Here is a 57021-nt window from a genome sequence, read left to right as displayed (position 1 = left end):
CGCAGGCCGATAAAGCCGACAATCAGGGCGATAATCGACGGGAAGATAAACATGCCAATCACGTGGCCGTCGAACAGGTAGTTCGCACCGAACAGCGCCACGCCGGCCGCGCCCGCTCCGCCGAGGTTGTGGGAGATGTTCCACATGCCGAGGTACGAACCCCGCTTGCGGCGCGGCGTCCATTTGGTGATGGTGGAGTAGCTGCACGACCCGCCGGTGCTCTGGAAGAAACCGCTCAGGGCGTAGAAGGCGATCATCAGGAACAGGCTGACGGAGCCCGCGCCCATGCTGGCGCTAAAGCCGAGCATACAGATGGCGGAGAGGATCAGCATAAACGGCAGGAACTGCTTGGTATTTTTGCCGTCCGCGTAGTAGGACACAACCGTTTTCCCCACGCCGTAGGTGATGGAGAAGCCCAGGCCAATCATCCCCAGCTGCGTCATGCTCAGCCCGTAGGTTGAGATCATGTCGTTCTGCGCGATGTTAAAGTTTTTGCGGATCAGGTACATGGTCAGGTAGCCGATGAAGACCACCAGATAGGACTGCATGAACGGTTTGAACCACATCTTGCGCCGCACGTCGAGCGGCAGATCCAGGGTCGGCTTGCGCACCTGATTTAAGAAGGCCAGCATGACTGAGTTACTCCTGAGCTGATTTTTGCAGCATTGTAAAAACCAGCCAGGAGAGATGCCTGAGACAGCGTCCAGGTGAAACCGGGAAAATTTCTTAGTTTTGCGCGTCTCGGCAGCAAAAGGTGAGGCGCGTCACGCTTCGCGCGGTGCCTGCGCGTGCAAAAACGGCAGCAACAGCAGGGCGGAGATGCCCGCCGCGATGGCGATCACCGCGAAGAACCCGCTCCAGTGCCAGACGTCGATCACCCGCGCCAGCGGCCAGCCGGAGAGCGATGCGCCAAGGTAGGCAAACAGCCCGACAAAGCCCGTCGCCGCGCCTGCCGCCTCTTTGTGGGAACACTCCGCCGCCGCCATGCCGATCAGCATCTGCGGGCCAAAGACGAAAAAACCGATGGTGAAGAAGCACGCCGCCTGCATCACGTAGCTGGCGAACGGCATCAGCCACAGCGAGCCGACGGAGAGTAAGATCCCGGCAGCAAAAATCAGGTTCATCGGCCCGCGGTTACCGTTGAACAGCTTGTCCGAGCCCCAGCCCGCCACCAGCGCGCCGATAAACCCGCCCAGCTCGAACATCGTCACCGCCGAGTTGGCGGTCACCAGGTCCACGCCGAGAGTTTCGGACATGTACAGATTGCCCCAGTCGTTGATCGCCGCGCGCACCACGTAGACCAGCACGTAGCAGAGCGACAGCAGCCAGATGTACGGGTTTTTCAGCACGTATTTGGTGAGGATCTCCTGGCGGGACAGCCCGGCCCCTTCCTGCTGCTGGGCGATCTCCATCTCGTCGTGCCGCCAGTCGCCCACCGGTGGAAGGCCGACGGTTTGCGGCCTGTCGCGCAGGCGCCAGCAGAGGAACAGTCCGGCGACAATCGCGAGGCCACCGGCAATCATCATCCCCGCGCGCCAGCCGTAGTGCAGCGCCGCCGCGCCGACCACCATCGGGATCAGCGCCCCGCCGACGTTATGCGCGGTATTCCATATCGCCCACCAGCCGCCGCGCTCGTTGCGTGAGTACCAGGCGGTGAGCAGGCGGGCGCAGACCGGCGCGCCCCAGCCCTGGAAAAAGGCGTTCAGCGCCCACAGCAGGGCAAAGGCCCACAGCGAGGTGGAGAAGCCAAACAGGATGTTCACCACCCCGGTGGCGATCAGCCCGACGCCCATAAAATAACGCGCGTTGGAGCGGTCGCTGACGATGCCGGAGAAGAACTTCGACAGGCCGTAGGTGATGTAAAACAGCGTCGCCAGCAGGCCAATATCGGTGCGCGTCATCACGCCGCTGGCGAGAATTTCCGGCGCGGCGGCGTTGAAGCTTTTGCGGGTGAAGTAGAACAGCGCGTAGCCGAGCCAGATGGTAATCAGGATATGGCGACGCCAGTAGCGATAGCGGGCATCGATTTCCGCTTTGTTGCTTAGCGGGGCGGCGCTGGCGGGGGTTTTAAACATGGTGTGTCCTTAACGGCAAACTGACGCTGACGCGCGTTCCGTGGGTGCAGGAGATCGTCAGCGTGCCGCCCAGCGCCTTCACGCGCTCGCGCATGCCCGCCAGGCCAAACCCCTGCTGGCCGGAGCCCGGCGGCAGGCCGCAGCCGTCGTCTTCAATCACCAGCATCAGGCGCTCGTCCTGCTGCCAGCCCTGGATCGTTACCGCGCTGGCGCTGGCGTGCTTGACGATGTTGTTCAGCCCTTCCTGGCAGACGCGGAACAGCGTCACACGCTGGCCTTCACTCAGCGCAGGTTCGTTAATGCGCCAGTCGAGATGGCTGACAATCCCGCGGCTCTCCAGCTCCATCTCGCGCATCAGAGAGCGTATTGCCTGCTCGAGCGAGAGATCGTCAAGCTGGCGCGGGCGCAGCCGCCCTAACAGGCGACGAACGGAATCATAGACGCCCAGCGAAAGCTGTTCGATATGCGCCCCGCCCTGCTTCACGCCCGCGTTTTCTGCCGCCAGGCGCTGAACAATGCCCGCCTGGGTGCGGATGGCGGTGATGGTCTGGCCGATATCATCGTGCAATTCGCGAGCAACCTCCTGGCGCACGCTCTCTTCCGTCTCCAGCAGACGCTCCGCCAGACGGCGGTTGCGCGCCAGCTCGGCTTGGAGGGACTGGTTCAGCTCGCGCAGGCGCTGTATGCCCGCGCCGAGCAGCAGCCCGGTGAGGCTCTGAGCCAGCAGCGAGAGCAGCAGATCTACCGGGTGATCGTGCCAGGTCTGGCTGGCAATCAGCGCGATGGCGTTCATCAGCGTGGCGATCAATGCGCCCTGCCAGCCGTAATGCCAGGCAAGGGCGATGATCGGCAGCGCCAGACAAAACGGCGTGAAGCGTGATAATTCAGCGGGCAGACCAAGCTGCAACCACAGGCTCACCACAAACAGCAGCAGATACCAGATCAGGTGCCGGGCGCGCCAGTTCACCGGCTGGGAGACCAGCGCCGGGCCGAGCGGCTGCCAGACGGTGCTGGTAAGGTAATGCCAGATCACAAGGCAGGTCGGGGCCAGCGTCAGGCCGCCGGTGAGGGTCAGCAGCAGGGCGTTGAGCCCCTCCTTTTCACCCACCCACGGCAGGGACTGCAACAGCGCGGCGGCAATCAGCGCCGCACCCTGACGCAGCAGCGTGCGCCAGTCGCGCTGGTGACGGTAGCGGGAAATCAGGGCGACCGGGATAAGCGTGAGCAGGCTTCCGGTCATCAATAAAGGCAGGTGCGCGAGGGCCACTTCCTGCGCCAGCCAGATCAGCATCAGCCACTCTGCGCCCAGCAGCACCGGCCAGTAGCCGCGCGGGCATTGCAGCATTAGCCCCAGCCGCAGGCCAAAGGGGAACAGCAGCACCGCCAGCTCCGGGCGCTCGACAAGATGCAGGCTGATACTCCACAGGCAGAACCACGCGGCGGAGAAGATGAAAAAGCTGGCAACAACGGCGATCAGCCGCGAAAACAGGGAGTTCATTGCCAGCTGTCAAACATACGGCGCGCCAGCTCGACATCGTTACTGACGTTGAGTTTTTCCATCAGGTTGGCGCGATGAACGTGAACGGTCTTTGGCGACAGCCCCAGCTCTACGGCAATCTCTTTCACCGACATGCCCTGGGCAAGTTTCTCTGCCACCTGGCGCTCGCGTCTGGTGAGCGGATCCTGCCGTCCCGCCGCCAGCTTGATGGCAATATCCGGCGTCAGGTAGCAGCCGCCGGTGGAGACGGTGCGCACGGCGGCAATCAGCTCGTCCGGGCTACAGCGTTTAGAGAGAAACCCGCGCGCCCCCGCGTTGAGCGCCTGCTCGACCAGTGCCGGGCTGTCGTGGACCGAGAGCATAATCGTCGCCATCCCTTTCGGCAGCTGGCTTAACAGCTCCAGCCCGGAGAGGTCCGGCATTGAGATATCGCAGATACAGACCTGCACCCCGCGTCCCGGCAGACCCGCCAGCGCCTCGCGTCCTGAGCCAAACTCGGCCACGACCTGAAAATCCGGCTCGAGGTTTAAAAGCTGGGCAAAGCCGGAGCGGACGATAAGGTGGTCGTCGATAAGGGCGATGGTGGTCATGCGTGTTCCTGCGGTCTGAAAATGCCGGATGGCGCTGCGCTTATCCGGCCTACAAGAGCGAAAGACGCTTACCTTAAGCGATTTACTCGAAAAACACCGCAATTTTGTTAAACATGGTGGGATCGGACTGGTTGCGTGCCACTTTGGTGACGTCCTCCAGCTTGTCGATCTGCGCCATCATCTGCTCCAGACGCTGGTCGTCGTTCACCAGTAGCCAGATGCGGCTGTGCTCGCTGCCCTGAATCGGCAGGCACAGAATGCCTTCCACGTTAAACGCCCGACGGGCAAAGAGCCCACAGACGTGGGTCATGACGCCTGGGTGGTTGCGGACGGTGAGTTCCAGAATGACGTTATCACATTGTTTCTGCATGGCTTATTCCCCCACCATCTCAGTATTTGCCGCACCCGGCGGCACCATCGGATACACTTTTTGTTCAGGGTCGATACGCACGTGGATCAGCGCCGGGCCAGGGCGAGAAATCGCATCCTGCAACGCCGCGTGGGCATCTTCTTCGGCGTTCAGATCGCAGGTGTGCAGGCCAAAACCAGCGGCAATCTGCATAAAGTTGATCATCCCCGGATAGATCGCCGCAAACACGCCCTGCTTATAGAACAAGCTCTGCTGCTGGTGCACCAGACCCAGCGCCTCGTTGTTCATCAGAATGATTTTAACGTCTAACTGGTTTTCGGCCGCCGTCGCCATCTCCTGAATATTCATCATCAGGCTGCCGTCACCGGAGAAGCAGATCACCTTGCGGTCCGGGTTGGCGAGCGCCGCGCCAACCGCTGCTGGCAGGCCGAAGCCCATGGTGCCAAGGCCGCCGGAGGTCAGCCACTGGCGCGGACGGTTCAGCGGATACGCCTGAGCGGTCCACATCTGATGCTGGCCGACGTCGGTGGTGATAATCGCGCTGTCATCCACGCAGGCGGCGACGGCGTTGATAAGACCATAGTGGCTCAGCGGGTCGCCCTCGATTGGGATAGCGCCCGGGAACTCCCGTTGCAGATCGGCCACCAGCTGGCGCCAGTCGGCGCGGTCGGTTGCCTCCGTCTGCGGGATCAGCTGCGCCAGCACCTCGGCCACGTCGCCCTGGATCGCCACGTGCGGCTGCTTGATTTTACCCAGCTCGGCGCGGTCGATATCCACGTGAATGATTTTGGCGTTCGGGCAGAACTGCTCGGTTTTGCCAATCGCCCGGTCATCAAAACGCGCCCCCATAACTATCAGCAAATCCGCCTCTTGCAGGATGTAGTTGGTGCTGCGCGCGCCGTGCATGCCCAGCATGCCGAGAGAGAGCGGGTGCGCTTTTGGCAGCATACCCAGCGCCATCAGGGTCATGGTGGTGGGCAAATTAGCTTTTTCAGCGAACTGGCGGATTTCATCCGCGGCGTTGATCGTCCCGCCGCCCAGATAGAGCACCGGGCGTTTGGCGGCGTTGATCATCGCCGCCGCATCGCGCACGCTCTCAGCGCTGAATTCTGGCGCGGGGGCACGGTCACCCGGCTCCGGCAGAACGTCGATTTCAATTTCTGCGGTCTGGACATCCTTAGGAATGTCTATCCACACCGGGCCCGGGCGGCCAGACTGCGCAATGCGGAACGCATCGCTGATAACCTGAGGCAGCTCGCTGATATCGCGAACTAAATAGTTATGTTTGGTGATGGGAATAGAGATGCCGTAGGTATCCACTTCCTGGAACGCATCGGTGCCGATCATCGAGGACGGCACCTGGCCGGTAATGCAGATCAGCGGAATGGAGTCGAGGCGCGCATCAGCGATGGCGGTCACCAGGTTAGTGGCGCCCGGCCCGCTACAGGCCATACAGACCGCCGGTTTACCCTGGGTACGCGCCATGCCCTGGGCGATAAAGCCTGCGCCCTGCTCGTGGCGCGCCAGCACGTGGCGGATCTGTGTGCTTTGGCTTAACGCATCATACAGCGGCAGTACGGTCCCACCCGGGATGCCCGCAACGGTGGTGATGCCCTGTCGTTCCAGTAAATGAACAATCAGCTGCGCGCCTGTAAAACGCGTCTTGGTGGATGTTGTGCCCGAACTTGCCATGCTCCAGTCCTTTTCTTCTGAGCCAGCCTTCCGGGGAGGGTCCTAAACGAAAAACCCCGCCCGGTTTGCGCCGGCGGGGTTTTGGATTCGTGTGTTGATCCAGTCCCTACGGCGCATTGCCGACGACCACCACCACACGCACGACGACCACTGCGGCAGGTTGCGCAGTTTTTAGTAGGGTCGAAGTGAAGATGGATGAAGTCATTGGGGACCTGTGTTTGGAATCATTGATTGAATTTATACAAACACAGGTTTTCGGATGTGACAATGGAAATATTTTCATCTGCGCAAAAATGCGTCAGGGATCACGTTTCAGTACGTTGCTCGCTCATTCCAGGTGTCACTATAGATGACATTGCCGTCGCAATGCTTCCAGATGATTTTCTCGTAGCGTATGAGAACCGTTTCAAGGTGGGTTCCGGTGTTTGCGCCGGGATACAGGTCTGGTGTGATTGAGGTTATTTTCACATTCTCCAGGAAGATATTAAAATACTCCTGTTCAAAACCCGCCTCATTAATCTGATACATCTTAATAGTGGCTGACTTGAGCGTTCTTCCCGTACTCAATGTGCGAAAGAGAAGCGGGGTTACACGATCAAATTCTTTTTGAAACATGATGGGCATGTGTATACGCGTACCCGTCAATTTCCCGGTATTCCCGTCGACCGGGACGTTGACATTATGAGTGAACGTTTTAAGTTCAATTGCACCTTCACGCCCTGACACAAGGCAAGGGCCAACCATGGGAGAACCATTTTCATCTGTTAAAAACAAATAAGCTGGGTTTGACATAAAAATCCTTTTAATAACATTTAATCGTATTTATCAAAGTGGCCAAAAATCATCGGGTGAACAATAATAAACACAACGATAGCAATGAATGTTAGTAAGACCCAGTGGTCAGGTACCAACCACAGGAACAAAGAGGCGCACGCAAAAATATAAACAGGGAATAAAATATCCGTAAATAGAATTGATAACAGACTTTTAAACATGCTCCTTGCCCCTTAAGTCTTTATAAATTGCATCGAAATCCTTATAGAATCCCAACTGCACCTTCTTAATGAGTTCAGACAGGAAAGGCTCAAAAAAGTAGTAAAGCATCTCCAGTTGTGCGGCATAGAGGGTGGCGTAATATTTAGGGTTCAGTGTTTTCAGGCGACGAGCAGCAAGAGCGCACTTCTGTTCCGTTCCAATCAATTGAAGCGCCATGACAACGTTAGGTACGCGGCGTGCAAGCCGTTCGACGACGATTTCAGACAGCAGGCCAGATTCGGAAAGGGATTTGGCCAGACCCCATGCTATCGCTAAACGCGCGGCCTTGCTGGTCGGTATGTTATTAACAAGCCCGGTTACTTTTGAATCCATCTTACGAACGCGATTGTGTTCATTTCCATTTTCAGAATCGGAAATAACACTTTCAAAATAAAGATATAGCATGTGTGCTATTACATCGCGATAACGGTAAAGCGAGAGAATTGAGAGGTACATTCTCTTTTCTTCTGAGAGAAGCTCGTCACACACATCGTGATAGCTGGGGATTAAGCATGATGAGTACCAACTTACACGCTCAATTCCTGAGTAAATATCAGAGCCGATCCCCTGTAATGCTTTCCATGTCCCTGCTACGCCCTGCTGTCCATAAATAGCCAACTGCCTGTCGCTTTGGAACTTCATCTTTAAATAATCAGATGCCTGCATAATGTATCCATACTATGCGCGTGGTTATAGATAGTACAATGAAAAATCGAATAATTCAAATTAGGGAGGGTTAACCCCGCAAATATTTAAGAAAAATATAAATTAGTTCATTATTATTTACTGCAATTATAGTCGATACCATTTTTTCACTTTCAGAAGAGTATTGATGTCTGGAATGAGTTTATGTATTGAGAGACGTAAACTTGTATAAGTGGCCTAGAACCAGAACCACTGCTTATTAGAACTTATTAAATTAATCATTGAATCATACTGCATGCCAGCCGCACCCATTGCCAATAAGTCAACAAGCACCTTTTCTGGGCTGCCCTGAAAACAAAAAACCCCGCCTAAGCGAGGTTTTTATCAGGGTTTTGCGGTTGGTTGCCGCAGAACACACTGTGTTACGTCAACGCGAAAAGTATACGCGATCGAAGACGAACGCGCAATTCCGGCACGGATTTTGACGTTTTTGAGTATGGATCGCCTTCCAAATTTTGTCCATAAAATACTGTTCATACATACAGTATTTATCTATACTGAGGGTGTTCGCAGTGAGCGAGGGGGCCGCAGTTTACCGGCGCAACGAAGTCCTGGCTGAAACGGGTGGTGCCGTCAGTGCCTTAACCCCTGAAGTGAGCACACTGTGTTACGTCAATCCAGGTGCTGGCCACAGGCGGCGGAAAGGTACGCCAGCATCGTGCTCCTTTTAACCAAAAGGAGACGCGTATGAGCGTCGTGGATATGGTCATACTTGTCCTCAAACTCATTGTTGCTGTATTGCAACTGCTTGATGCTGTCCTGAAATACGTTCGGTGATTCAGGTTCAAGTCGCACCTGAGAGGGGCGGGCAACCGCCCCTCTTTAATAACGAGGGAATGCTATGTCGCGTCTGTTAATTGAGCCCGTCACGCCCGATGAACCCGGGTATATCGCCCTGAAGGCGGAGAGTATCGCGTTGAATTTCAATATGCTGCGCAGGCTGGAAGAGAACTGGCAGCGGGGTGAAAACCGCTTTAACGCGCCGGGTGAAAAACTGCTGGGGGCGTTTCTTAACGGCAGGCTGGTGGGCGTGTGCGGCCTTAATCGCGATCCGTTCAGCCAGCAGCCGCGCGCCGGACGTATTCGTCATCTCTACGTCAGCGAAAAGTGCCGTGGGCAGGGCATAGGCAAACAGCTTTTGACCGTGGTGATGGCGGATGCCAGCATCTGGTTTGATTTTCTTAATACCCATGCGCCGGAAACCGCGTACGGATTTTACCATCGGGCGGGCTTCAGGCTGGTGTCAGACGAACCCCGGGTGACGCACCGCCTTTTTTGCGCAGTGTAAGCGGCTGGCAGCATCGACGGGTGAATGTTACAGTTGGATGACATTTCACCAACCGATACGCCATGACCATCACCGTTTTCTGCATTTTACTGTTCGCCGCACTGCTGCATGCCAGCTGGAACGCCATCGTTAAAGCCGGAACGGATAAACTCTACTCGGCGATCGGAGTCAGCGGTTCAGCCGCGCTTATTGCCCTGATTTTACTGCCCTTCTCTCCTCAGCCAACTGCCGCAAGCTGGCCATATTTGTTCGTCTCCTGTGCGTTACAGGTGGTGTACACCGTGCTGGTAGCGAAGACCTATCAGGTCTCTGACATGAGCCAGACCTACCCCCTTATGCGCGGGACGGCCCCTCTGCTGGTGGCGCTGATCAGCGTATTGGTGCTCGGGGATCATCTCTCCTGGCTTGCCTGGTCCGGCATTGGGGTCATTTGTCTGTCGATTCTGGCCATGGCGATGAACGGCCGCATGCAGTCACGCAAGGGGATCTGGCTGGCGCTGCTGAACGCCTGTTTTATCGCCGGGTATACCCTGGTGGACGGCACCGGTGTGCGACTCTCGGACACTGCGCTGGGCTATACGCTCTGGACCTTCTTCATGAACGGTTTCTGCCTGCTGAGCTGGGCAATGGTGGCACGGCGTCGCGAAGCGTCCAGCTACCTGCGCCTGCACTGGAAAAAAGGGCTGCTCGGCGGCGTCGGGACGATGGGATCTTACGGTCTGGCACTCTGGGCGATGACCCAGGCACCGCTGGCTGTGGTCGCGGCACTGCGTGAAACCTCTATTCTCTTCGGCGCATTAATCGCATTTGTGCTTTTAAAAGAGAAGGTTGCCGGCCTGCGCATCGCGGCGGCACTGGGTATTGCTGCCGGTGCGGTCCTGCTGCGCCTGGCGTAATTCGCTGGCAACATTAGTTGCCAATCTTGTTTACAAATCCTGCCTTCACGCCTTCTGTCATTCATCACAGTAATGCTTAAATTGTCATCTCTCTGTGGTAGATTCCTCGCGCATTTATGGGAATGCGTAGTCACTTATTCTTTATTTATCTCTTTTGGCAAAAGTATTCAGCGACATGAAAAAGCAACGGAACGTGAATTTATTGTTGATGCTGGTGTTACTGGTGGCCGTCGGGCAGATGGCACAAACCATCTACATTCCGGCGATTGCCGATATGGCAAAAGATCTGAGCGTCCGCGAAGGTGCAGTCCAGAGCGTGATGGCAGCCTATCTGCTGACCTATGGCGTTTCACAGCTGGTTTATGGTCCCCTGTCCGATCGCGTCGGGCGTCGTCCGGTTATTCTGGTGGGCATGAGCATTTTCATGGTAGCGACGGTGATTGCCATTACCACTCACAGCCTGACCGTCCTGATTGCCGCCAGCGCCCTTCAGGGCGTGGGCACCGGCGTTGGCGGGGTTATGGCGCGTACCCTGCCGCGTGATATGTACCAGGGCACACAGCTTCGTCACGCCAACAGTCTGTTAAATATGGGTATTCTGGTCAGCCCGCTGCTGGCCCCGCTGATTGGGGGTCTGCTGGACACCGTCTGGTCCTGGCGCGCCTGTTACGCCTTCCTGCTGGTGCTGTGCATTATTGTCACCTTCAGCATGGCGCGCTGGATGCCGGAAACCCGCCCAAAAGACGCGCCGCGCACGAAGCTCATCGCCAGCTACAAAACGCTGTTCGGTAATGGGTCCTTTACCTGTTATCTGTTGATGCTAATCGGCGGCCTGGCGGGAATTGCGGTGTTTGAAGCCTGTTCCGGCGTGCTGCTGGGCGCAGGCCTTGGCCTGAGCAGCATGGTGGTGAGTATTCTGTTTATTCTGCCGATCCCGGCGGCGTTCTTCGGCGCATGGTTCGCCGGACGTCCGAACAAGCGTTTCTCCACGCTGATGTGGCAGTCGGTGATCAGCTGTCTGCTGGCCGGGCTGATGATGTGGATCCCGGGGCTGTTTGACGTGATGTCGGTCTGGACGTTGCTCATCCCGGCGGCGCTGTTCTTCTTCGGCGCGGGCATGCTGTTTCCCCTCGCCACCAGCGGCGCGATGGAGCCGTTCCCGTTCCTCGCAGGCACGGCAGGCGCGCTGGTGGGCGGTTTGCAGAACATCGGTTCCGGCGCGCTGGCCTGGCTTTCGGCTATGATGCCGCAGACCGGGCAGGCGAGTTTAGGCTTGCTGATGACCCTGATGGGGCTGCTGATTTTGCTGTGCTGGCTGCCGCTGGCGTCGCGTGTCTCGCATCACGAACAGCCGGTTTAACCGCATGATGGCCCGGCTTCTCGCCGGGCTTTTCACAGACGGGCGCAATCATCGCCTGCAATAGCCGCTCTGGGGCAGGCCGCCACGCCCCCTCTTCCCCGTCATAAAACTGAACATCGGCGTTTATCGCATACGGGATGTTGGCCTGTTGCAGCTCGCACGCCATAAACGTGGCAAACGCCATCTGCGAGGCGGTTGGCGTCAGGCTTTTCGATTCGCCCACCCCCCAGCCGCCAACCCAGCTCACATGCCCGGTTTTTTGTTGCCAGTGCAGCGCGGCGTTGATTCGGTTACGGATAGCCGCTTTCTCAGCCGCAGTTCCGGACGTCCACGGGTATTTACCGTTCGTTTTCAGCGGGCCCCAGGGGAAAATATGCCACTCCGCCAGCAGGTAATTCTGGCTGTGCGCGGGCAGCTTCAGGCTGGATAAATCCTCCGGCGCGGCGCGCAGACGAGGGGCGATAAAAATCATGCGGCTGGCATCAATGGCGTGAATGTCTTTGATCGCTTTCTCATACACCCGGTTGAGCGAAGCAACGTTGTGGTTGAGCTTGTCCGCCGGTTCGTAGATCAGGTCAAAGCCCAGCAACGGCGAGCGCTGACCAAAATAGTGCGCCACGGCAATCCACCAGTTAATCACCTCTTTTTCGGTATCCGCTTTCGGGTCGTTTTTATATTCATCGGCCTGATAAGCGATGATGGGGATGACGCCGTATTGCTCGCAGGCCTCCACCAGCTTACGCAGGTGAATCAGCCGCGCTTCCGTCGGTTCGCCCGCCACCCGAATACGGACATGGTGTATGCCTTTCGCCTGAAAATCACGGACCACCAGCGGGTCGAACTCGCGGATACCGCGCTCGGTGCGTGCCCAGTCGACATCCATTCCGACGCCCAGCATCTGCGCGTAACGGGCAGCCGTCAGCGGCGGCTCAGCGGCAATCGCCCAGCCGGAAGAGAGTAAGATCGCAGTGGCAATAAAAGGCTTTAACACGGTTTACCCTGGATAAATCAAAAGCATTACCTGTATTTAGCACGCTTTTTCACATTTGGTGTAGAGCGAAAGCGTAATAATTCTTCAACCCGCCAGCTCTCTTAGCCAGCCGATAAAGGCGTCAATTTTCGGCCACTGACGGCCGGGAAGCGTTGAGACGTAATAATGCTGATGGCACTTGAGAGTTTTCCCATCAAAGGGTGCGATCAACTCCCCTCGTTCGAGACGTTTTTGCACCAGCCGCTTTCTCCCCATCGCCACCCCCACATTATTCATGGCCGCGATAATGGCTAAATCAGAGCGATCGAAGCCAATACCCGATGACAACGGCATATTCGCCGCGTAATGCTGCGCCCAGCTCAGCCACTCATCCGTACCGGAATCATTGCTCCAGGCCTGACGGTCGTGCAGTAACGTGCAGTGGCTGAGGTTATGGGGGTTTTTCAGCAGTTCATGCTCCCGGGCATACGCCGGCGAGCAGACGGGCAAAATCTCTTCATCCATCAAAAAGTGATGAGAAAGGTGGTTTGGCGGCGTATCGTCGAAATAGAGCGCCAGATCGATGCCGGTTCGCTGCATGTTGACGTAATCATTACCAGTCAGAATAGTAAGTGAAATCGACGGGTAGCGGCGGGTAAAATCCCCCAGCATCGGCACCAGCCAGCACTGGGCGATCGACGGCCGGGAGTACACCGTTAGCGTACCTGACAGCGCCTGGTTTTTAATATCCAGGATCTCCTGATTCAGGGTGTCGAGGGACGATTTCAGCGTCCAGTAAACGCGCTTGCCTTCCTGCGTCAGCTCCACTTTACGGTGTGAGCGGACAAACAGCTGAATGCCCAGCTCCTCTTCCAGCAGGTTTATGCGGTGGCTCACCGCGCTGGGGCTGAGCGACAGCTCCGCCGCCGCCAGCGCGAAGGACTCATGCCGGGCGGCCACTTCAAAGGTGTACATTTTCGACAGTTGCCAGCCGTTTAACAGCCGGTTTCTGCCTTCATTCGCATCGGTCATCACAATTCCCACACGTAATTTCTGCGTTCAGCATACCGCTCAAGAATGAATTTATGTGAACCTAATACGAGTTAAGTGCGCTTTTTAGAACACAGTCACTCAGTTGATCCAATCTGGCTCATCTGAACGCCAATTTATATCGTTTGTCAGCCCACGCCGTTTTTTCGTCCAATACCCCCAGATGACATAAGGGTGAGGTGAGATATGGGATCTCAGGTCTGGGTTGTGGCAACGCTGCTTGTCAGCATCGTATTGATTGTTTTAACCATCGTAAAACTGAAGTTTCACCCGTTCCTCGCGCTGCTGCTGGCAAGCTTTTTCGTCGGCGCGATGATGGGGATGAGCCCGCTGGATATGGTGAACGCCATTGAGAGCGGGATTGGCGGTACGCTGGGCTTCCTGGCGGCGGTTATCGGTCTTGGCACTATTCTCGGCAAAATGATGGAAGTCTCCGGCGCGGCAGAGCGCATCGGGATTACGTTGCAGCGCTGCCGCTGGCTGTCGGCGGACGTGATTATGGTCCTGGTCGGCCTGATCTGCGGCATTACGCTGTTTGTGGAAGTGGGCGTGGTACTGCTGATCCCGCTGGCGTTTTCCATCGCCAAAAAGACCAACACGTCGCTGCTCAAGCTGGCCATTCCGCTCTGTACCGCACTAATGGCAGTGCACTGCGTGGTGCCTCCGCATCCGGCCGCGCTGTTTGTCACCAATAAATTAGGGGCGGACGTCGGGACAGTGATTGTCTACGGTCTGATGGTGGGCCTGATGGCGTCTCTGGTTGGCGGCCCGCTGTTCCTGAAGCTGCTCGGCGATCGTCTGCCCTATAAGCCGGTTCCGGCGGAATTTTCAGACCTGAAGGTGCGGGAAGAACACACGCTGCCATCGCTGAGCGCCACGCTGTGCACCGTGCTGCTGCCGATTGCCCTGATGCTGGTGAAAACCATTGCCGAGCTGAACATGGCAAAAGAAGGCACGCTTTATACCCTGCTGGAGTTTATCGGCAACCCCATCACCGCGATGTTTATCGCCGTGTTTGTCGCCTACTACCTGCTGGGGATCCGCCAGCACATGGGCATGGGCGCAATGCTGACTCATACGGAGCACGGCTTTGGCTCTATCGCCAACATTTTGCTGATTATCGGTGCGGGCGGCGCGTTCAACGCCATCCTTAAAACCAGCGGTCTGGCGGAGACGCTGGCGCATATTCTCTCGAACTTGCATATGCACCCTATCCTTCTCGCCTGGCTGGTGGCACTGGTGCTGCACGCCGCCGTGGGTTCGGCAACGGTAGCGATGATGGGTGCCACGGCGATAGTAGCGCCGATGCTGCCGCTCTACCCGAACGTAAGCCCGGAGATCATCACCATTGCCATCGGGTCCGGCGCTATTGGCTGCACGATCGTGACCGATTCTCTCTTCTGGCTGGTGAAGCAATACTGCGGCGCGACCCTGAATGAGACCTTCAAATACTATACGACGGCGACGTTTATCGCCTCGGTGCTTGCACTTGGCGGCACATTCCTGCTTTCTTTCATTATCTGAGCGCGAAGAGACGTATTATGGAAAACGCAACTATCACTACTTTAACCGCACAGTTTCCTCTGGTTGAGGATCTGATTGCCCTGAAAGAAACCACCTGGCTTAACCCGCGCACCACGACGCTGGCGGAAGGATTGCCGTATGTCGGGCTGACCAAAGCCGACGTGGACGACGCGCACGCGCGCCTGAAACGCTTCGCGCCGTATCTGGCGAAAGCGTTCCCGGAAACGGCGGCAACGGGCGGGATTATCGAATCCGACCTGGTCGCGATCCCGGCGATGCAGGCGCGGCTGGAGAAAGAGTCCGGTAAGGCCATTCCAGGCACGCTGCTGCTGAAAAAAGACAGCCATCTGCCGATTTCCGGCTCGATTAAAGCCCGCGGCGGAATCTATGAGGTGCTGACCCACGCGGAAAAGCTGGCGCTGGAAGCCGGACTGCTGAGCGTCGAAGACGACTACAGCATCCTGCTGGAGCCGCGCTTTAAGGATTTCTTCAGCCAGTACAGCATCGCCGTGGGCTCAACCGGCAACCTCGGGATGTCCATCGGCATTATGAGCGCCCGCATTGGCTTTAAGGTGACGGTGCATATGTCCGCCGACGCCCGCGAGTGGAAGAAAGCCAAACTGCGCAGCCACGGCGTGATCGTCGTGGAATATGAGCAGGATTACGGCGTGGCGGTGGAACAGGGACGCAAAGCGGCGGAAAGCGATCCGAACTGTTTCTTCATTGACGATGAAAACTCCCGTACGCTGTTCCTGGGCTATGCGGTGGCGGGCGAGCGCCTGAAGGCGCAGTTTGCCGAGCAGGGCCGCGTGGTGGATGCCGATCATCCCCTGTACGTCTACCTGCCGTGCGGCGTCGGCGGTGGCCCCGGCGGCGTGGCGTTTGGCCTGAAGCTGGCCTTTGGCGATAACGTCCACTGCTTCTTCGCGGAGCCAACGCACTCACCGTGCATGCTGCTGGGCGTTTACACCGGGTTGCACGATGAGATTGCGGTGCAGGATCTGGGCATTGATAACGTGACGGCGGCGGACGGTCTGGCGGTAGGACGTGCCTCCGGCTTCGTGGGCCGCGCGATGGAGCGCCTGCTCGACGGGTTCTATACCCTCTCCGATCAAAGCATGTACGACATGCTCGGCTGGCTGGCGCAGGAGGAAGGGATTCGCCTGGAGCCGTCGGCGCTGGCGGGGATGGCCGGGCCGCTGCGCGTGCAGGCGGATGCCAACCCCACGCACCTGGTCTGGGCGACCGGCGGCGGCATGGTGCCGGAGGATGAGATGGCGAAGTATTTAGCTAAAGGGAAGTAATTATGCCGGGTGGCGGCTACGCCTTACCCGGCCTACAGTTCGCGGCAGTTGTAGGCCCGGTAAGGCGCAGCCGCCACCGGGCTTATAAGCTCATAATTTGCTGAATGTGAGTAACTGCAAAGAGTAAAGACAGAGATAGCACAGCCAACGCAATCAGGAACTTATCCCGCACCGCTTTCGGCTGCGCAAAGTCGTTCTGCGCCACGTCCATCAGGTTACGGCTGCGGGTGTAGCGCCATAAAATGACGGCTACCAGCGCCAGCACAACAATGGAGATCCAGAATGGCGCCCCCGTGCGGTGCCAGTTGTGCTTAATGGCAAGAGCGATCAGCGCGCCATACCCCAGCAGCGTGCGCAGCCAGGCCAGCGAGGTTCGCTCCGGCTGAAGCCCGGGGTCCGCTTCCCGCCGTGCTTTGCGGCTATCCGGCATACAACACCAGTAACATCACTACGCCCGCAACCATCAGCAAAATCGTACTAATGATGAGCAAGCCGCGCGTGTAGGGGAGATCCTGCTTCAGACGCATCGCCTTTTCATTTCTAAGCCAGCGCAGATAGCCATAAATCGCCAGCACACCGGCAATCAGGCACAGCAGCAGGGCCAGCACTTCGCGAATCAACGGGGTGGCAAAATCGGGGGCGAGCTGATCAAGACCGACACCTGCGGCCAGAAAGCCCAGGGCGGTGCGGATCCACGCTAAGAACGTGCGTTCGTTAGCCAGTGAGAAGCGGTAGTCCGGTGCTTCACCGAGGCGGGAAATGTTCATGAAGGTTCCTTGTCGTGCTGCATGCAGGCTTCAGCATAGCGTAATTCAGCCAGGACAAGGAGACCGGCATCTGGCGATGCCGGTCAGGAAAATTAATGCAGTTCCGGCCAGTACTCTTTGTTGGCTTCAATCAGATCGTCCAGAATCGCCTTCGCCACCGACGCGCTCGGTACGGTTTTCGACAGGGTAATCGCCTGCCAGAGTTTCTGATACGAGCGCTGCTCCCAGGCGTCCACCACCAGTTTTTCCACTGCCACCTGCTGGCTCATGAGCCCTTTCTGGAAGTGCGGAATATCACCAACGGTCAGCGGCTCCGGTCCGTTGTGGCCGACCAGACAAGGGATTTCTACCATCGCGTCGGCGTCAAAATTATGGATAGCCCCATTGTTAGGCACAATCAGCAGCATGCGTTCCTGGGTATTAAAGGCGATCGCGGTCGCCAGATCGACGATGTACGACGCATGTTCGTCGATTTCCAGTTCACCGGCAGAAGAATGACCGGCTTCGATAATCGCCCGGCATGAACTGAATACATGCTTCTCACGGTGATCCATCACTTCATTGGCGCGGGTACGCTCCGGGTTGGAATGGGCGACCACATAGTCCGGGAACAGGTAATACTTCAGGTAGGTGTTCGGCATGGTGTCCGGATCCAGCGCCTGTACGTCTTTAGCCTTGGCGAAAGTATCATTCCAGCTCGCTTCAGTATGCGCATCTTCCGAAGGCGGAACATAACCGTTTTTCGCCACGTATTCGCGCAGTTTCGGCATCAGATCGTTGCCGTTCAGATCTTCAATCGACGTCCACCAGCCGAAGTGGTTCAGACCGTAGTAGCGCACTCGCATCTCTTTGCGGTCTTTCAGACCGACGATTTGCGCCATACGTCCTTCAATGCCGATCGGCATGTCGCAGATGTTGAGAATTTTCGCGTTCGGACGCAGGCGGCGCGTGGCTTCCGCGACAATCGCCGCCGGGTTGGAGTAGTTCAGCATCCACGCGTTCGGGGAGTACTGTTCCATGTAATCCACCAACTCCAGCACGCCGCCGATGGAGCGCATGCCGTAGGAGATGCCGCCCGGCCCGCACGTTTCCTGGCCCAACACGCCGTGGCGCAGCGGGATTTTTTCATCTTTTTCACGCATGGGGTATTTGCCCACGCGAATATGCGCCATCACGAAATCCACATCGGTAAAGGCCGCTTCAGGATCGGTGGTGTAACTAAATTCAATCTCCGGCGCCTGCTCCTTAAGGATGATTTTGCACGCCTCGGCGATGATCTCCTGACGTGCTCCGTCATTGTCATAGAACTTCAGCGCACGCAGCGGGAAACGGTCACGGTTGGCTAACAGCATCAGGACGATACCAGGCGTGAATGTACTGCCGCCGCCTGCAATAACAACTGAGAATTTTTTCATGATATAGCCTCTGTCAGAGTGGTTTGTTCGTTTGTTAAAGGGGTTTTCATCAGCGATTCCAGCTGGTCGCGCACCTGAGGAACGTGCAGACCGACAATCACCTGTATGCCGTTGCCGCGCCGCACCACACCGTGTGCGCCCAGGGCCTTGAAGACGTCATCGCTTTGGGTTTTCGTCATATCCACCAGGGCGATACGCAAGCGGGTGGCGCAGTTATTGATACTTTCGATGTTTGCTGCGCCGCCGAGCGCCTGTAAGAACCCAGCAGCCTGCCCGACCTGCTGGCTGGCTGCCGCCGGGGCGGTGGTTTGCCCGCGCGCGGCCTTATAGTCGGCTTTGTTGTAGAGTTTGATTTCGCTCTCTTCCCGGCCCGGCGTTTTGAGATTCAGACGTTCGATAAGCGTTCTGAAGACCACGAAGTAGATCCCGGTGAAGCAGAGGCCGATGCCAATCTGGGTGAATACCGTCGAGGCGTGGTTATGGAACATCGGGATCCAGTTTTGCGGCAGGAACTGGTCCAGCAGACCGCCCCCCATGTTCCCCACCACCCCGAAGGTATACATCACCGTCGCCATCGTTGCGGCCAGCACGGCGTGGATGGCAAACAGCAACGGCGAGATAAACAGGAAGGTGAACTCCAGCGGTTCGGTAATGCCCACCAGCACGGCGGTAAGCGTGGCCGGGATCAGCAGACCTGCCACTTTGACGCGGTTCTCCGGCGACGCGGTATACCAGATAGCCAGCGCAATACCGACTGAGCCAAACACCTTAGAGTTGCCGTGCAGCGCGAATCCGCCCTCCGGAAACAGCGTTTTCAGCGGCACAGTGCTCTGGCTGAATTCCTGAAGGTGCTGTGCCCAGTAGACCTGAATGCCGCCTTCTACCGCAGCCGGGCCGAAGATAAACGGGCCGTAGACAAAGTGGTGTAATCCGGTTGGGATCAGAATGCGTTCCAGGAAGGTATAAACCCATACGCCCAGCGCGCCAGCGGTACGTAGAAAGGCCTGCAACGACTCAATGCCCATCTGCACTTTCGGCCATCCCAGCAGCGTCAGCCAGGCGCAGGGGATCATGACGAAGAACGCGAGGATAACGACAAACGAGGTGCCCTGGAAAATCCCCAGAAAGACCGGCAACGGCTTGTCGAAAAATCGGTTGTGGATGGCGGTGACGAGCCCGGAAATGATAATCGCCCCGATGATGCTGGTATCAAGCGTTTTGATTCCGGCAATCATCGCCAGCCCGCTGCCGGCAGTGGGTTCAGCAGAGAAGTCGACGCCAAAGAAGTGACCCCAGGTCATCCCCATCGCATTGATAAAGTAGTTCCAGGTCAGGAAGCTAATCAGCACCGCCAGACAGGCGCGGCCCTGCGCCTGCTTTGCCAGGCCAATCGGTAAGCCGACAGCAAAAATCAGCGGCATATTTCGGAACACCGCCCAGCCGCCCTCTTCGATGATGTGAACAATTTGCGCGAACAGATTATCCGGCGCGGTTAAGGCCTCACCGACAAACAGCGGATTGCGAAGCATGATGGCGATCCCAACCACGATCCCGGCAAAGGGAAACAGCAAAACCGGGGTGAACATGGCGCCGCCAAAACGTTGTATTTGACTGAGCATTTTTAAATCCTCATGAAACAACCTGTAGGGGATAGAGGCCTTTATGGTTTTTTACTGGCCTGAGGTGAGCATAAGAACTTACTGATGCAGCAACATGGTATGCCGCTGCGATTCGTGATCGCATTCATGGTTTTAATTTGACCAATCAGGTCTACTTTTTAAAATAAAAATAGACAAGTTAAGACGTAATCCACGCCATGATGTGCGCAGAGAGGTCTACTGGTGATCTACAAATCAATTGCCGATCGGCTGCGGCTGCGGCTGAATTCCTCGGACTACAACATTGGCAGTCCGTTACCCGGAGAAAAAGCGCTGGCAAAGGAGTTTGGCGTAGCCCGGATGACCATCCGCAAGGCGCTGGATCTGCTGGTAAGCTGGGGGCTGGTTGAACGTCGACACGGCAGCGGGACGTTCGTAGCGCGCAAAGACGTTCATCATGAAACGACTAACCTGACCGGGCTGGTGGAGGTGCTGCGCCAGCAGGGGAAAGAAGTGCAGAGCAAGGTGTTGCAGTTTGAAGTGATGCCCGCGCCGCCCGCTATCGCCAGCCAGCTGCGGATTCAGGTTGATGAGCGGATCTATTTTTCAAGGCGGGTGCGTTACGTGGACGGAAAACCGCTGATGCTGGAGGACAGCTTTATGCCGGTGAAGCTGTTCCGCAATCTTTCCCTGGCGCATCTCGAAGGGTCTAAGTTTGATTACATCGAGAAGGAATGCGGGATCACCATCAGCGGCAACTACGAGAGCCTGACGCCGGTGCTGGCAGATAAACAGCTGGCCGGTTATATGAATGTGCCGGAACAGACGCCGCTGCTGCGCATCACCTCCCTTTCCTACAGCGACAGCGGCGAGTTCCTCAATTATTCCGTGATGTTCCGGAACACCAGCGATTACCAGGTGGACTACCATCTGCGGCGCATCCACCCGGAAGACTTGTTAGCCCATCCCCCAGAACAGCACCGCCAGTAGCTGCGGGGTGATGATGCGCAGAAACATCACCAGCGGATAAACCGTGGCGTAGGACAATGCCGCCGCGCCGCTGGTGGCGTGCAGGTTGTTGGCGAACGCCAGCGCGGGCGGATCGGTCATGGAACCGGCCAGCATGCCGCACAGCGTAAGATAGTTCATTTTAGCGAAGATACGTGCCAGTAATCCGACTGTTATCAGTGGGATAGCGGTAATAAATATGCCGTATCCTACCCAGCTCATCCCTTCGCCGTTCACCAGAGTATCGACAAAATCGCCGCCGGATTTCAGCCCCACCACCGCCAGAAACAGCACGATGCCTAACTCCCGCAGCGCCAGGTTAGCACTCGGCGGCATAAACCAGTAGAGCTTACCAATGGAGCCGATACGCCCGAGGATCAGCGCCATAATGAGCGGCCCGCCTGCCAGACCCAGCTTCAGTGCCACCGGGAAGCCGGGCACGTACAGGGGGATGGAGCCAAGCATGACGCCAAGCCCGACGCCGATAAAGACCGGCAGCATCTGCACCTGCTGGAGTTTTTGCTGGGCGTTGCCTACCATGTCCGCTACGGCATCAATGGATGAGGGACGCCCGACGAGGTTGAGAATATCACCGAATTGCAGGCTGGCATCCTGGCTAGCCACCAGCTCGACACCGGCGCGGTTAAGCCGGGAGATCACCACGTCATAACGCTCTTTAACCTGCAAATCGCGTATTTTCTTGCCCAGGACTTTCTCATTGGTCACTACCACCCGCTCCACGCGCATGTCCGTTCCACGGGTTGAGAGTGAGGTATCCACCTCCTGACCGATCACCAGCCGGGCATTGTTTAAATCCGCCGGTTGCCCTACCAGATGCAGGAGATCGCCGTGCTGAATAAGGGTATCCGGTGAAGGCACCATCAGCGTTTCATCACGTTTCAGGCGGGAACAGATAATGGTCGCGCTGTTCAGAATGGGAACATCCTGTATCGCCATATTGTTCAGGTTGGGGTTTTCGACGCGAATGTTGATGGTTTTAATGAGCGCATGGCCGTTGGTCAGCGTGCTTTCATGCTCTTTTGCCTCCTGCTCGACGTTAACGCGGAACAGCACGCGCACCAGCCACATCGAGAGCAAAATACCGCAAATGCCAAACGGATAGGCCATGGCGTAGCTCATCCCCATCTGATCGACGACATCAGCAGGGATACCCAGATCGCGCAGAATTTGCTGGCCCGCCCCGAGCGCGGGCGTATTCGTGACGGCGCCGGAGAAGATGCCCAGCACAACGGGCAGCGGAATCGCGAAGAGTTTATGCAGAATGGCGGTAACCAGCCCACCCATCACGACGATGCCGAAGGCAAAGAGATTAAGGCGTAAACCGGAGACGCGCAGGGAAGCGAAGAAGCCCGGCCCCACCTGAATACCGATGGTATACACAAAGAGGATCAGGCCGAACTCCTGGATGAAATGCAGCATATCGGCGCTGAGCACCCACCCAAGCTGGTCGGCAAAATGGCCGACAAAAATCCCGCCGAACAGCACCCCGCCGATGCCAAATCCGACGCCGCGGATTTTGATATTCCCCAGCCATAGCCCCACTACCGCGACAAGGGCCAACACGCTAACGGTTAACGCGATATCACTCATGATCCACATCCTGTGTATAACCATAGTTATGCTAAGGATTCTCTCAGAGCTGACGGCGGTTGTATGGGCGATGGCGCACAAAAAAGCCCTGCCGGGGCAGGGCTTCATGGCATCTGTGAGCGAGTCGGGTGGCGGCTGCGCCTTACCCGACCTACAGGATCGGCAGGTTTGCCACCCGGCAAAAACGTGGTTTAGCTGTTCAACGCCGGGCGTTCGCTAATGGCGATGCGCTGAGGCGCAATGGCTTCCGGCACGTTACGGGTGAGGTCAATGTTCAGCAGCCCGTTAGTGAACGTCGCGCCAGAAACTTCCATATGGTCTGCCAGGGTAAAGCTCAGGCTAAACGGCTGAGTGACAAGCCCCTGATGCAGCCATTTGGTCTCGGTGTCTGGTTTTTCCGGTGACCCTTTCACGGTCAGGCGCGTACCCTCAAGCTGGATGTCGAGATCTTCCTGGCGGAACCCGGCCAGCGCAAGCGTGATGCGGTAGTGGTTATCATCGCTTTTTTCGATGTTGTACGGCGGAAAGGTCTGCTGTTCGGTTGCGCTTTGCAGCGCGTTAGCCAGTTTGTCAAAACCGATCCACTGACGCAGCAGGGGGGATAAATCGTAGTTACGCATACTAAATCTCCTTCTGAGAAGCGAGTGCGGCACAGTTTAATTTTGTGCACAGTTGTACCTGCAAACCCTTGCGGATTCGCATATGCTCCCGTTACGGCAAGCAAGTTCGGGTGGGCCGCTCACGCGACCCGCGTAATTAGTTGATTTCGATACGACGCGGTTTTTTCTCTTCCGGAATCACACGTTCCAGTTCGATAAACAGCAGGCCGTTCACCAGGTTCGCGCCCTTGACGTGGATGTTCTCAGCCAGCTGGAACTTGCGCTCAAAGTTGCGCTCTGCGATGCCCTGGTAGAGGTAGGTTCGTTCTTTCTGCTCGGCCGTATGGGAGCCTTTCACCACCAGCAGATTGTCCTGCGCGGTGATCTCCAGTTCGCTCTCTGCGAAACCGGCAACAGCAATCGCAATGCGATAGTGGTTTTCGTCAACCAGTTCAACGTTGTAAGGAGGATAGCCGTTGCTCTGGCTCTGGTTGTTTTCTAAGTGGTTGAACAGACGATCGAAACCAATGGCAGAACGGTATAGCGGAGAGAGATCGAAATTACGCATGGATAAATGCTCCTGAAATCAGCGAGAAAATGTAGCCTTCCACCATGGACAGGCTTCTGCTTCCCCGAACACCCATCAGGCGTGTCCGTTATCGGGTTACATTCTTAAAATGGGTCTGGATACGGCCTTTTCAAGACTGTTGATGTGAGATTTTTTTGCACTTTGCTGGTTGTCGCATAGACTCAGGGGCACAGCACAAAGGGTTAAATTGCGATGACGACCACAGTGCGGGAGTTTTGAGCTATCCATTTTGGACGCGCCTCGCTATAACCCTGAGTTGCAGGTCAATGCCGTGCTACTAAAGATGACTGAGTGATGATGAGAAATGTTCTGATTAAGCTGGCGTCGTTCAGCGGGGTTGTTTTACTTTGCGGGTGTTCGAGCGTGATGTCGCACACCGGCGGTAAAGAAGGAACATATCCGGGGACGCGCGCCAGTGCCGCAATGATCTCTGATGATGAGACAAACTGGGGTACCAAATCTCTGGCGATTCTTGATATGCCGTTTACGGCGGTTGCCGATACGCTTCTGCTGCCGTGGGATATGTTCCGCACCGACAGCTCAGTGCGTTCGCGCGTTGAGAAAAGCGAGCAGGAAAAGCTGGCGACCAATTCCGTCATCCCGCCCGCAGAGATGCCTCCACGCTAATTCTGTGCGGTTTCCGTTAGCCACAGCTGGCGGAAACCGTCCTTCTCTTCCATCCATGCAATAAATCGTCCGTCCGGGGAAAACACCACAGCGTCAGCAGACGGCGGATTGCCGTGATCGGACGTCAAAAACGTCACCTCTCCGGTCTGCGCATCGCAGCAGGCAATACGGCCTGCAAGCACAAATCCCAGCCCGTTGCCGGAAGGATGCCAGTTAAAGGCCGACTGAATATCACGCTCAGTGTGGGTCAGCTGACGCGGCTCGCCGCCCTCAGGGGAGATAAGCCACAGCTGCACAACGCCGTTATCGTCCCGCATTAAAAACGCAATCTGCGTCCCCTGCGGATTGCTGCGCACCCAGTGGCGCGGTACGTTCACCAGCCCCGGATACGCCTTCTGATGGGTGAAGGTTAAGCGACGTTGCGTTACGCCCGCAGGCGGCGCGGGCATTGTATCAGGCGTTCCCTGCAACGGCGCATCGCCCGCCCGTTTCCAGCCCTGCTCGTCTTTGGGGAGATCGACAATAAACAGTTCGGGCACTTTCTCGCCTTTCGCAGACACCGTATCGCCGATAAACGCCAGCCTGTCGTTGCCCACCCAGCCCTCTTCATAGGCGCGGTTTACCTCATCGCTGCCCGGTTTCGGGTTCGGCGTTGTACGGCTTACCAGTACGCTCCAGAAGGTGCCGGCATATTCCCGCGGATGGTTCCCCTGTGGGTTTACTGGGCCAAAAGGCGCCGCCACCCCGACGTTACGCAAATCCAGCTGCGGATCGCGCGCGTGCAGCACATGGTCGTTGTAGGTAAAGCTGACGAACTGCCCGTTCGGGCTAAAAACGTGGACGTGGCTGCCGCCACGCAGCGCGCCTGCGGTGTAAGGCGCGGTGATATCCATCGCATCAAGATTGCTCACCTGACCATTGTGCGCAATCACCCCCTGACGATGGTGAAAATCATACTGCCAGTCTGCATCCGGGTTTTTCGGGCCGTGGATAAAAACATATTTGTCCTGCGCCGGATGAACGGTTACCACGCCGACATGCGCGCCGTCAGTCGCACGGTAGATCGCCTCAACCTCGCCCGTACTAACATTGACCCGCTCAATGGTTTCACCGGTAAACGACGCGCCGGACGGGCGGACATCATAGACAAGCCACTGGCTGTCTGGCGTCCAGGTGTTGATGTTGGTGAGCTGGTGGTTGCGGGAAGCGAAGGTGATTTGTTTCATGAAAATACCCTGATGCGCGGTTATCGCATCAGGGTAAAACATCCGAAGGGATTAGCCTACTCGTTTAACGTCGCCGACCAGCAGGATGTAGGAGAGCGCCCCGATCAGCGCCACGGCAGAGATATACACCAGAGCCGGACCAAAGCCGTAGTCCTGCGCCAGGTAACCGATGACCAGCGGTACGGTGATCCCGCCCAGGCCGCCAACGAAGTTAAACACGCCACCAGTCAGGCCGATCAGACGCATCGGCGCCAGGGACGACACCAGCGACCAGGTGATGGAGGCAAAACCGTTTCCGAAGAACGCTACCGCCATCAGGGTCATGATCCACACCGGATCGTTGGTGTAGTTCGCTCCCATGATGCAGGTAGAGATCAGCAGTCCGCAGATAATCGGCGTTTTACGCGCAACGCCCAGCGAGAAGCCTTTTTTCACCAGCTTATCCGCCAGCCAGCCCGAGAGCAGGACGCCGAAAAACGCCGCAAGGAAGGGTACGGTGGTCATAAAGCCTGCCTTCAGCGCGGTAATACCTTTTTCCTGGGTCAGATAGTTCGGGAACCAGGTGAGGAAGAACCACAGCGTGGAGGTCACCGCGAACTGTCCCAGATACACGCCCACCAGCTTACGGTGGAAGACCAGCTTCCAGTCCGCTCTGGTCAGCGGCTGGCGCGCCTCTTTTTTCACGGGCGCATCGCCATCCACCAGGCCACCGCCGTCGCGGATGTAGTCCAGTTCGGCTTTGGTGATGCTTTTGGTCAGGCGCGGCGGCTGATAAACCTTAAACCAGATGAGCGACCAGATAATGCCGATCCCGCCGGTGACGATAAACACCCAGTGCCAGCTCAGCAGCTCCTGGATCCAGATTAACAGCGGCGTCAGAAACGCCAGACCAACAAACTGCCCGGAGGTGTAAAAACCAACAGCGGAAGCGCGTTCGTGTTCAGGGAACCAGCTGGTCACCATGCGGTTGTTGGTCGGAAACGCCGGCGCTTCAAACACCCCGGTGATGGCGCGCAGGCCAATCAGCGACATCAGCCCGGTCGCGAAGCCCTGGAACAGGGTCGCCACGGACCAGCCCAAAATAGCGATAAAGTAGGTCAGACGTGAACCCACGCGGTCAAGGAACCAGCCACCGGGGATCTGACAGAGCGTATACAGCCAGGCAAACGCCGAGAAGACGTAGCCCATTTCCGCTTTGGTGATGCCAAACTCTTCCTGAATATGAGCCGATGCCACGGCAAGGTTGGCGCGGTCGACATAACAGATGACCACGGTAATAAAGATCATGATCAGCGTCAGGTAACGACGACGCCCGGTTTTTGCAGCAGTAACTGGAATATCCATCGCAATCTGTCTCCAGATTTTGGGCATAGCGAAGCCGCTCACCATGCCCTGTAATTTACAGAGGGTTATATTTTTTCTATGTACGTTTTTTTTGCCCGGTGGCGCTTCGCTTACCGGGCCTACGAGAGAATAGGCCGGATAAGCGTAGCGCCATCCGGCGATTTACCACTCGGCTACGGAACCGTCTTCATGACGCCACAGTGGGTTACGCCAGTCCGGCGCACTTTTACTCAGCTCAATGACTTTAGCTTCGTCGATCTCCACGCCAAGGCCCGGCTTCGTTAACGGTTTAAAGAAACCACCTTCCATGCTGAAGTCTTCTTTGTTTTTCACAAAGTCGAGCAGCTCCGCGCCCTTGTTATAGTGAATGCCCATGCTTTGTTCCTGGAACACCGCATTGCGGGAGACGAAGTCGACGTGCAGGCAGGCCGCCAGCGCAATCGGCCCAAGCGGACAGTGCGGCGCCAGCGCCACATCGTAGGCTTCTGCCATTCCGGCAATTTTGTAGCATTCGGTGATGCCGCCCGCGTGGGAGAGGTCCGGTTGCAGGATCGCAATGCCGCCCGCTTCCAGCACGCGTTTAAACTCGAAGCGCGAGAACATGCGTTCCCCCGCCGCGATGGGAATGTGCGTCTGTTCAGCCAGTTTCGGATAGTATTCCGCCTGCTCGGCCAGCACCGGCTCTTCGATAAACAGCGGGCGATACGGCTCCAGCTCTTTAATCAGCACTTTGGCCATTGGCGCGCTGACGCGGCCGTGGAAATCCAGACCAAACTCAATCTCGTTACCGAAGGCTTCACGGATTTGCGCCACGGTATTCACCGCCCGGTCTACCGCGCGCGAGTTGTCGATAACGCCCATTTCTTCGCAGCCGTTGAGTTTGAAGGTGTCAAAACCGATGTTGCGCAGTTGCCGGATACCGTCGATCACTTCCGCAGGGCGGTCACCGCCCACCCAGCTGTAGGCTTTGATTTTGTCGCGCACCAGGCCGCCCATTAATTGCCAGACCGGGGCATTGAGCACTTTTCCTTTGATATCCCACAGCGCCTGATCAATACCGGCGATGGCGCTCATCAGAATCGGCCCCCCGCGGTAGAAGCCCGCGCGGTACATCACCTGCCACAGGTCGTTGATGCGTGCCGGATCCTGGCCAATCAGGTATTCGCCCAGCTCGTGCACCGCGGCTTCAACGGTGCGCGCACGGCCTTCAATCACCGGCTCGCCCCAGCCAACCACGCCTTCGTCGGTTTCGATTTTCAGGAACATCCAACGCGGGGGTAAACGGTACGTGGTGAGTTTGGTTATTTTCATTGCACTGCCTCTCGATACGCTTTCACAAATGCTGCCGCCTGCTGTGCGGTACGCTCAACGGGCTGACCGGCACGATAGAGATCGCTGCCCAGCCCCGCGCCCACACAGCCCGCGCTCATCCACTGGCCCAGGTTTTCCGGCGTGACGCCGCCCACGGCAAAGACCGGCACGCTGGCGGGTAAGACCGCTTTCAGCGCTTTGATGTAATCCGGACCAAAGGCCGACGACGGGAAAATTTTGAGAGACTGTGCGCCCGCATCGAGGGCGGCAAAGGCTTCTGTGGCCGTGGCGCAACCCGGGCAGACGGTCATGCCGTAATCCACCGCCCGGCGGATCACCTCGGGGTTGATATTTGGTGTGACGATAAGCTTGCAGCCCATCTTCGCCAGTTCATCCACCTGCTCCGGCTGTAATACGGTGCCAGCGCCAATCAGCGCCTTATCACCAAACGCCTTCACAATTGCCGGAATGCTTTTTTCCCACTCCGGGGAGTTGAGCGGGATTTCCACCGCGTCGAACCCGGCGTCGATCACCGCGCCAACGTGCGCTAAGGCCTCACCGGGCGTGATACCGCGCAAAATCGCGATCAGGGGAAGTTCAGTTTGCCACTGCATGAGCGATGCTCCTTATGCCTGCCTGAAATGCCGTGTCGCCTTCCACCGCAGCAACATCCCGTCCGATAGCGTGGAACGCCTGGCGGTAACGAGACGTCAGCGATGAACCCGCGACGAGCGTGATGGCCTGCTGCCCGGCGAACGCGTCGCTCAGAGTGGCGACTTCTGCGCCAATCAGCAGGCCGGACAGAAATTCGCTGACCTGTTCGCGCGGAAGATTTCCCAGCACGTGCGAGGCGCGAACCTCAAAAAGTTGCGGCAAAACGGCAGGGGATGCGATCCCGCGCTCAAGCCCGGCGGCAAACGCTTCCGGCGAAGGGGTCTGCTCCGGCAAACCGGCCCCCACCAGCGAATGCTTAAGCAGCAAGTGGTGCAGTTCGCCGGTCATCACGGTGCGGAAATCATGAATTTGCTCAGCATCCGCCTGGACCCATTTGCAGTGCGTCCCGGGCATGACGTAGACAGAAGAAGGAGAAAGGGTGCGCGCCCCGAGCAGCTGCGTCTCTTCGCCGCGCATCACATTATGGTTATCGTCGCGAGAGACGCATAAACCGGGAATAATCCAGACATTGTCGCCAACGGACGTTAACTGCTCGCCAACGGCGGTGAAATGCACCGGAACTGACAGGTAAGGCGCGACCTTCCACCCCACGTTACTGCCGACCATTCCGGCCATCACCACTGGCGTAGTACCGTCGCGCCAGTTTTGTGTCACTTCTGCTAACACCGCTGCGGGGGATTTACCGTTCAGGCGCGTCACACCTGCTTCTGATTGCCTGCTTTCCAGGCACTGCTCACCCTGGTAGAGCCAGGCGCGCAGATTGGTCGATCCCCAGTCAATTGCGATGTAGCGTGATGTCATGTGATTTCCTTCAGCCTTCGTGTCGAGCTGGCGATCATGGTCAGCGCCGCCTGCTCTGCCGCATCGCCGTCCTGATGCCGTATCGCATCGAACAGCGCTTTATGTTCCTGAAGCGTTTTCGGCATGTTGGCCTCATCGCCCATCCAGGTACGTTCAAATACTGCTCGCTGTAGCGAGCTGATCGCCACGCTAAGCTGCTGTAAAACCGGGTTATGCACCGACTGCAATACCGCTTCGTGGTAACGAATGTCCGCTTCGTTGAACGCCTCCCGATTCTGGTTATTGGCGATCATGTCGTTTAAAGCCGACTCAATCTGTGCCAGGTCACCTGACGTTGCGCGCTCTGCCGCCCAGCGGGCGATGGCCGGTTCCACCAGATTTCGGACTTCGCTCATCGCGCCGATGAGCCGTGGGTCGTAGTCGTTTTCCAGCACCCATTGCAGAACATCGGTATCGAGGTAGTTCCACTGGTTACGCGGCGCCACAAACGCGCCGCGATAGCGCTTCATTTCAATCAGCCGCTTCGCCATCAGCGAGCGGAACACTTCCCGAATGATGTTGCGCGAGGTTTCAAACTCCTCGCACAGTTCCGCCTCTGCTGGCAGCGGCGAACCGGGAACGTATTTGCCACCCACAATCTGAGTGCCCAGCGTGATGACAATGCGATCGGTTTTATTGAGTGTCATGGAGAGTCCTTGTGCTCTGTAAGTCCATCACTACTTTACCGCGACCGCTGAATTTCGCCTCACTTTTGCAGTACAAACGTGAGGCCTTTCGTCTTTGCTGTGGTGACAATGTAGTACAATCAGTTAATGTTGTACTACAATCCAGATCACAAAAAGAACAATTTGATAAATTCAGGGCCAAAAAAAGCCCCGGTTAATAACCGGGGCTAATCTTTCAAAGCACTTGTTACGACAGAACAAATTTCTCGATCGCCCAGGCAACGCCGTCTTCCAGGTTAGATTTAGTCACGAAGTTCGCCACTTCTTTTACCGACGGGATGGCGTTATCCATCGCCACGCCCATGCCCGCATATTCGATCATCGCAATATCGTTTTCCTGGTCGCCCAGCGCCATGATCTCCTCAGGCTTGATGCCCAGCGCATCGGCAAGCGATTTGACGCCCGTGCCTTTATTGACGCGTTTATCAAGGATTTCGAGGAAGTACGGCGCACTTTTCAGCACGGTGTATTTCTCTTTTACCTCAGCCGGAATGCGTGAGATGGCTTTGTCGAGAACCGCAGGTTCATCAATCATCATCACTTTCAGGAACTGGGTTGCCGGGTCCATGTTTTCCGCTTCGCAGAACACCAGTGGAATGGTTGCAACGTAGGACTCGTGCACCGTGTAGTAGCTGATATCGCGGTTGGCGGTGTAAAGCGTATTGCGATCGAGCGCGTGGAAGTGAGAGCCCACGTCGCGGGAGAGTTTTTCCAGGAAACGGTAGTCATCATAGCTCAGTGCAGTTTGCGCCACCGTGCTGCCATCGGCTGCCTTTTGCACCAGCGCGCCGTTATAGGTGATGCAGTAATCGCCAGGCTGGTTCATGTGCAGCTCTTTCAGGTAACTGTGCACCCCGGCATACGGGCGTCCGGTGGTGAGCACCACGTTCACGCCTTTTTCGCGTGCGGCGGCGATCGCATTTTTAACGGCAGGAGAGATAGTGTGGTCTGGCAGCAGCAGCGTGCCGTCCATATCGATTGCAATGAGTTTGATAGCCATGAGGTCCCCGGGATAAATGAGTGCTACCTCATGCTAACGCGATTAAGCACACAAAAATAGAGCTACCTTGCGCAACAAAAAGCCCCTTTTACGTTTATCCCGGGAACGGGAACTCACTCGCGGGTGAGAACGATTTTGCCAAACGCACCGCGATCCAGATGTTCAAGCGCCTGTTCCAGCTCGTCAAAGCGGTAGCGATGCTCAATCACCGGTTTTAGCTCCGTGACATCAACAGCACGGACAAAATCTTCCAGCGCCCGGCGGTGTCCAACCCCAATCCCCTGAATGACGGGAGATTTCAGCAACAGCTCGCTTGCAGGCAGAGAAATTTCTGTTCCGGCCAGCACGCCAATGACCGATATCCGCCCATGAACGGCAACGGCGCGCAGGGAATGTCTCAGGTTCTCCCCACCCACCGTTTCGATAATATGGTCGATGCCGCGATCCTGCGTCAGTGCCAGCGTATTTTCAGCCCAGTCGCCTTTCAGTCGGTTGATGCCCTGGCTGGCCCCCAGCTTTTTGGCCCGCGCCAGTTTTTCATCACTCCCCGACGTAACAATAACTTCTGCGCCGTGCGCTTTTGCTATCTGCAAAGCGAATAGCGCCACACCGCCCGTCCCTTGTACCAGCACCGATTGCCCGGCGCGTAAATGACCGCGCTCCACCAGCGCGAACCATGCGGTAAGCCCCGCGCAAGGAAGCGTGCTGGCCTCAGCGTCATCCAGGCTTTCCGGGGACGCCACCAGCGCGTTTTCACTCACAATCACATATTCGGCCAGCATGCCCTGGAAGTATCCACCGGACGTTTTATAGGGCAAATCGCGCGCGTCTGCCTGCGGCTTGCCGTCGATCCATTCCGGGAAGAAGGTTGAGATGACGCGTGCGCCGGGCTTGAAACGCGTAACGCCTTCGCCGATGCTGTCCACCACGCCTGCCATGTCAGATGCTGGGGTAAACGGGAAGGAAAGCGGAATCGGCATCGTGCCTTCAATCACCATTTTATCCCGGTAGTTGAGCGCAACGGCTTTAACCCTTACGCGAACCTCCCCCGGGCCTGGCTGTGGAACAGGCTCCTGAACGAGCCTGAGGCTTTCACGACCAAGGGCATCCATTGACCAGCGTTGCATTGTTTCAGTCATTTTTTTCTCCTGTCATCAGATGATTTTCAGTTCTGACAGTCTACCGTTGACTCAGCGTCGCCAGTGGCGATAAGTTTTCCCTTCATTGATGACCAAATTGACACAATCCGTCCATGACCGATACGCTGAAAGATATTCCCGTTTTCGTTGCCTCCGTTGAGGCAGGAAGTTTTGCCCAGGCCGCCGTCCGTCTGCATTTGTCGCGCTCGGCGGTAGGAAAAAGCATTGCTCGTCTTGAAGAGAGGCTGGGGGTTCGTCTGTTTCATCGGACCACCCGCAGTCAGAGGCTGACCGATAACGGCGCGCTTTTTTATGAACGCTGCCTGCGCGCGCTGGAGGAGATCCGTGGCGCTGAATCGCAGCTTGAAACCGGAAAACATCAGGTCAGCGGTCGGCTGCGTGTTGCCGTGCCGGTGCTGTTTGGTCGCCAGTGTATCGCCCCGCTGCTAATAGAGCTGGCGCAGGAGCATCCCGGGCTTGAGCTTGAAATGTCCTTCAGCGACCGCGTCGTGGATCTCGTGGAAGAAGGGTTTGATATGGCGGTGCGCAATGGCGCTCTGGCTGACAGCAGCGTGCTGGTCGCCAGAAGGCTGGGGGAGCACCGGATGGTGCTGTGCGCCGCGCCGGATTACCTGTTTAAGAATGGCCAGCCGCAAACCGTTGATGATCTACGCCAGCATACGGCCATTAACTACACGCGTGCGGGCAGAGTCCTACCCTGGCAGCTGATGGATTACGATGGCACGTCGCGCACGTTTATTCCCCGCTCATCGCTCAATATGGATGATTTGCAGGCGATCTGCGACGCGGCGCTGGCCGGCCACGGCCTTGCATGGTTACCCTGCTGGATGGTCATTAAAGAAATTCAGCAGGGAGATCTTGTCCCGCTCTTAAAGCAGGCCCCGGATGTACGCTTCGACGTTCATGCCGTCTGGCAGCAGACGCCACACCTGCCGCTAAGGGTAAGAATTGCCATAGATATGCTGGTCAAACGTTTACCAGCAGTGATGTCGCTGGAGTTTCCTGTGGCCATAAAAAAGCCGCGCTGAAGCGCGGCTTTTATCGCAGTATCACGATATTAGATATCGATATTCGCCGCCTTCAGGGCGTTCTCTTCGATGAAGGCGCGACGTGGTTCAACCGCATCGCCCATCAGGGTCGTGAACAGCTGATCCGCTGCGATTGCGTCTTTAACGGTGACGCGCAACATGCGACGGCTTTCCGGATCCATGGTGGTTTCCCACAGCTGATCCGGGTTCATTTCGCCCAGGCCTTTATAACGCTGAATAGAGAGACCACGACGGGACTCTTTTACCAGCCACTCCAGCGCCTGTTCGAAGCTGGCTACCGGCTGACGACGTTCGCCACGTTCGATAAACGCATCGTCTTCGATCAGACCGCGCAGCTTCTCGCCGAGGGTGCAGATACGGCGGTATTCCGGACCGGTCACAAATTCGTGCTCCAGCGGGTAGTCGGTATCGACGCCGTGGGTACGCACGCGGACGATCGGCTCGAACTGCTGCTCAGCGTTCTGCTGAACGTCGAACTTCCACTGGCTGCCATGCTGCTCTTTCTCGTTCAGCTCGCTCACCAGGGTGTTCACCCAGCGGGTGACGGTCTGCTCGTTGCTCAGATCGGCTTCGGTCAGGGTCGGCTGGTAAATCAGCTCTTTCAGCAGCGCTTTCGGATAGCGACGCTCCATACGGCCAATCATTTTCTGCGTGGCGTTGAACTCGGAGACCAGACGCTCCAGCGGCTCACCGGCCAGCGCTGGCGCGCTGGAATTTGCGTGCAGGGTCGCACCATCAAGGGCGATCGCGATTTGGTACTGATCCATCGCGTCGTCATCTTTAATGTACTGTTCCTGCTTGCCTTTCTTCACTTTGTACAGCGGCGGCTGGGCAATGTAAACGTGGCCGCGCTCAACGATTTCCGGCATCTGACGATAGAAGAAGGTCAACAGCAGCGTACGAATGTGCGAGCCGTCGACGTCCGCATCGGTCATGATGATGATGCTGTGATAGCGCAGTTTGTCCGGGTTGTACTCGTCGCGACCAATGCCGCAGCCGAGCGCGGTGATGAGCGTCGCCACTTCCTGAGAAGAGAGCATCTTGTCGAAGCGCGCTTTCTCAACGTTAAGGATTTTACCCTTCAGCGGCAGAATCGCCTGGTTCTTGCGGTTACGGCCCTGCTTCGCAGAACCGCCCGCGGAGTCCCCTTCCACAAGGTACAGTTCAGACAGCGCCGGGTCGCGTTCCTGACAGTCAGCCAGTTTGCCCGGCAGGCCTGCCAGGTCCAGCGCGCCTTTACGACGGGTCATTTCACGCGCTTTACGCGCCGCTTCACGGGCACGCGCCGCATCGATAATTTTACCCACCACGATTTTCGCGTCGGACGGGTTTTCCAGCAGGTATTCGCTCAGCAGTTCGTTCATCTGCTGTTCAACCGCCGATTTCACCTCAGAAGAGACCAGCTTGTCTTTGGTCTGTGAGGAGAACTTCGGATCCGGCACCTTCACGGAGACCACGGCAATCAGGCCTTCACGGGCATCGTCACCGGTGGCGCTGACTTTCGCTTTTTTGCTGTAGCCTTCTTTGTCCATGTAGGCGTTCAGGGTTCGGGTCATCGCCGCGCGGAAGCCCGCCAGGTGCGTACCGCCATCGCGTTGTGGAATGTTGTTGGTGAAGCAGTAGATGTTTTCCTGGAAACCGTCGTTCCACTGCAAGGCCACTTCCACGCCGATACCGTCTTTTTCAGTAGAGAAGTAGAAGATATTCGGGTGAATTGGCGTTTTGTTCTTGTTCAGATACTCAACGAACGCCTTGATACCGCCTTCGTAGTGGAAGTGGTCTTCTTTGTTGTCGCGCTTGTCGCGCAGACGAATCGACACGCCGGAGTTCAGGAACGACAGTTCACGCAGGCGTTTCGCCAGAATGTCGTACTCGAATTCGGTGACGTTGGTGAAGGTTTCGAGGCTCGGCCAGAAACGCACCATGGTACCGGTTTTATCGGTATCACCCGTGACGGCCAGCGGAGCGTCAGGCACGCCGTGCTGATAGATCTGACGGTGAATTTTGCCTTCGCGCTGGATAACCAGCTCCAGCTTCTGCGACAGGGCATTTACTACGGATACGCCTACGCCGTGCAGACCGCCGGAAACTTTATAGGAGTTATCATCGAACTTACCGCCTGCGTGCAGAACGGTCATGATGACTTCCGCAGCAGATACGCCCTCTTCCGGGTGAATACCGGTTGGGATACCACGACCGTCATCGGTAACGGACACGGAGTTGTCCGCATGGATCGTGACCACGATGTCTTTACAGTGACCCGCGAGCGCTTCGTCGATAGCGTTATCTACCACCTCGAATACCATGTGGTGCAGACCGGTGCCGTCATCCGTGTCGCCGATATACATACCCGGGCGCTTACGCACCGCATCCAGCCCTTTCAGGACTTTGATACTGGAGGAGTCATAAGAATTCGACATCAACGTTTCTCGCTCATTTCAACTTGGGTTAATCCGTTATTTTACCCTTTTCCACGGTAAACATCTTCGAATTTTCGTCCGACATGTCTATAACGTGTTCAGCGCTAATGGCGCTGACGAAAACCTGCGACTGCGTGGCTTTTAAGCGGCTGGCAAGCAGCCCGCGCCGCGCGTCGTCAAGTTCCGAGGCAAAATCATCTATCAGGTACAGGCAGCGTCGCCCGCTCTCTCGAGTGAGGAACTCCCCCTGCGCCAGGCGCAGCGCGCACATCAGGAGCTTCAGCTGCCCGCGCGACAGCGTGTCTTCCACCGGCGCACCGTCGGCACGAATGCGGAAATCCGCCTTGTGCGGGCCGTGCGCGGTGTAGGTCAACATGCGATCGCGCTCGAAGCTTCTCTCTAACACCTCGGCATAATCCGTCTCTTTTTCCCAGCCACGCTGAAAAGAGAAGGTGAGAGAGAACTCGGGTAAAAACTGTTTGCAGGTGTCGGCCATGTCTTCGGCGATACCTGCGCTGTATTCGGCACGCCAGCGGCTGATTTGTTCCGCAAGAGGGATGAGTTCCATGTCCCACGGACGCAGCTGAGCGTAGCGCGTGACCTGGCGCAATGCGGCGTTACGCTGTTTAAGCAGACGCTTCAGGTTGCTCCAGGCGTTAAAGAAACCGGCTTCATTGTGAAAGCATCCCCAGTCGAGGAACGCTCTTCTGTATTTGGGGCCGCCGTTGAGTAAAGTAAACCCCTCGGGCGTAATCAGCTGCATCGGCATCAGCAACGCCAGCTCCGCCACTTTGTGGCCATCGGTGCCGTCGATACGCACCTTGCTGTCGCCCTGCTTGTCTTTGGTCAGGCCGATGGCGGTTTCCCGCTCTGCGCCCTGCAAACGCCCGTGCAGAACAAAAGATTCCTGCTCGTGGCGAATCACGCGACCAATCTGCAAACTGCGAAACGCCCGGCCGTGGCCGAGCGTATAGATGGCTTCCAGCACGCTGGTTTTGCCGCTGCCGTTCGCGCCAACCAGGAAGTTAAAGCCAGGGGATAAAGCGAGATCCGCGCTTTCGATATTGCGAAAGTCGCGGATCAACAGACGGGTGAGCGACATTACAGTCTCATTGGCATGACAACATAAGCAGCCGACTGTGATGCGGCATCTTCAATCTGTACGCTCGAAACGGAGTCAGTCAGCAGGATGCGAACGTTCTCGCATTTCAGTGCATTCAGCACATCCAGCACATAGCTGACGTTGAAGCCGATTTCCATCTCAGCCCCGGCGTAGGTGACGTCCAGAATCTCTTCTGCCTCTTCCTGCTCCGGGTTGTTGGCGGTGATTTTGATCTGGTTTTCACTCACGTATAGACGTACGCCGCGGAATTTCTCGTTGGAGAGAATAGCGGCACGCGCGAACGCCTGCTTGAGGATGTCGCAACCCGCCTCCAGCGTTTTATCCGGGTTCTTCGGCAATACGCGGCGATAATCCGGGAAACGACCGTCTACCAGCTTCGATGTGAAGACAAAATCGCCCACGTGGGCACGAATATTGTTGCTGCCAATCTGCACGCGCAGCGGCGTTTCACCGCCGTCGAGCATACGCATCAGTTCAATTACGCCTTTACGCGGTACGATCACCGAATGGTTTGGCAGTGAATCGCCAATCGGCATGGAACAAACCGCCAGACGGTGACCGTCGGTCGCCACGGTACGCAGCTCTTCACCTTCGGTTTCGAACAGCATGCCGTTTAAGTAGTAACGAACGTCCTGATGCGCCATGGAGAACTGCGTGGCTTCAATCAGACGCTTCATCGTCGCCTGCGGCAGGGTAAATTCAACTTCGCTCTGCCAGTCATCCAGGTTCGGGAAGTCCGCAGCGGGCAGCGTGGAGAGGGAGAAACGGCTGCGGCCAGAGCGCACCAGCATGCGGTCGCCCTCCAGCTGCACGGCGATTTCAGCGCCTTCCGGCAGCCCACGGCAAATATCAAAGAATTTACGTGCCGGAACCGTGGTCGCGCCCGCGTCGTGCGGCTGAGTCAGCGTAACGCGCGCGATCATTTCCATTTCCAGATCTGTGCCGGTCAGCGACAGCGTACCGTCCGCGACCTGAAGCAGCAGGTTTCCAAGAATAGGCAGCGTAGGGCGGCCGCCTAATGGGCCACTCACCTGTTGCAGCGGTTTTAATAAATGTTCACGTTCAACGGTAAATTTCATAGCGTCACGATGATAATGTTCTGATTAAATTGGAAAAATCTTCTTTTATGTCGTGGCTTTCTTCGCGTAACTGCTCAATCTTACGACAAGCGTGCAGCACGGTCGTATGGTCACGGCCACCAAACGCATCCCCGATTTCCGGCAGACTGTGGTTGGTTAACTCCTTTGCCAGCGCCATCGCCATCTGACGCGGACGCGCCACCGAGCGGGAACGACGTTTAGACAGTAAATCTGCCACTTTGATCTTGTAGTACTCAGCCACCGTCTTCTGAATATTGTCGATAGTGACCAGTTTTTCCTGCAAAGCCAATAAATCGCGCAGCGCTTCACGCACAAAATCGATGGTGATCGCCCGACCGGTGAAGTTGGCGTTGGCGATAACGCGGTTCAGCGCCCCTTCCAGCTCACGCACGTTGGAACGCAGGCGCTTGGCAATGAAGAACGCCACTTCACCCGGCAGGCGAATGTCGTTCTCGTCGGCTTTTTTCATCAGGATCGCGACGCGGGTTTCCAGCTCCGGCGGCTCGATCGCCACGGTCAGGCCCCAGCCGAAGCGGGATTTGAGACGATCTTCAACGCCGTTGATCTCTTTTGGATAACGATCCGAGGTCAGAATGATCTGCTGATTGCCTTCCAGCAAGGCGTTAAAGGTATGGAAAAACTCTTCCTGCGATCGTTCTTTATTGGCAAAGAACTGAATGTCATCGATCAGCAGCGCATCAACGGAACGGTAGTAGCGTTTAAACTCTTCGATCGCATTGTTTTGCAGGGCTTTTACCATGTCCTGAACGAAGCGTTCGGAGTGCATATACACCACTTTGGCATTGGGCTTACGCGCCATAATGCCGTTGCCCACCGCATGCAGCAGGTGCGTTTTACCGAGACCCGTGCCGCCATACAGGAACAGCGGGTTGTAAGCGCCACCGGGGTTATCGGCAACCTGACGAGCCGCCGCGCGTGCCAGCTGGTTCGACTTACCTTCAACGAAGTTATCGAACGTGTGTTTCACGTTAACGTTAGAGCGGTAGGTAGGCTCAGCGGGGGCCGGAACGTTATCCCAGCCCTGACGAACCGGTGCAACGCGAGGCGCTGGAGCGGGCGCCGCCTGTGCAGGGGCTGCCACATTGACAACTTCACGAACGGTTTGGGTGACCGGCTTTGTGCCCACTTCAAAACGCAGCTGTGGGGCATCTGACCCGCAGAAATCGTTCAGCAGTCCATTGATGTTATTAAGGTATTTATCCCTTACCCAATCGAGCACGAAACGGTTTGGCGCATACAAAGCCAGCGTGTTATCGCTCAGTTCCGCCTGCAACGGGCGGATCCACATACTGAATTCTGTGGCTGGTAACTCATCCTGCAATCGGGCAAGACACTGCTGCCAAAGCGAAAGTGACACGGCGGACTCCACTCGAACAATAAAAGAAAACTATTGAATATTCATGATTGTTGGCGCACATCGACATGACCCCATCAGGGTGATGTGCGAACCGCTATCTGCGGTTATACACGCTATCGTTGATACAGCCTGAACGATGTTGTGTTTATGCCCGACCAGGATCGCTGGATCCCGATCGGGACCGCGGATCATAGCCTAAACTGAGCCAGAGATCTTCTGTTTCTCACAGATTCTTCCCGATTTATCCACAGGAAGATCCGGAATCGGGTAAGTGTAAACGATCCTGACGCGAGTGCCTCGCGATTTAGGCCGCATATTGGAAAATTTAATGAGCACAGACAATTTTTGGCTTAAATGATCTAACGAAGATCCGGGACGATCCTTGCGCTTTATCGTTGAGCCCGTATAATCCTCGACCCGGCGCGTGATGCTCATCTTCCTGCGTCGTCCGCTGCTCATTTTCCACGCGAAAACGTGCGGAAATACACAGGGATTTAAGGAAAGAGAATTGACTCCGGAGTGTACAATTATTACAATCCGGCCTCTTTAATCACCCACGGCTTCGGCGTCCGTCATTCGAAACTCGGTCGGGCATCCGCAAAAGTCATGAATTTTTTCAAGTTTAGGTAGAAATCGCCATGAAACGCACTTTTCAACCGTCTGTACTGAAGCGCAACCGTTCTCACGGCTTCCGTGCTCGTATGGCTACTAAAAATGGTCGTCAGGTTCTGGCACGTCGTCGTGCTAAAGGCCGCGCTCGTCTGACCGTTTCCAAGTAATAAAGCTAACCCCTGAGTGGTTAAGCTCGCATTTCCCAGGGAGTTACGTTTGTTAACTCCCACTCATTTCACTTTCGTCTTCCAGCAGCCATTACGGGCTGGCACGCCGCAAATCACCATCCTCGGCCGCCAAAATTCGCTGGGGCATCCCCGCATCGGTCTCACAGTCGCCAAGAAAAACGTTAAGCGTGCGCATGAACGCAACCGGATTAAACGTCTGACGCGTGAAAGCTTCCGTTTACGTCAGCACGAACTGCCTTCAATGGATTTCGTGGTGGTGGCTAAAAAAGGGGTTGCCGACCTCGATAACCGTGCTCTCTCGGAAGCGTTGGAAAAATTATGGCGCCGCCACTGTCGCCTGGCTCGCGGGTCCTGATAGCCCTCATTCGGGTCTATCAACGCCTGATTAGTCCGCTACTCGGGCCACACTGCCGTTTCACGCCAACATGCTCAAGCTACGGAATTGAGGCATTGCGCAGGTTTGGAGTGATAAAAGGCAGTTGGTTGACGGTGAAACGCGTATTAAAATGCCACCCTTTACACCCAGGTGGAGACGACCCCGTCCCTCCAGGACCTTTTGATACCAGAGAACACTAACGATGGATTCGCAACGCAATCTTCTTATCATCGCTTTGTTGTTCGTGTCTTTCATGATCTGGCAGGCATGGGAGCAGGATAAAAATCCTCAACCCCAGCAGCAGACCACGCAGACCACGACCACCGCAGCGGGTAGCGCCGCCGACCAGGGCGTACCGGCCAGTGGCCAGGGGAAACAGATTACGGTTAAGACCGATGTGCTTGAGCTGACTATCAACACCCGTGGTGGTGATGTTGAGCAGGCGCTGCTGTTGACCTACCCGAAAGAGCTGAAGTCTACCGAACCGTTCCAGTTACTGGAAACCACGCCTGAATTTATCTACCAGGCGCAGAGCGGCCTGACCGGTCGTGATGGCCCGGATAACCCGGCTAACGGTGCGCGTCCACTGTATAACGTCGAGAATGACACGTTTGTGCTGGCTGATGGTCAGAACGAACTGGTTATCCCGATGACCTACACCGACGCGGCAGGCAACACCTTCACCAAAACCTTCACCCTGAAACGCGGTGAGTATGCGGTGAACGTGGGCTACAGCGTACAGAACGCCGGTGCGAAACCACTGGAAATCTCTACCTTTGGTCAGTTGAAGCAGTCCATCAATCTGCCGTCTCACCGTGACACCGGAAGCAGCAACTTTGCGCTGCATACCTTCCGTGGCGCGGCTTACTCCACGCCAGATACCAAGTACGAGAAATACAAATTCGACACCATTGCCGATAACGAAAACCTGAACGTCAGCTCTAAAGGCGGTTGGGTCGCAATGCTGCAACAGTATTTCGCGACGGCGTGGGTACCGAATAACGACGGTACGAACAACTTCTACACCGCGAACCTCGGCAACGGTATTGCAGCCATCGGCTACAAATCTCAGCCGGTTCTGGTGCAGCCGGGTCAAACCGGTAAACTGGCAAGCACCCTGTGGGTCGGCCCGGAAATCCAGGACAAAATGGCTGCCGTTGCGCCGCACCTGGATCTGACCGTCGATTACGGTTGGTTGTGGTTCATCTCTCAGCCGCTGTTTAAGCTGCTGAAGTTCATCCACAGCTTCCTGGGTAACTGGGGCTTCTCCATCATCGTTATCACCTTTATCGTTCGTGGCATCATGTACCCGCTGACTAAAGCGCAGTACACCTCCATGGCGAAGATGCGTATGCTACAGCCGAAGATTCAGGCTATGCGTGAGCGTCTGGGCGATGACAAACAGCGTCAGAGCCAGGAGATGATGGCCCTGTATAAAGCAGAGAAAGTGAACCCACTGGGTGGTTGCTTCCCGCTGCTGATTCAGATGCCAATCTTCCTTGCGCTGTACTACATGCTGATGGGTTCCGTTGAGCTGCGCCACGCGCCGTTCGCTCTGTGGATCCATGACCTGTCCGCACAGGACCCGTACTACATCCTGCCGATCCTGATGGGCGTGACGATGTTCTTCATTCAGAAGATGTCTCCGACCACCGTGACCGACCCGATGCAGCAGAAGATCATGACCTTTATGCCGGTCATCTTCACCGTGTTCTTCCTGTGGTTCCCGTCAGGTCTGGTGCTGTACTATATCGTCAGCAACCTGGTGACCATCATCCAGCAGCAGCTGATTTACCGTGGTCTGGAAAAACGTGGCCTGCATAGCCGCGAAAAGAAAAAGTCCTGATTCGGTAACTTAACGCTAAAATAAGGGCGGTCGATTGACCGCCTTTTTTATTTGTATTGAACGAGAGCAACCATGAGCCATAACGACACTATCGTCGCCCAGGCAACCCCACCGGGACGCGGTGGTGTAGGCATTCTGCGCATCTCCGGCCTGAAGGCGCGTGAGGTGGCCGAAGCGGTGCTGGGTAAACTGCCAAAGCCGCGCTACGCTGATTATCTGCCGTTTAAGGATGCCGACGGCACACCGCTGGACCAGGGCATCGCGCTGTGGTTCCCCGGCCCAAACTCCTTCACCGGCGAAGACGTGCTGGAGCTTCAGGGTCACGGCGGCCCGGTGATCCTCGACCTGCTGTTAAAACGTATTCTGACCCTGCCTGGCCTGCGCATTGCAAAGCCGGGTGAGTTCTCCGAGCGTGCTTTCCTCAACGATAAGCTCGACCTGGCGCAGGCCGAGGCGATTGCCGACCTGATCGACGCCAGTTCCGAACAGGCAGCCCGCTCCGCGCTGAACTCGTTGCAGGGGGCATTTTCCGCACGCGTGAATCACCTTGTGGAAGCACTTACTCACCTGCGAATCTATGTCGAAGCGGCTATCGACTTCCCGGACGAGGAGATCGACTTCCTCTCAGACGGTAAAATTGAAGCTCAGCTCAACCAGGTGATGAACGATCTCGATGCCGTTCGCGCCGAAGCGCGCCAGGGCAGCCTGCTGCGTGAAGGAATGAAGGTGGTGATTGCTGGTCGCCCCAATGCCGGAAAATCGAGCCTGCTGAACGCCCTGGCGGGCCGTGAAGCGGCGATCGTGACCGACATAGCCGGCACCACCCGCGATGTCCTGCGCGAGCATATCCATATCGACGGCATGCCGCTGCACATCATCGACACCGCTGGCCTGCGCGATGCGAGCGATGAAGTCGAGCGTATCGGTATCGAACGCGCCTGGCAGGAGATCGAGCAGGCCGACCGCGTGCTGTTTATGGTGGACGGCACCACAACCGACGCCGTTGATCCGGCTGAAATCTGGCCAGACTTTATCGCCCGTCTCCCGGCTAAACTGCCGATCACCGTGGTGCGCAACAAGGCCGACGTTACCGGCGAAACGCTGGGCATCAGCGATGTGAATGGTCACTCACTTATTCGCCTGTCGGCCCGTACCGGTGAAGGCGTGGAAGCCCTGCGTAGCCATCTCAAACAGAGCATGGGCTTCGACACCAGTATGGAGGGCGGCTTCCTGGCACGTCGTCGTCACTTGCAGGCGCTGGAAGAGGCGGCTCGCCACCTTGAGCAGGGTAAAGCCCAGCTGATCGGCGCGTGGGCCGGTGAACTGCTGGCGGAAGAGCTGCGTCTGGCGCAGCAGAACCTGAGCGAGATCACCGGGGAGTTTACGTCGGACGATCTGCTGGGACGGATTTTCTCGAGCTTCTGCATTGGTAAGTAATTCCCGTTAATACAGGGTGATTTCCTCCAGGGAAATCACCATTGTCCAAATGGCAACTCGCTTAATCCCTCCACGCCCCCTATCCTGCTTGCCTGCATCTATGGGGGATTTATGGCTCGTTTTCTGTTCTGTAGTTTTGCGCTGGTTCTGCTGTATCCGTCCGGCATTGATATGTATCTGGTGGGGCTACCGCATATTGCCCGCGATCTGGGCGCCAGCGAGGCGCAGCTGCACATCGCGTTTTCGGCCTACCTCGCGGGAATGGCGTCGTCGATGGTATTTGCCGGGAAAATCGCGGATAAAGCAGGCCGTCAGCCCGTCGCCATTACGGGTGCAGTTATCTTTGCGCTGGCATCAGTACTGTCTTCAGTAGCTCAGGAAAGCACAATGTTCCTGTCAGGCCGTTTTATCCAGGGCATTGGCGCGGGTGGCTGTTACGTGGTGGCGTTTGCTATTCTTCGCGATACCTTAAGCGCCCAGCGCCGCGCTAAAGTGCTGTCGATGCTGAACGGCATTACCTGCATCATCCCGGTGCTGGCACCGGTTGTAGGCTACCTGATTATGCTTAAATTTCCGTGGCAGAGTCTTTTCTGGACCATGGCCGCAATGGGCGCCATCGTCTTTATCCTGTCCGTGACGGTGCTGAAAGAGACCCATCCCGGTTCGCAACAGCCATATCACACCGCAACCCTCCATCCGGCTGAAAAGCTGATGAATCGCTTTTTCCTGAGTCGGCTGACAATCACCACGCTTAGCGTGGCGGTGATCCTCACCTATGTAAACGTTTCCCCGGTGTTGCTGATGGAGACGATGGGCTTCGATCGCGGTGAGTATTCGACGGTGATGGCGCTAACCGCGATGGTGAGCATGGCGGTTTCATTCTCCACGCCCTTTGCGCTCAACATCTTCCGCCAGCGCACGCTGATGCTCACCTCACAGACGCTGTTCCTCGCCGCAGGCGTGATCCTGGCGACCGCCACCTCACACGCTGTAATGCTGGTGGGCATTACTCTGATCTGCGCCGGATTCTCCGTCGGCTTTGGTGTGGCAATGAGTCAGGCACTTGGCCCGTTTTCATTGCGGGCAGGCGTGGCAAGCTCGGTGCTGGGCATTGCGCAGGTCTGCGGTTCGTCACTGTGGATTTGGCTGGCGGCGGTGATCGGCCTTAACGCGCTGAATATGCTGATCGGGGTTCTGATTGGCTGTAGCATACTCTGCATTACTTTACTTATGGTCATCCAGCCCGCAGCGCACTATGAAGAAGCCCATCAGCAGTCTCGATCTTAATCTTTTACTTTGCCTGCAACTTTTGTTGCAGGAGCGCAGCGTCACCAAAGCCGCGAAGCGGATGAACGTGACGCCGTCCGCGGTGAGTAAATCCCTGGCGAAGCTGCGCGACTGGTTCGACGATCCGCTGTTTGTGAAAACGCCTTTAGGGCTATTGCCCACACCGCTGACGGTGAGTCTGGAACAGGATTTGGCCGACTGGATGCAGATTGGCAACCAGATCCTCGATAAATTCCACCATAGCTCTCCTGGCGGGCTCAAGTTTGTGCTCGCCGCCGAAACACCGCTGATGCTGATCCGCTTTAATACCCTGCTGGAGCAGGTGAATGAACGCTACCCACAGGCGACGGTGAAGCTGCGCCAATGGGATTACGATTCGCTGGACGCCATTACGCGCGGAGAAGTGGATCTGGGCTTCACCGGGCGTGAAACGCACCCTCGCTCGCGCGAACTGCTAAAGCTGATGCCGTGGTTTATCGACTACGAAATCCTGTTCAGTGACCGTCCGTGCGTGTATTTGCGCGAGGATCATCCCGCGCTCCAGGAAGCGTGGGATCTGGAGACGTTTCTGCGCTACCCGCATATCAGCATCTTCTGGGAACGCAGCGACACCTGGGCGCTCGACGAGGTGCTAAGAGAGATGGGTCGGGAGCGTAACATCGCCATGAGTTTGCCCGGTTTTGAACAGTCGATGTTTATGGCGGCCCAGCCGGATCACAACTACATTGCCACTGCGCCGCACTACTGCCATCACTACAATCAACTCCACCAGCGTAATCTGGTCTGTCTGCCCATTCCCATCGATGAGGCGCAGGCAGAAAAGCTCACCGTCCCCTTCACGCTGATCTGGCATAAACGGAACAGCCATAATCCGAAAATCCTCTGGCTGCGCGAGACGATCAAAGCGCTGTATACCGCACCAGGTCAGGTTTTTGCCTAAGATAATGTAAAGTTCGGTGCTCAGGCTTCTCTTATTTCCATTTACTGATTAAAACAGAAGCTGAGTTAAGCGATAATCATGTAACCGTTTAACCGACTACGACCATTATCAAGGAGCGAAAAATGGCTACGCACTTTGCACGAGGAACATTAACGGAAGGGCATCTCGTATCGGCCAGACTTTCTTCAGCCTGTCACAGTGAGGCGCTCAAACTACCTGAACACCGCAGGACGCGGTTTTTAGCTTCCAGAGCGCTCCTCGCAGAACTGCTTTTTATGCTCTACGGCACCAGCGAATTACCGGACATACTCACCCAGCCAGAAGGTCGCCCGGTTTTTGCGGACCCGGCACTCCCCCATTTTTCCATTGCGTACACCGGCAACATTGTTGGCGTCGCGCTGACGACGGAAGGTGATTGCGGCCTGGATATGGAGCTACAACGCGTCACGCGCAGCTTCCATGGTGCTAATGCGCTCGATGAATACCCGCTCTCCAGCAATGAGAAGCTGTGGATACGTAACCAGAACGACCCCGTTGAAGCCAGAGCGCAGCTCATCACCCTTCGCCAGAGCATCCGCAAACTGAGCGGCGCGGCGTCAGACGACGCCAGCCTGTTGCAGCTGCTCCCCGGCTCCGGACGCCTGCGCGCGACAAAAGCCTCGCTGGTAGAGGCACTCTGCGACGCTGAGGACGTACTGATCTGGTCCGTTGCGGTGACCCCCGCCATCGAACGGCTGAAAATCTGGGAGTTTGACAGCACTCGCGGTTGGCGTAGTCTTCCGGATGTACCTGAGCGCGCCAACGAGCCCGCCGCGCGCCTGATGCGATTAACCAGTTTACCGGCAGAAAAAGCATACACCCATAGCTGATCCGTCCAGGATCATCATGATGAAACAGGAGTAATCATGTCTGATACGTTGAAAGTTGTTACGTTACTGGGAAGCCTGCGCAAAGGTTCTTTTAACGGGATGGTTGCCCGTACGCTGCCGCAGCTGGCGCCTGCGGGAATGGAGATCAGTGCCCTGCCGTCCATTGGCGACATCCCGCTTTATGATGCTGACGTTCAGCAGGAAGAAGGGTTCCCGCAGAGTGTGGAAGCGATAGCCGAGCAAATCCGTCAGGCTGACGGCGTGGTGATTGTGACGCCTGAGTATAACTACTCGGTGCCGGGTGGTCTGAAGAACGCCATTGACTGGCTGTCCCGTTTACCGGAGCAGCCGCTGTCTGGTAAACCTGTGCTGATCCAGACCAGCTCAATGGGCGCCATCGGCGGCGCGCGCTGCCAGTATCACCTGCGTCAGATCCTGGTGTTCCTGGATGCGATGGTGATGAACAAGCCGGAATTTATGGGCGGCGTGATTCAGAACAAGGTCGACCCGCAGACGGGTGAAGTGGTGGATCAGAGTACGCGTGACCATCTCTCTGGCCAGCTGACCGCGTTTGGGGATTATATTAAGCGGGTGAAGGCGTAAGCCCTCACCCTAACCCTCTCCCACAGGGAGAGGGAACTTAGCCCGTAGGTCAGGTAAGCGAAGCGCCACCTGACACCACCAGCATCTTAGTGTGCATCAATAAACACAATCTTCAGCACAAACAGCAGCGCCACAATAATCACGCACGGGCTAAGTTCGCGGAAGCGGCCGGTACCGATCTTCATCACACAGTAAGAGATAAAGCCCAACGCGATACCTTCAGTGATCGAGAAGCTGAACGGCATCATCACCGCGGTAATAAATGCCGGAACGGCTTCCGTCAGATCTTCCCACTTCACGCGCGCCAGGCTTGAGGTCATCAGCACGCCGACGTAAATCAGCGCGCCGGCTGCCGCGTATGGTGGCACCATCCCCGCCAGCGGAGAGAGGAAGATCACCAGCAGGAACAGCAGACCCACAACTACCGCCGTCAGGCCGGTACGACCGCCCACGGACACACCGGAAGAGGATTCAATGTAAGCGGTAACAGACGAGGTACCGATGAAAGAGCCAGCAACGGAAGAGATGCTATCCACATACAGCGCCTGCTTCATGCGCGGGAATTTGCCTTTTTCATCTGCCAGACCCGCTTTGTCGGTCACGCCAATCAGCGTACCGGAGGAGTCAAACAGGTTGACCAGCATGAAGGAGAAAATCACCCCGGCCAGTCCCAGGTTCAGCGAGCCCGCCAGATCAACGTGGCCAATCACGGTAGAGACGCTCGGTGGCGCAGAGACGATACCGTTGTAATGCACGTCACCCAGCATCCAGCCCAGCAGCGTGGTCACAATGATAGAGACCAGCACCGCAGCATGGATGTTGCGCGATGCCAGGATCGCGATGATAAAGAAGCCCAGCACGCCCAGCAGCACGCTGTGAGAGGTCAGGTTACCAATGCTCACCAGCGTTTCCGGGTTCGCCACGATAACGCCAGCGTTTTTCAGCCCCATCATGCCGATGAACAGACCGATACCGCTGGTGATGCCCACGCGCAGGCTCACGGGAATGTTCGCAATCATCCAGTAGCGCACGCGGAAGATGGTCAGCAGCAGCAGGCCGACCGCGCCCCAGAAAATAGCGCCCATCCCAACCTGCCACGGCAGGCCCATCGCCTGAACCACCACGAACGCAAAGAACGCATTCAGACCCATTGCCGGGGCCAGCGCCACGGGCAGATTAGCGAAAACGCCCATCAGGATGCTGCCAAGGGCCGCGATCAGACAGGTGGTTACAAAGACGGCGCTGGTGTCCATGCCAGCCACGCCCAGAATTTGTGGGTTAACGAAAACGATATAGACCATCGTCAGGAAGGTAGTAAAACCGGCGATCACTTCGGTGCGTGCCGTTGTGCCGTGCTCGCGCAGTTTGAACACGCGCTCAAGCAGCCCCTGACCAGATGTCTGGGTAGTGTGTTGTTGACTCATCATCAATTTCCGAACAAGGAGGGAAAATTCGTCGCTATCCTATACCAAAATGCGACAATAGTGGCGGTTACGGGATACTTTTTTCATTGATTTTGCTTATACGGCAACGATTGCGTCCCGGTGAACTGCCGTACGAAAACGTTAAACTTGTTAAAAGGGAAAGGCATGTCCGGAATTGAAGCGGTATTTTTCGACTGTGACGGTACGCTGGTCGACAGTGAGGTCATTTGTTCCCGCGCGTATGTCGCCATGTTCCAGGAATTTGGTATTACGCTCGATCTCGAAGAGGTGTTCAAACGCTTTAAGGGCGTGAAGCTGTACGAGATCATCGACATCATTAACGAAGAGCACGGGGTGGATCTGGTGAAAGCGGATCTGGAACCGGTGTACCGCGCCGAGGTCGCACGCCTCTTCGACGCCGAGCTGGAAGTTATCGCCGGCGCTAACGCGCTGCTGGATGCGATGACGGTGCCGATCTGCGTAGTCTCTAACGGACCGGTCAGCAAAATGCAGCACTCGCTCGGCAAGCTGGAGATGTTGCACCACTTCCCGGAAAAACTGTTCAGCGGCTACGATATCCAGCGCTGGAAGCCCGATCCGGCGCTGATGTTCCACGCGGCGAAGGCGATGAACGTCAACGTGGAGAACTGCATTCTGGTGGATGACTCATCTGCCGGCGCGCAGTCAGGGATTGATGCGGGGATGGAGGTGTTTTACTTCTGCGCCGATCCGCACAACAAGCCGATCGACCATCCAAAAGTGACAACCTTTACCGATCTGGCGCAACTGCCAGCGTTGTGGAAGGCGCGCGGGTGGGATATTACGCGTTGAATTAACGTAGGGCGGGTAAGCGTTAGCGCCACCCGCCACACATATCACTCTTTCGGATCTTTACCCGCCAGCAGCTTGTCCAGCTCGTCGCCGCCCACGTGTCGGAAATCCTGCCCCTTCACGAAATAGAAAATGTATTCGCAAATGTTCTGGCAACGGTCACCGATACGCTCGATGGAGCGCGCACAGAACAGCGCGGTCAGTACGCTTGGAATGGTACGAGAATCTTCCATCATGTAGGTCATCAGCTGACGCACAATGCCTTCGTATTCCTGGTCAACTTTCTTGTCTTCACGGTAGATACGGACCGCTTCGTCCAGATCCATGCGCGCGAAAGCGTCCAGCACGTCGTGCAGCATCTGCACGGTGTGGCGCCCGAGAGACTCCAGGCTCACCAGCAGCGGCTGGTGCTGCTGGGAGAATTTCTCCAGCGCGGTACGGCAGATTTTATCCGCCACGTCACCGATACGCTCCAGCTCGGCGATGGTTTTGATGATCGCCATCACCAGACGCAGGTCGCTCGCCGTCGGCTGACGCTTCGCAATGATGCGCACGCAGGCTTCGTCGATGGCGACTTCCATCATATTGACGTTGTGGTCGCCTTCAATAACGCGCTTCGCCAGCTCGCTGTCCTGGTTGTGCATCGCCGTGATCGCATCAGAAAGCTGCTGCTCGACCATGCCGCCCATGGTCATCACCTGGGTGCGAATGCTTTCCAGCTCTGCGTTAAACTGGCCGGAAATGTGTTTATTAAGATTGAGGTTGTCCATGGTTTCTCCACATGCACTAAGGCAAATCAACCGTAGCGGCCAGTAATATAATCTTCGGTTTGTTTCTTCGCCGGACGAGTGAACAGCGCGTCCGTATCGCTGAACTCAATCAACTCGCCCAGATACATAAACGCCGTGTGGTCAGAACAACGTGCAGCCTGCTGCATGTTGTGGGTCACGATCACCACGGTGTAATCCTGCTTCAGCTCGGTGATCAGCTCTTCGATACGCCCGGTTGAGATCGGGTCCAGGGCTGAGCACGGCTCATCCAGCAGCAAGACTTCCGGGCGAATGGCGATACCGCGCGCAATGCACAAACGCTGCTGCTGACCACCGGAGAGAGAGTACCCACTCTGGTGAAGTTTATCTTTGGTTTCGTTCCATAATGCGGCCTTGGTCAATGCCCACTGCACGCGCTCGTCCATATCCGCACGGGAGAGCTTCTCAAACAGACGCACACCAAAGGCGATGTTGTCATAGATCGACATCGGGAACGGCGTGGGTTTCTGGAATACCATCCCCACTTTCGCACGCAGCAGGGCGATATCCTGGGTATTGGTCAGGATGTTGTCACCGTCCAGCAGAATTTCACCTTCTGCGCGCTGCTCCGGATAGAGCGAATACATTTTGTTAAAGGTGCGCAGCAGCGTGGATTTGCCACAGCCGGACGGACCGATGAATGCCGTTACCTGGTTCTTTGCGATATCCAGGTTGATATTCTTCAGGGCATGGAATTTGCCGTAGTAGAAGTTCAAATCACGAACCTGAATCTTACCCGGGGCAGTATCAACCATACTCATTGACTCATTTCCTCATTCGGCGCCGCGATGTGCCGCGCCGTAAAAATTTAACCGTGTTTCTTCTTCGCGAAAATGACGCGCGCCAGAATGTTCAGCAACAGTACGCAAAGGGTGATGATCAGCACCCCGGCCCAGGCCAGCTGCTGCCATTCCGCGAATGGGCTCATCGCAAATTTAAAGATCGTCACCGGCAGGTTGGCGATCGGCTGCATCATGTCCGTGCTCCAGAACTGATTGGAGAGGGCGGTAAACAGCAGCGGTGCGGTTTCACCGGCGATACGGGCGATAGCCAGCAGGATACCGGTCATGATCCCCGAGACGGACGCTTTCAGGGTGATCGCCGAAATCATCTTCCATTTAGGCGTACCCAGCGCGTAAGCCGCTTCACGCAGGCTGTCCGGCACCAGTTTCAGCATGTTTTCAGTGGTACGAATAACGATAGGCACCTGCAACAGCGCCAGCGCAATCACACCCGCCCAGCCGGAGAAGTGTTCCATTTGCGCCACCACGATGGTGTAAACAAACAGACCCACGACAATCGACGGGGCAGAAAGCAGAATGTCGTTAATGAAGCGGATGACTTCAGCGATCCAGGACTTGCGGCCATATTCCGCCAGATAGATACCCGCCATGATGCCCAACGGCGTACCGAAAACGGTCGCCCACAGGATCAACAGGCCGCTGCCCGCCAGAGCGTTTGCCAGACCACCACCCGCCGTGTTCGGCGGCGGCGTCATCTCGGTGAACAGCGCCAGGGACATTCCATCAATACCCCGGGTGATGGTGGACATCAGGATCCAGATCAGCCAGAACAGGCCGAACGCCATCGTTGCCATGGAAAGCGTCAACGCAATGCGGTTTTTAATCCGGCGCTTTGACTGCATTTTGCGACGGGATTCCGCAAGCTGAGCGGTGTTTTGCATGTCGAGAGTTGCCATTAGCGTGCCCCCTCGTTTTTAGCCAGACGCATAATCATCAGCTTGGAGATAGCCAGCACAATAAAGGTGATAACAAACAGGATCAGACCCAGTTCCATCAGCGCGGCGACGTGCAGCCCGGATTCCGCTTCGGCAAATTCGTTCGCCAGCGCAGAGGTAATACTGTTCCCCGGCATATAAAGCGAGGCGCTGTCGAGCTGGTAGGTGTTGCCGATGATAAAGGTGACCGCCATGGTTTCACCCAGCGCGCGGCCTAAGCCCAGCATAATGCCGCCAATCACCCCGTTTTTGGTGAACGGAAGGACGATGCGCCAGATAACTTCCCAGGTGGTGCAGCCGATGCCGTAGGCGGACTCTTTCATCATCACCGGGGTTTGTTCGAAGACATCGCGCATGACCGCCGCAATGTACGGAATAATCATGATGGCGAGGATCACACCTGCCGCCAGAATGCCGATACCGAATGCCGGGCCGGAGAACAGCGCCCCCACAAACGGAATGGCAGAGAGAACGTTACCGACCGGCTCCTGGAAGTACGTCGCAAACAGCGGCGCGAAGATAAACAGGCCCCACATGCCGTAAACGATACTTGGGATGGCCGCCAGCAGTTCAATGGCGATACCCAGCGGACGTCGCAGCCAGCCTGGCGCCAGTTCCGTCAGGAACAGGGCAATACCAAAGCTCACCGGAACCGCAATCAGCAGGGCGATAAAAGAGGTCACCAGCGTGCCGTAAATCGGCACCAGCGCACCGTAAATATCGTTCGGCGCATCCCACTCTTTGGTCCACAGGAAGGCGAAACCAAATTTTTGAATGCTCGGCCAGGAGGAGAAAATCAGGGACACGATAATGCCGCCCAGCAGCAATAGCACAATCAGCGCAGCCAGTTTCACCAGCGCGCTGAAAATCATGTCACCTTTTTTACCCGGAGGGTTAAATACAGGCTTGGTTGCAGCCATAAATTACTCTTCTGTTTGAGACGTTTTTACGAATATGCCCGGCGGCGCTGACGCTTACCGGGCCTACAGAGTAAACCGTAGGGCGGGTAAGCGCAGCGCCACCCGCCATCTTCGTTAAATATATCCTGTTAGTACAGCGCTTTACCGCTGCTGTCTTTCACGTTGGTTTTCCATGCAGCACGGATCTGCTCAACCACGCTGTCTGGCAGGCTGGCGTAATCCAGATCGTTAGCCTGTTTGCCGCCATTTTTATATGCCCAGTCGAAGAACTTCAGCACTTCAGCACCCTGCTCAGGCTTCTTCTGCTCTTTGTGGACCAGAATGAAGGTGGTAGACGTGATAGGCCATGCATCGTCGCCTTTCTGGTTGGTCAGGTCCTGCGCGAAAGATTTGCTCCAGTCAGCGCCTTTCGCGGCGTTGGCGAAGTTCTCTTCGGTCGGGCTAACCGGTTTGCCGTCGGCAGAAACCAGTTTGGTGTAAGCCAGGTTGTTCTGCTTAGCGTAAGCGTATTCTACGTAACCGATGGAGCCTGGCAGACGCTGTACGAAGGCTGCGATACCGTCGTTGCCTTTACCGCCCAGACCGGTTGGCCAGTTAACGGTAGAGCCGGAACCGACTTTAGATTTCCACTCTTCGTTCACTTTCGCCAGGTAGCTGGTGAACACGAAAGAGGTACCAGAGCCGTCAGCACGACGAACCACCGCGATATTCTGCGAAGGCAGCTTAACGCCCGGGTTCAGCTTAGTGATGGCTTCGTCATCCCATTTTTTGATTTTGCCCAGGTAGATGTCACCCAGGGTTTTGCCGTCCAGCACCAGCTCGCCTGATTTCAGGCCAGGGATGTTAACAGCCAGCACAACGCCGCCGATCACGGTCGGGAACTGGAACAGGCCTTCCTGATTCAGTTTCTCATCAGACAGCGGAGCGTCGGATGCGCCGAAATCAACGGTATTCGCGGTAATTTGTTTTACGCCACCGGAGGAGCCGATACCCTGATAGTTGACCTTGTTACCGGTCTCTTTCTGGTAGGTATCCGCCCATTTGGCATACACCGGCGCAGGGAAGGTTGCACCAGCGCCAGTCAGGCTTGCTGCTGCAAAGGCAGAGAAAGCGCTCATTGATAAGGTCGCGGCGACAACAGTTGCGACAGTGGTACGCATAACTTTCATAATGTCTCCTGCAAGGATTTCGTAAATCATTGTTTAAGTGGCTACGATGAGCAAAATAGGACAAACAGGTGACAGATAAATGTACGAAATATGACATTTTTATGACAAAGCCAGCGATGGATGTAACCACATGAAAAATAAAGCCATTAATTCACAGCATGGTCATATTTTTGTCATCTTTTTTGCAATGAATCAGTTTTAGCGTAGCTGATATGACAACGGCTGTCATAAACAGCCGTTGTCATTTTAATGAGCGATTTCAATCGTCAGAGTTGCCGTTGCATTGAACTGGCCTGGTTTGGGCCTCGCTCCTGTCGCGCTGGCAGGCGCGCTTGAAAATGTCAGCGTGCCCAGCGTATCCCCCATGATGTCGGGAATTTTAGTCGTTTCCGCTTCAAGGGCACCGCCATTCGTATTCACTTCCCGATTATATTTATCGTAGACTTTAATTCCTACGTCTTCGTTGTCCGTCGCAATCATCGAATTATCAGAAGCCACGGCTGAGGCATGCAGGGTTGCGTCGAGCTTGTCGTAGAACATCATATTGGTGCATTTGATGTTCACGGTACGAGTGATTTTGCGATCGGTCAGCGCTTTCCCTTTCGTCGACGAAAACTCTGACGCCAGGATTTTATTGAAATCAAAAACAATGGCCTGCCCCTCATCAATCTCACAAGATTGAGGAACCGTCACTGTTCCCTGAACAATCACATCAGAAATAATCTCATTCGAGACGGTACGCGGGTCGATCGTGGCATAGATATTCGCCACCAGCGTCGCCGGGATCGTCATCACCCCGGTAAAGGCTTTTTTAACGTACAAATAGACCTGCCCCGAGCCGCCACTATAAAACGTGGTGGCGGAACTTACACCGCTGTGACATTGATAGGGAGTACCGGTTTTATTCGGCAGATGATCAAAAGGCACGGCCGTATAACCGACACCAAGTATGTAAACAAGCAGGCCGATATCAACGTTTTCATTCAGGTTAAAATAGGCGACATTGTTCCTGCTTCCCGCAGGCACCAGCGCCGGATTAACGACGCTGGTTATGTAGGTGTGATCGTAACTCTGATTCGGCCCGGTCAGACAGTAGCAGGTACCTTTAAACGAGGTGTTGTTATTATTCACATTAATAAGCGTTGTCGTCCCGGCTATATTGTCCGTAATGGAAAACTGCTCTGTAAAATTGAGGTAGTTATGATATTTGCCATTGTCTGGCACACAATAACCGGTTGGGGCCGCATGCGCATAAAAGACGCAGGTCAGTAAGGCTAAAAGCCAGTATTGCAGTTTCATTTTAATCCTTTATCGACACGTGACGGGCATCTGCACCAGTCCAGCGTCAGGCTGTTGTTGAAGCGTGTATTCCGCCCGACAGGTTGCGCCGTCGTTTAGCGTCAACGTAAATTGCCCCTTTTCCGGCAGGCCTGAGAGATAGAGTTCGCCCTCTTCTCCGACAATGCCCGTAACGCTTCCGGTGTCCAGCGTTGCCGATCCCGTTGCCCCAAAAGGCGCAGGTTTGCCATTGCTGAGATGAACGTTGAAAAGGATGCGGTAGCCGATATGCGTAACGAATTCCGCTTTTACTACCGCTCCACGGGTGGGAACCAGATTCTGGACGCTTTTTTCCAGTTCAACATTGCCAGAGGCAAAGTCGCTGTCGCCAATTGCGATACGATTTTCATCATAGGGTGACAGCTGCGTTTTTACGGTGTAGCCGCGCCAGTCCGTCGCGACACCGCTGCTGTTTTCCACCGCCAGGCCCGCCGCTCCTGGAGCTTTCACCAGCGCGACGGTTTCTCCCATTTCCTGTGAGAAGGTGACACCTTCTGAATGCAGTAGAATGCCGCCGCTGACGCCATAATTGAGACTTCGGGTTTCGTTGCTCCAGGCATAGTTACCTTTCATGGAGCCATAAGCCGCGTCCCATGCCAGTCCCGCATTCCCCCCCGTACTGCCGCCACTTTCATCAACGGATTGCTGTATGTTCCAGTTCAAGTTGTTGTTCTGAAGCAGCCTTCCGTTCAGGCCTACCTGATGGGAGACGCTGTTTTTATTGTTGCCAGTAACGTTATAGTTGGCGTAG

At 56.3% G+C, this 57021-nt stretch carries 56 protein-coding genes, 1 pseudogene and 1 other annotated feature (2 of these 58 only partly in view); of the genes and pseudogenes, 19 read left to right on the top strand and 38 right to left on the bottom strand.

The window, feature by feature from the left end:
* The 9 genes from uhpT to L379_RS22495 all read right to left on the bottom strand — a co-directional run.
* A protein-coding gene (gene uhpT / locus L379_RS22455; protein ID WP_006808805.1) for a hexose-6-phosphate:phosphate antiporter crosses the window boundary here: on the bottom strand, positions 1 to 632 show its beginning. Its footprint begins 760 nt before the window's first position; only the first 632 of its 1392 coding nucleotides appear in the window; it begins with the start codon at positions 630 to 632; its stop codon lies beyond the left edge, outside the window.
* Between the two features lie 132 nt (positions 633 to 764).
* Complete coding sequence (locus tag L379_RS22460; RefSeq protein WP_017383677.1) at positions 765 to 2075, bottom strand: MFS transporter; 1311 nt, start codon at positions 2073 to 2075, stop codon at positions 765 to 767.
* Positions 2068 to 3573 carry a signal transduction histidine-protein kinase/phosphatase UhpB gene (uhpB, locus tag L379_RS22465; protein WP_017694010.1) on the bottom strand — a complete coding sequence of 502 codons (1506 nt, stop codon included), beginning with the start codon at positions 3571 to 3573 and terminating at the stop codon, positions 2068 to 2070. The genes L379_RS22460 and uhpB overlap by 8 nt, the downstream gene beginning before the upstream one ends.
* Positions 3570 to 4163, bottom strand: a complete 594-nt coding sequence (uhpA, locus tag L379_RS22470) for a transcriptional regulator UhpA (RefSeq protein WP_003861054.1) — start codon at positions 4161 to 4163, stop codon at positions 3570 to 3572. The genes uhpB and uhpA overlap by 4 nt, the downstream gene beginning before the upstream one ends.
* Before the next feature lie 82 nt (positions 4164 to 4245).
* Positions 4246 to 4533 (bottom strand): acetolactate synthase small subunit, encoded by a 288-nt coding sequence (gene ilvN / locus L379_RS22475; RefSeq protein WP_015570113.1) that lies wholly within the window; start codon positions 4531 to 4533, stop codon positions 4246 to 4248.
* Positions 4534 to 4536: 3 nt separating this feature from the next.
* Positions 4537 to 6225 carry an acetolactate synthase large subunit gene (gene ilvB, locus L379_RS22480; RefSeq protein WP_032652042.1) on the bottom strand — a complete coding sequence of 563 codons (1689 nt, stop codon included), beginning with the start codon at positions 6223 to 6225 and terminating at the stop codon, positions 4537 to 4539.
* Positions 6226 to 6331: 106 nt separating this feature from the next.
* Entirely contained in the window at positions 6332 to 6430 is a 99-nt protein-coding gene (ivbL, locus tag L379_RS25755) for an ilvB operon leader peptide IvbL (RefSeq protein WP_057979964.1), read from the bottom strand.
* Between the two features lie 107 nt (positions 6431 to 6537).
* Positions 6538 to 7017, bottom strand: a complete 480-nt coding sequence (locus L379_RS22485) for an Hcp family type VI secretion system effector (RefSeq protein ID WP_032652041.1) — start codon at positions 7015 to 7017, stop codon at positions 6538 to 6540.
* Positions 7018 to 7212: 195 nt separating this feature from the next.
* Entirely contained in the window at positions 7213 to 7926 is a 714-nt protein-coding gene (locus L379_RS22495; RefSeq protein ID WP_032652039.1) for a hypothetical protein, read from the bottom strand.
* 726 nt (positions 7927 to 8652) lie between these two features.
* On the opposite strand from L379_RS22495, the gene tisB reads away from it, so the two are divergent.
* From tisB to emrD, 4 genes are all read left to right on the top strand, one after another.
* A complete protein-coding gene (tisB, locus tag L379_RS26410; protein ID WP_017383683.1) occupies positions 8653 to 8742 on the top strand; it encodes a type I toxin-antitoxin system toxin TisB in 90 nt (29 codons plus the stop codon).
* Between the two features lie 64 nt (positions 8743 to 8806).
* Positions 8807 to 9253: a GNAT family N-acetyltransferase gene (locus L379_RS22500; protein ID WP_003861064.1), complete on the top strand. Its 447-nt coding sequence runs from the start codon at positions 8807 to 8809 to the stop codon at positions 9251 to 9253.
* Between the two features lie 62 nt (positions 9254 to 9315).
* Entirely contained in the window at positions 9316 to 10149 is an 834-nt protein-coding gene (locus L379_RS22505; RefSeq protein ID WP_015570117.1) for a DMT family transporter, read from the top strand.
* Positions 10150 to 10324: 175 nt separating this feature from the next.
* Entirely contained in the window at positions 10325 to 11509 is a 1185-nt protein-coding gene (emrD, locus tag L379_RS22510; protein ID WP_015570118.1) for a multidrug efflux MFS transporter EmrD, read from the top strand.
* Here the strand turns inward: emrD and L379_RS24700 are convergent.
* Both L379_RS24700 and dsdC read right to left on the bottom strand, forming a co-directional pair.
* Positions 11415 to 12500, bottom strand: a pseudogene (locus L379_RS24700) (cellulase family glycosylhydrolase); the annotation flags it as partial. The gene emrD and the pseudogene L379_RS24700 overlap by 95 nt on opposite strands.
* A gap of 84 nt (positions 12501 to 12584) precedes the next feature.
* Positions 12585 to 13511, bottom strand: coding sequence for a DNA-binding transcriptional regulator DsdC (gene dsdC / locus L379_RS22515; RefSeq protein ID WP_023302824.1), 927 nt, complete (start codon positions 13509 to 13511; stop codon positions 12585 to 12587).
* 204 nt (positions 13512 to 13715) lie between these two features.
* Here dsdC and dsdX point away from each other — a divergent pair, with 204 nt between their 5' ends.
* A complete protein-coding gene (gene dsdX / locus L379_RS22520; protein WP_032652037.1) occupies positions 13716 to 15053 on the top strand; it encodes a D-serine transporter DsdX in 1338 nt (445 codons plus the stop codon).
* Between the two features lie 17 nt (positions 15054 to 15070).
* Entirely contained in the window at positions 15071 to 16357 is a 1287-nt protein-coding gene (dsdA, locus tag L379_RS22525) for a D-serine ammonia-lyase (protein ID WP_015570121.1), read from the top strand.
* 82 nt (positions 16358 to 16439) lie between these two features.
* Here the strand turns inward: dsdA and L379_RS22530 are convergent, their stop codons facing one another.
* From L379_RS22530 to L379_RS22545, 4 genes are all read right to left on the bottom strand, one after another.
* On the bottom strand, positions 16440 to 16787 hold the full coding sequence (locus tag L379_RS22530) for a DUF202 domain-containing protein (protein WP_017383689.1): 348 nt from the start codon (positions 16785 to 16787) through the stop codon (positions 16440 to 16442).
* Positions 16777 to 17124, bottom strand: a complete 348-nt coding sequence (locus L379_RS22535; RefSeq protein ID WP_003861080.1) for a YidH family protein — start codon at positions 17122 to 17124, stop codon at positions 16777 to 16779. Before L379_RS22535 ends, L379_RS22530 begins: the two co-directional genes overlap by 11 nt.
* A 92-nt stretch (positions 17125 to 17216) precedes the next feature.
* On the bottom strand, positions 17217 to 18539 hold the full coding sequence (locus tag L379_RS22540; RefSeq protein ID WP_015570123.1) for a 6-phospho-alpha-glucosidase: 1323 nt from the start codon (positions 18537 to 18539) through the stop codon (positions 17217 to 17219).
* Positions 18536 to 20158, bottom strand: coding sequence for an alpha-glucoside-specific PTS transporter subunit IIBC (locus tag L379_RS22545; protein WP_017694019.1), 1623 nt, complete (start codon positions 20156 to 20158; stop codon positions 18536 to 18538). Before L379_RS22545 ends, L379_RS22540 begins: the two co-directional genes overlap by 4 nt.
* Before the next feature lie 222 nt (positions 20159 to 20380).
* Between L379_RS22545 and L379_RS22550 the strand changes: the two genes are divergently transcribed.
* Positions 20381 to 21127, top strand: coding sequence for a GntR family transcriptional regulator (locus L379_RS22550; RefSeq protein ID WP_017383690.1), 747 nt, complete (start codon positions 20381 to 20383; stop codon positions 21125 to 21127).
* On the opposite strand, the gene L379_RS22555 is transcribed toward L379_RS22550, so the two are convergent.
* The 3 genes from L379_RS22555 to ibpA all read right to left on the bottom strand — a co-directional run bounded on the left by L379_RS22555 (position 21095) and on the right by ibpA (position 23923).
* Positions 21095 to 22756 (bottom strand): putative transporter, encoded by a 1662-nt coding sequence (locus L379_RS22555; protein WP_017694020.1) that lies wholly within the window; start codon positions 22754 to 22756, stop codon positions 21095 to 21097. The two genes, L379_RS22550 and L379_RS22555, sit on opposite strands and share 33 nt — an antisense overlap.
* A gap of 191 nt (positions 22757 to 22947) precedes the next feature.
* On the bottom strand, positions 22948 to 23376 hold the full coding sequence (gene ibpB, locus L379_RS22560; RefSeq protein WP_015570126.1) for a small heat shock chaperone IbpB: 429 nt from the start codon (positions 23374 to 23376) through the stop codon (positions 22948 to 22950).
* Between the two features lie 136 nt (positions 23377 to 23512).
* Entirely contained in the window at positions 23513 to 23923 is a 411-nt protein-coding gene (ibpA, locus tag L379_RS22565) for a small heat shock chaperone IbpA (RefSeq protein WP_006177605.1), read from the bottom strand.
* Positions 23917 to 23991, bottom strand: a sequence feature (ROSE (Repression Of Heat Shock gene Expression) occurs in the 5'-region of heat shock genes and acts as an RNA thermometer to modulate expression.). It overlaps the preceding gene by 7 nt.
* Before the next feature lie 247 nt (positions 23992 to 24238).
* On the opposite strand from ibpA, the gene L379_RS22570 reads away from it, so the two are divergent.
* Positions 24239 to 24571: a YceK/YidQ family lipoprotein gene (locus tag L379_RS22570; protein WP_017383693.1), complete on the top strand. Its 333-nt coding sequence runs from the start codon at positions 24239 to 24241 to the stop codon at positions 24569 to 24571.
* Here L379_RS22570 and L379_RS22575 read toward each other — a convergent pair.
* From L379_RS22575 to L379_RS22610, 8 genes are all read right to left on the bottom strand, one after another.
* Positions 24568 to 25797, bottom strand: coding sequence for a DUF3748 domain-containing protein (locus tag L379_RS22575; RefSeq protein ID WP_072202415.1), 1230 nt, complete (start codon positions 25795 to 25797; stop codon positions 24568 to 24570). The genes L379_RS22570 and L379_RS22575 overlap by 4 nt on opposite strands.
* Positions 25798 to 25848: 51 nt before the next feature.
* Positions 25849 to 27186 (bottom strand): MFS transporter, encoded by a 1338-nt coding sequence (locus L379_RS22580; RefSeq protein WP_161496779.1) that lies wholly within the window; start codon positions 27184 to 27186, stop codon positions 25849 to 25851.
* Between the two features lie 117 nt (positions 27187 to 27303).
* Positions 27304 to 28452, bottom strand: coding sequence for a galactonate dehydratase (gene dgoD, locus L379_RS22585; protein WP_003861103.1), 1149 nt, complete (start codon positions 28450 to 28452; stop codon positions 27304 to 27306).
* Positions 28449 to 29066, bottom strand: coding sequence for a 2-dehydro-3-deoxy-6-phosphogalactonate aldolase (locus L379_RS22590; RefSeq protein WP_023295663.1), 618 nt, complete (start codon positions 29064 to 29066; stop codon positions 28449 to 28451). Before L379_RS22590 ends, dgoD begins: the two co-directional genes overlap by 4 nt.
* A complete protein-coding gene (locus L379_RS22595) occupies positions 29050 to 29928 on the bottom strand; it encodes a 2-dehydro-3-deoxygalactonokinase (RefSeq protein WP_003861107.1) in 879 nt (292 codons plus the stop codon). The genes L379_RS22590 and L379_RS22595 overlap by 17 nt, the downstream gene beginning before the upstream one ends.
* Positions 29925 to 30614 (bottom strand): D-galactonate utilization transcriptional regulator DgoR, encoded by a 690-nt coding sequence (dgoR, locus tag L379_RS22600; protein ID WP_003861109.1) that lies wholly within the window; start codon positions 30612 to 30614, stop codon positions 29925 to 29927. The genes L379_RS22595 and dgoR overlap by 4 nt, the downstream gene beginning before the upstream one ends.
* Positions 30615 to 30840: 226 nt before the next feature.
* On the bottom strand, positions 30841 to 31653 hold the full coding sequence (gene yidA / locus L379_RS22605; protein ID WP_032652034.1) for a sugar-phosphatase: 813 nt from the start codon (positions 31651 to 31653) through the stop codon (positions 30841 to 30843).
* A 113-nt stretch (positions 31654 to 31766) separates the two neighbouring features.
* The gene (locus L379_RS22610; RefSeq protein WP_032652032.1) at positions 31767 to 32792 is read right to left on the bottom strand and encodes a zinc-dependent alcohol dehydrogenase family protein; all 1026 of its coding nucleotides are present in this window, start codon (positions 32790 to 32792) and stop codon (positions 31767 to 31769) included.
* A 113-nt stretch (positions 32793 to 32905) separates the two neighbouring features.
* On the opposite strand from L379_RS22610, the gene L379_RS22615 reads away from it, so the two are divergent.
* On the top strand, positions 32906 to 33841 hold the full coding sequence (locus L379_RS22615) for a LysR family transcriptional regulator (RefSeq protein WP_032652030.1): 936 nt from the start codon (positions 32906 to 32908) through the stop codon (positions 33839 to 33841).
* 29 nt (positions 33842 to 33870) lie between these two features.
* Here the strand turns inward: L379_RS22615 and gyrB are convergent, their stop codons facing one another.
* From gyrB to dnaA, 4 genes are read right to left on the bottom strand one after another with little or no spacing between them, the layout of a single operon-like run.
* Positions 33871 to 36282 (bottom strand): DNA topoisomerase (ATP-hydrolyzing) subunit B, encoded by a 2412-nt coding sequence (gene gyrB, locus L379_RS22620; protein ID WP_006808766.1) that lies wholly within the window; start codon positions 36280 to 36282, stop codon positions 33871 to 33873.
* A 28-nt stretch (positions 36283 to 36310) separates the two neighbouring features.
* Positions 36311 to 37384 carry a DNA replication/repair protein RecF gene (gene recF / locus L379_RS22625; RefSeq protein WP_000060091.1) on the bottom strand — a complete coding sequence of 358 codons (1074 nt, stop codon included), beginning with the start codon at positions 37382 to 37384 and terminating at the stop codon, positions 36311 to 36313.
* Positions 37384 to 38484: a DNA polymerase III subunit beta gene (gene dnaN / locus L379_RS22630; RefSeq protein ID WP_015570134.1), complete on the bottom strand. Its 1101-nt coding sequence runs from the start codon at positions 38482 to 38484 to the stop codon at positions 37384 to 37386. The genes recF and dnaN overlap by 1 nt, the downstream gene beginning before the upstream one ends.
* Positions 38485 to 38488: 4 nt before the next feature.
* Positions 38489 to 39883 carry a chromosomal replication initiator protein DnaA gene (gene dnaA, locus L379_RS22635; protein ID WP_017383700.1) on the bottom strand — a complete coding sequence of 465 codons (1395 nt, stop codon included), beginning with the start codon at positions 39881 to 39883 and terminating at the stop codon, positions 38489 to 38491.
* A 638-nt stretch (positions 39884 to 40521) separates the two neighbouring features.
* Between dnaA and rpmH the strand changes: the two genes are divergently transcribed.
* The 9 genes from rpmH (at position 40522) to L379_RS22670 (ending at position 48041) form a co-directional block, all read left to right on the top strand.
* Complete coding sequence (rpmH, locus tag L379_RS0123760) at positions 40522 to 40662, top strand: 50S ribosomal protein L34 (protein ID WP_000831330.1); 141 nt, start codon at positions 40522 to 40524, stop codon at positions 40660 to 40662.
* A 16-nt stretch (positions 40663 to 40678) separates the two neighbouring features.
* Positions 40679 to 41038, top strand: a complete 360-nt coding sequence (rnpA, locus tag L379_RS22640; RefSeq protein WP_006808764.1) for a ribonuclease P protein component — start codon at positions 40679 to 40681, stop codon at positions 41036 to 41038.
* Entirely contained in the window at positions 41002 to 41259 is a 258-nt protein-coding gene (gene yidD / locus L379_RS24690; protein ID WP_001307474.1) for a membrane protein insertion efficiency factor YidD, read from the top strand. Before rnpA ends, yidD begins: the two co-directional genes overlap by 37 nt.
* A 2-nt stretch (positions 41260 to 41261) precedes the next feature.
* Positions 41262 to 42905, top strand: coding sequence for a membrane protein insertase YidC (gene yidC / locus L379_RS22645; protein ID WP_003861138.1), 1644 nt, complete (start codon positions 41262 to 41264; stop codon positions 42903 to 42905).
* Positions 42906 to 42977: 72 nt separating this feature from the next.
* A complete protein-coding gene (gene mnmE / locus L379_RS22650) occupies positions 42978 to 44342 on the top strand; it encodes a tRNA uridine-5-carboxymethylaminomethyl(34) synthesis GTPase MnmE (protein ID WP_015570136.1) in 1365 nt (454 codons plus the stop codon).
* A 111-nt stretch (positions 44343 to 44453) separates the two neighbouring features.
* Positions 44454 to 45629, top strand: coding sequence for an MFS transporter (locus L379_RS22655; protein ID WP_015570137.1), 1176 nt, complete (start codon positions 44454 to 44456; stop codon positions 45627 to 45629).
* Complete coding sequence (yidZ, locus tag L379_RS22660) at positions 45598 to 46569, top strand: HTH-type transcriptional regulator YidZ (RefSeq protein WP_017383702.1); 972 nt, start codon at positions 45598 to 45600, stop codon at positions 46567 to 46569. The genes L379_RS22655 and yidZ overlap by 32 nt, the downstream gene beginning before the upstream one ends.
* Positions 46570 to 46691: 122 nt before the next feature.
* Positions 46692 to 47438 (top strand): 4'-phosphopantetheinyl transferase family protein, encoded by a 747-nt coding sequence (locus L379_RS22665; RefSeq protein WP_017694032.1) that lies wholly within the window; start codon positions 46692 to 46694, stop codon positions 47436 to 47438.
* A 36-nt stretch (positions 47439 to 47474) separates the two neighbouring features.
* Positions 47475 to 48041 carry an NADPH-dependent FMN reductase gene (locus L379_RS22670; protein WP_003861147.1) on the top strand — a complete coding sequence of 189 codons (567 nt, stop codon included), beginning with the start codon at positions 47475 to 47477 and terminating at the stop codon, positions 48039 to 48041.
* Positions 48042 to 48127: 86 nt separating this feature from the next.
* Here the strand turns inward: L379_RS22670 and adeP are convergent, their stop codons facing one another.
* Entirely contained in the window at positions 48128 to 49465 is a 1338-nt protein-coding gene (adeP, locus tag L379_RS22675; RefSeq protein ID WP_017383704.1) for an adenine permease AdeP, read from the bottom strand.
* Positions 49466 to 49630: 165 nt separating this feature from the next.
* Between adeP and yieH the strand changes: the two genes are divergently transcribed.
* Positions 49631 to 50296: a 6-phosphogluconate phosphatase gene (gene yieH, locus L379_RS22680; RefSeq protein WP_017383705.1), complete on the top strand. Its 666-nt coding sequence runs from the start codon at positions 49631 to 49633 to the stop codon at positions 50294 to 50296.
* 44 nt (positions 50297 to 50340) lie between these two features.
* Here the strand turns inward: yieH and phoU are convergent, their stop codons facing one another.
* The 7 genes from phoU to L379_RS22715 all read right to left on the bottom strand — a co-directional run.
* A complete protein-coding gene (gene phoU, locus L379_RS22685) occupies positions 50341 to 51066 on the bottom strand; it encodes a phosphate signaling complex protein PhoU (RefSeq protein ID WP_003861153.1) in 726 nt (241 codons plus the stop codon).
* A gap of 26 nt (positions 51067 to 51092) precedes the next feature.
* Positions 51093 to 51866, bottom strand: coding sequence for a phosphate ABC transporter ATP-binding protein PstB (gene pstB / locus L379_RS22690; protein WP_003861154.1), 774 nt, complete (start codon positions 51864 to 51866; stop codon positions 51093 to 51095).
* 47 nt (positions 51867 to 51913) lie between these two features.
* Positions 51914 to 52804, bottom strand: coding sequence for a phosphate ABC transporter permease PstA (gene pstA, locus L379_RS22695; RefSeq protein WP_003861156.1), 891 nt, complete (start codon positions 52802 to 52804; stop codon positions 51914 to 51916).
* Positions 52804 to 53763: a phosphate ABC transporter permease PstC gene (pstC, locus tag L379_RS22700; RefSeq protein ID WP_032652026.1), complete on the bottom strand. Its 960-nt coding sequence runs from the start codon at positions 53761 to 53763 to the stop codon at positions 52804 to 52806. Before pstC ends, pstA begins: the two co-directional genes overlap by 1 nt.
* Positions 53764 to 53891: 128 nt before the next feature.
* Positions 53892 to 54932 carry a phosphate ABC transporter substrate-binding protein PstS gene (pstS, locus tag L379_RS22705; RefSeq protein WP_017383706.1) on the bottom strand — a complete coding sequence of 347 codons (1041 nt, stop codon included), beginning with the start codon at positions 54930 to 54932 and terminating at the stop codon, positions 53892 to 53894.
* Positions 54933 to 55178: 246 nt separating this feature from the next.
* The gene (locus L379_RS22710; protein WP_017694034.1) at positions 55179 to 56231 is read right to left on the bottom strand and encodes a fimbrial protein; all 1053 of its coding nucleotides are present in this window, start codon (positions 56229 to 56231) and stop codon (positions 55179 to 55181) included.
* Positions 56232 to 56240: 9 nt separating this feature from the next.
* Positions 56241 to 57021, bottom strand: partial view of a fimbria/pilus outer membrane usher protein gene (locus L379_RS22715; protein ID WP_032652024.1) — the final stretch only. 1697 nt of this gene lie beyond the right edge of the window; 781 of the gene's 2478 nt are visible here — the last part of the coding sequence; the start codon falls outside the window, past its right edge — the gene reads right to left on this strand; its stop codon occupies positions 56241 to 56243.

This window comes from Enterobacter sp. MGH 33 (assembly GCF_000534535.1).
Taxonomy (GTDB): domain Bacteria; phylum Pseudomonadota; class Gammaproteobacteria; order Enterobacterales; family Enterobacteriaceae; genus Enterobacter; species Enterobacter hormaechei_C.
The sequence above is the reverse complement of the archived record's forward strand: the minus strand, read 5'-3'. Positions and strand labels throughout refer to the sequence as shown.

Excerpts from the sequence above, each read along its gene's own strand:
- L379_RS22460 (WP_017383677.1), bottom strand. The coding sequence starts at position 2,075 with ATGTTTAAAACCCCCGCCAGCGCCGCCCCGCTAAGCAACAAAGCGGAA.
- uhpB (WP_017694010.1), bottom strand. The coding sequence starts at position 3,573 with ATGAACTCCCTGTTTTCGCGGCTGATCGCCGTTGTTGCCAGCTTTTTC.
- uhpA (WP_003861054.1), bottom strand. The coding sequence starts at position 4,163 with ATGACCACCATCGCCCTTATCGACGACCACCTTATCGTCCGCTCCGGC.
- ilvN (WP_015570113.1), bottom strand. The coding sequence starts at position 4,533 with ATGCAGAAACAATGTGATAACGTCATTCTGGAACTCACCGTCCGCAAC.
- ilvB (WP_032652042.1), bottom strand. The coding sequence starts at position 6,225 with ATGGCAAGTTCGGGCACAACATCCACCAAGACGCGTTTTACAGGCGCG.
- ivbL (WP_057979964.1), bottom strand. The coding sequence starts at position 6,430 with ATGACTTCATCCATCTTCACTTCGACCCTACTAAAAACTGCGCAACCT.
- L379_RS22485 (WP_032652041.1), bottom strand. The coding sequence starts at position 7,017 with ATGTCAAACCCAGCTTATTTGTTTTTAACAGATGAAAATGGTTCTCCC.
- L379_RS22495 (WP_032652039.1), bottom strand. The coding sequence starts at position 7,926 with ATGCAGGCATCTGATTATTTAAAGATGAAGTTCCAAAGCGACAGGCAG.
- tisB (WP_017383683.1), top strand. The coding sequence starts at position 8,653 with ATGAGCGTCGTGGATATGGTCATACTTGTCCTCAAACTCATTGTTGCT.
- L379_RS22500 (WP_003861064.1), top strand. The coding sequence starts at position 8,807 with ATGTCGCGTCTGTTAATTGAGCCCGTCACGCCCGATGAACCCGGGTAT.
- L379_RS22505 (WP_015570117.1), top strand. The coding sequence starts at position 9,316 with ATGACCATCACCGTTTTCTGCATTTTACTGTTCGCCGCACTGCTGCAT.
- emrD (WP_015570118.1), top strand. The coding sequence starts at position 10,325 with ATGAAAAAGCAACGGAACGTGAATTTATTGTTGATGCTGGTGTTACTG.
- dsdC (WP_023302824.1), bottom strand. The coding sequence starts at position 13,511 with ATGACCGATGCGAATGAAGGCAGAAACCGGCTGTTAAACGGCTGGCAA.
- dsdX (WP_032652037.1), top strand. The coding sequence starts at position 13,716 with ATGGGATCTCAGGTCTGGGTTGTGGCAACGCTGCTTGTCAGCATCGTA.
- dsdA (WP_015570121.1), top strand. The coding sequence starts at position 15,071 with ATGGAAAACGCAACTATCACTACTTTAACCGCACAGTTTCCTCTGGTT.
- L379_RS22530 (WP_017383689.1), bottom strand. The coding sequence starts at position 16,787 with ATGCCGGATAGCCGCAAAGCACGGCGGGAAGCGGACCCCGGGCTTCAG.
- L379_RS22535 (WP_003861080.1), bottom strand. The coding sequence starts at position 17,124 with ATGAACATTTCCCGCCTCGGTGAAGCACCGGACTACCGCTTCTCACTG.
- L379_RS22540 (WP_015570123.1), bottom strand. The coding sequence starts at position 18,539 with ATGAAAAAATTCTCAGTTGTTATTGCAGGCGGCGGCAGTACATTCACG.
- L379_RS22545 (WP_017694019.1), bottom strand. The coding sequence starts at position 20,158 with ATGCTCAGTCAAATACAACGTTTTGGCGGCGCCATGTTCACCCCGGTT.
- L379_RS22555 (WP_017694020.1), bottom strand. The coding sequence starts at position 22,756 with ATGAGTGATATCGCGTTAACCGTTAGCGTGTTGGCCCTTGTCGCGGTA.
- ibpB (WP_015570126.1), bottom strand. The coding sequence starts at position 23,376 with ATGCGTAACTACGATTTATCCCCCCTGCTGCGTCAGTGGATCGGTTTT.
- ibpA (WP_006177605.1), bottom strand. The coding sequence starts at position 23,923 with ATGCGTAATTTCGATCTCTCTCCGCTATACCGTTCTGCCATTGGTTTC.
- L379_RS22570 (WP_017383693.1), top strand. The coding sequence starts at position 24,239 with ATGATGAGAAATGTTCTGATTAAGCTGGCGTCGTTCAGCGGGGTTGTT.
- L379_RS22575 (WP_072202415.1), bottom strand. The coding sequence starts at position 25,797 with ATGAAACAAATCACCTTCGCTTCCCGCAACCACCAGCTCACCAACATC.
- L379_RS22580 (WP_161496779.1), bottom strand. The coding sequence starts at position 27,186 with ATGGTGAGCGGCTTCGCTATGCCCAAAATCTGGAGACAGATTGCGATG.
- dgoD (WP_003861103.1), bottom strand. The coding sequence starts at position 28,452 with ATGAAAATAACCAAACTCACCACGTACCGTTTACCCCCGCGTTGGATG.
- L379_RS22590 (WP_023295663.1), bottom strand. The coding sequence starts at position 29,066 with ATGCAGTGGCAAACTGAACTTCCCCTGATCGCGATTTTGCGCGGTATC.
- L379_RS22595 (WP_003861107.1), bottom strand. The coding sequence starts at position 29,928 with ATGACATCACGCTACATCGCAATTGACTGGGGATCGACCAATCTGCGC.
- dgoR (WP_003861109.1), bottom strand. The coding sequence starts at position 30,614 with ATGACACTCAATAAAACCGATCGCATTGTCATCACGCTGGGCACTCAG.
- yidA (WP_032652034.1), bottom strand. The coding sequence starts at position 31,653 with ATGGCTATCAAACTCATTGCAATCGATATGGACGGCACGCTGCTGCTG.
- L379_RS22610 (WP_032652032.1), bottom strand. The coding sequence starts at position 32,792 with ATGACTGAAACAATGCAACGCTGGTCAATGGATGCCCTTGGTCGTGAA.
- L379_RS22615 (WP_032652030.1), top strand. The coding sequence starts at position 32,906 with ATGACCGATACGCTGAAAGATATTCCCGTTTTCGTTGCCTCCGTTGAG.
- gyrB (WP_006808766.1), bottom strand. The coding sequence starts at position 36,282 with ATGTCGAATTCTTATGACTCCTCCAGTATCAAAGTCCTGAAAGGGCTG.
- recF (WP_000060091.1), bottom strand. The coding sequence starts at position 37,384 with ATGTCGCTCACCCGTCTGTTGATCCGCGACTTTCGCAATATCGAAAGC.
- dnaN (WP_015570134.1), bottom strand. The coding sequence starts at position 38,484 with ATGAAATTTACCGTTGAACGTGAACATTTATTAAAACCGCTGCAACAG.
- rpmH (WP_000831330.1), top strand. The coding sequence starts at position 40,522 with ATGAAACGCACTTTTCAACCGTCTGTACTGAAGCGCAACCGTTCTCAC.
- yidD (WP_001307474.1), top strand. The coding sequence starts at position 41,002 with ATGGCGCCGCCACTGTCGCCTGGCTCGCGGGTCCTGATAGCCCTCATT.
- yidC (WP_003861138.1), top strand. The coding sequence starts at position 41,262 with ATGGATTCGCAACGCAATCTTCTTATCATCGCTTTGTTGTTCGTGTCT.
- mnmE (WP_015570136.1), top strand. The coding sequence starts at position 42,978 with ATGAGCCATAACGACACTATCGTCGCCCAGGCAACCCCACCGGGACGC.
- L379_RS22655 (WP_015570137.1), top strand. The coding sequence starts at position 44,454 with ATGGCTCGTTTTCTGTTCTGTAGTTTTGCGCTGGTTCTGCTGTATCCG.
- yidZ (WP_017383702.1), top strand. The coding sequence starts at position 45,598 with ATGAAGAAGCCCATCAGCAGTCTCGATCTTAATCTTTTACTTTGCCTG.
- L379_RS22665 (WP_017694032.1), top strand. The coding sequence starts at position 46,692 with ATGGCTACGCACTTTGCACGAGGAACATTAACGGAAGGGCATCTCGTA.
- L379_RS22670 (WP_003861147.1), top strand. The coding sequence starts at position 47,475 with ATGTCTGATACGTTGAAAGTTGTTACGTTACTGGGAAGCCTGCGCAAA.
- adeP (WP_017383704.1), bottom strand. The coding sequence starts at position 49,465 with ATGAGTCAACAACACACTACCCAGACATCTGGTCAGGGGCTGCTTGAG.
- yieH (WP_017383705.1), top strand. The coding sequence starts at position 49,631 with ATGTCCGGAATTGAAGCGGTATTTTTCGACTGTGACGGTACGCTGGTC.
- phoU (WP_003861153.1), bottom strand. The coding sequence starts at position 51,066 with ATGGACAACCTCAATCTTAATAAACACATTTCCGGCCAGTTTAACGCA.
- pstB (WP_003861154.1), bottom strand. The coding sequence starts at position 51,866 with ATGAGTATGGTTGATACTGCCCCGGGTAAGATTCAGGTTCGTGATTTG.
- pstA (WP_003861156.1), bottom strand. The coding sequence starts at position 52,804 with ATGGCAACTCTCGACATGCAAAACACCGCTCAGCTTGCGGAATCCCGT.
- pstC (WP_032652026.1), bottom strand. The coding sequence starts at position 53,763 with ATGGCTGCAACCAAGCCTGTATTTAACCCTCCGGGTAAAAAAGGTGAC.
- pstS (WP_017383706.1), bottom strand. The coding sequence starts at position 54,932 with ATGAAAGTTATGCGTACCACTGTCGCAACTGTTGTCGCCGCGACCTTA.
- L379_RS22710 (WP_017694034.1), bottom strand. The coding sequence starts at position 56,231 with ATGAAACTGCAATACTGGCTTTTAGCCTTACTGACCTGCGTCTTTTAT.